We start from the raw sequence: 57,671 nt of genomic DNA, 5'->3' as shown, positions 1-57,671 counted from the left end.
GGACGGGCTGCCCAACGACCTGTGCATCACCGATCCTCGTATCGACCAGGTGGTGGTCACCCCCGTGCCCCGCCCCGGCACCCCCCGCTACGCGCCGTTCGCGCTCGATCCGGCACCGCTGCCGATGAGCGACACGATGGCGCCGATGGGGTGCGTCCCCGGCGACTTCAACGAGGACGGCCGCACCGACGTGCTGGTCTACCTCTGGGGACGTACGCCGATCCTCTACCTCGCCAAGGCCGGCGCGGTCGGCCTGACGATGAACACCTTCCGACCGGTCGAGGTGTTGCCCCAGTCGCCCGGTGACCGCTACGACGGCCCGCAGTGGAACACCAACACCGTCGCGGTCGACGACTTCGACGGCGACGGCCACGTCGACATCTTTGTCGGCAACTACTTCCCGCACGGCCCGGTCCTCGACGACACCAAGAAGGACGGTGTCGCGATGAACCACTCGATGTCGCAGGCGTTCAACGGCGGCGAGGACTACTTCTTCCGGTGCACCGGCGCCACCGCCGGCGCCGAGCCGACGGCGACCTTCGAACTGGTCAGCGACGTTCTTCCGCGGGCCGCGTCGAAGGGCTGGGCCCTCGCTGCGGCCGCCAACGACGTCGACGGGGACCTTCGGCCGGAGCTCTACGTGGCCCACGACTTCGGCCCCGACCGGATGCTCTACAACAGGTCGACCCCCGGCAACATCGATTTCGCTCCGGTCAAGGCCGTCCGTGACCCGCTCGTCCCCAAGTCGAAGCGGGTGGGCGCCGACTCGTTCAAGGGCATGGGCGTCGACTTCGGCGACCTGGACGGCGACGGCCTCTACGACATGTACGTCAGCAACATCGCCACCACCTTCGGCCTGGAGGAGAGCCATTTCGCCTTCGTCAATTCCGCAAAGGACCAGAAGGACCTTCGCACCCACCTCGACGACGGCACCGCCCCGTTCAAGGACGAGAGCGCGCCGCTCGGGCTCGCCTGGTCCGGGTGGGGCTGGGACGTGAAGATGGCGGACTTCAACAACAGCGGCGACCTGGTCGTGGCGCAGACGACCGGCTTCGTCAAGGGCGAGGTCAACAGGTGGCCGCAGCTGCAGGAACTCGCGATGTCCAATGACAACCTGCTCACCAACACGACCTGGTGGCCGCACGTGCGCCCCGGCGACGACATCGGCGGCAGCCAACGGTTGCACTTCTTCGTCAAGTCCGACAGTGGCCGTTACGTGGACATCGCGCCGCGGTTGGGTCTCGACGCGCCGGTGCCGACCCGCGGCATCGCGACCGGCGACGCCGACGGCGACGGACGGCTCGACTTCGCGGTCGCCAGGCAGTGGGACGAGCCGGTCTTCTACCACAACCAGAGCCCGAACCCCGGTGCCTTCCTCGGCCTCCGCCTGACCCATCCCGCCCCGGCCGGCGCGACGGCCGCGACCGGGACCGCTGGTTCGCCAGTCGTCGGCGCCCAGGTCAAGGTCACGACCGCGGACGGTCGGGTGCTGCTCGGCCGTGTGGACGGCGGCAGCGGCCACTCCGGCAAGCGCAGCAGCGAGGTCCACATCGGACTTGGCAAGGACGTGACCGGCCCGGTGCGGGTCGAGCTGAACTGGCGTGATCGCACCGGCCAGTCGCATCAACAGGAGCTTTCGATGACCCCGGGCTGGCACTCGCTCGAGCTCGGCGCCCAGGCCCAGGAGAGGTGAGCGACATGGCAATCAGTACCGTAACCCCGCCACGTCACGACCCGAAAGTCAACATCGCACTTCGCAACTTCGCTATCTCGATCACCGTCTTCAACATCCTCGGCTTCACGGTCCTCGGCTTCGAACAGCCCTGGACCTGGCCCCTCATCGCGATCTTCGCCGGCTACACGATCGAGATCGCCCTGGAGGCCATCGGTGCCCGCGTCGAGGGCCGAGCCCCGCGATTCAGCGGCCGAGGGCTACGCGGGCTGATCGAGTTCCTCTACCCGGCGCACATTACGAGCCTCGCGCTCAACATGCTGATCTACGTCAACGACCAGCTCTGGACGATGCTCTTCGGTGTCGCGGTCGCCATCGGCGCCAAGTGGGTCCTGCAGGCCCCCATCCGGGGCCGGATGCGCCATTACATGAACCCGTCGAACTTCGGCATCGCGGTGATCCTGATGGTCTTCCCCTGGGCCAGCGTCGCACCGCCCTACCACTTCACCGAGTACATCTCGGGCTTCTGGGACTGGCTGATCCCGGCGATCATCATCGTCGGCGGCACGATGATCAACGGCAAGCTGACCGGTCGGATGTGGCTGATCATGGGCTGGCTGTCCGCGTTCGCTCTGCAGGCGATCGTGCGTGGGGTGCTGCTCGACACGTCGATCCCGGCGGCCCTGGGCATGATGACCGGCGTCGCGTTCGTGCTGTTCACCAACTACATGGTCACCGACCCGGGCACCTCACCGTCGGCGCCGGCCGCGCAGGTGGCGTTCGGTGCCAGCGTGGCCGTGGTCTACGGCCTGCTCACCGGCTTCGGTATCGCGTACGGCATCTTCTTCGCCACCGCCGCCGTCTGCCTCATCCGCGGCGGCTTCCACTGGACCCTGCACCTCATCGAGAAGTCCAAGGCGGACCGCGCGCCCAGCATCGGCACGGCCGCGATGCCGGTGCCAGCGAGCACCGGCAACGGCAACGGCAAGGAACACACCGGCAAGGAGGTCGTCCCCGCATGACTCGTGTAGCGATAGTCGGCATGGCGTGCCGCTATCCGGACGCCACGTCACCCCGGGAGCTGTGGGAGAACGCCCTCGCCGGGCGGCGCGCGTTCCGCCGTCTCCCCGACGAGCGGATGCGGCTCGAGGACTACTGGGACCCGGACCCGAACACGCCCGACAAGTTCTACGCCCGCAACGCCGCCGTCATCGAGGGGTACGAGTTCGACCGGATCGCCTACAAGGTCGCCGGGAGCACCTACCGCTCGACGGACCTGACCCACTGGCTCGCCCTCGACATGGCCGCGATGGCCCTGGCCGACGCCGGCTTCCCGATGGCCGAGGGACTGCCCCGGGACCGTACCGGCGTGGTGGTCGGCAACACCCTGACCGGTGAGTTCACCCGCGCGAATCAGCTGCGGCTGCGCTGGCCCTTCGTCCGGCGCATGGTCGCCGCGGCGCTCAAGGACCAGGACTGGGACGACGACCACCTGATGACCTTCCTCGACTCGTTCGAGGCGACCTTCAAGAGTCCGTTCCCCGAGGTCGACGAGGACACTCTGGCCGGCGGGCTCTCCAACACCATCGCGGGCCGGATCTGCAACCACTTCGACCTCAAGGGTGGCGGCTACACCGTCGACGGCGCCTGTTCGTCGTCGCTGCTGTCGGTCGCTACCGCCAGCAAGACCCTCATCGACGGTGACGTCGACGTGGCCGTCGCCGGTGGTGTCGACCTGTCGATCGACCCCTTCGAGATCATCGGGTTCGCGAAGACCGGCGCGCTGGCGACCGGTGAGATGCGCGTCTACGACCGTGGGTCGAACGGCTTCTGGCCGGGCGAGGGCTGCGGGATGGTCGTCCTGATGCGCGAGGACGACGCCCGCGCCGCCGGCCACCGCATCTACGCCACCATCGCCGGGTGGGGGATCTCCTCCGACGGCAAGGGCGGGATGACCCGACCCGAGGTCAGCGGCTACCGACTCGCGCTCGACCGGGCGTACGAGCGCGCCGGCTTCGGGATCGAGACGGTAGGCCTCTTCGAGGGACACGGCACGGGTACGCGGGTCGGTGACGCCACTGAGTTGACAGCGCTGTCCCTCGCCCGTCGTTCCGCCGACCCGACCGCCGCTCCGGCCGCAATCGGTTCGATCAAGGGCATGATCGGGCACACCAAGGCCGCCGCCGGTGTCGCCGGCCTGATCAAGGCGGCGCTGGCCGTGCACCACCAGGTGCTGCCCCCGGCCATCGGCTGCGTCATGCCGCACGAGATCCTGGCCGACGACAACGACCCGGCGCTGCGCGCGCTGCGCAAGGCGGAGCCGTGGCCCGACCTGCCGAACGTCCGGGCCGGGGTCACGGCGATGGGCTTCGGCGGGATCAACACGCACATCGTGCTCGAGGGCGGCCCCTCCCGACGTCGGCGTGGGTTCGACAGCCGGACCAGCCGGTTGGCCTCCTCCGGCCAGGACGTCGAGCTGCTGCTGATCGACGCCGCCTCCCGGGAGAAGCTGCGGGAGCGGCTGGACAGGCTCGTCGAGTTCGTCGACGGCGTCGCGTACGCCCAGCTGGGCGACCTGGCCGCGACGCTGCACGGGGAGTTGCGCGACCTGCCCTACCGGGCGGCCGTCGTGGTCTCGTCACCGGCCGACGCTGTCGCGCGGCTGCAACGACTCTGCGCCGTACTGGACGCCGGCGAGACGAGCCTGGTCAGTGCCGACGAGCGCTGCTTCCTCGGCCACGTCGGCGGTCCGGGCCGGATCGGCTATCTCTTCCCCGGGCAGGGCTCGGGGCGGGGGACGAGCGGCGGTGCCCTGCGCCGCCGGTTCACCGACGTCGACGAGGTCTACACCAAGGCGGCCCTGCCCACCTCCGGCGACATGGTCGCCACGACGGTGGCCCAGCCCCGGATCGTCACCGGCTCGCTGGCGGGCCTGCGCGTGCTGTCGGCGCTCGGCATCGAGGCGACCACCGCTGTGGGGCACAGCCTCGGCGAGATCACCGCCCTGCACTGGGCGGGCGCGTTCGACGAGGACGCCCTGCTTCGTACCGCGATGGTCCGCGGCCAGACGATGGCCGAGCACAGCTCGTCGGGGACGATGGCGAGCATCGCGGCGGCACCCGAGGCGGTCCGGCCCCTGCTGGCCGACCTCCCGGTCGTCATCGGTGGCTTCAACGGCCCACAACAGACGGTGATCGCCGGCACTGCCGAAGGGATCGAGGAGGCCTGCCGCCGCGCCGGCGAAGCGAGCTTCGCCACCACCCGGCTGCGTGTCTCGCACGCCTTCCACTCACCGCTGGTGGCGCCGGCCGCCGACGCGTTCGGCGACCGGTTGACCGATGAGCAGTTCGACCCGTTGTCGCGCCGGGTGGTGTCGACGGTGACCGGCGACGTCCTCCCGGCCGACACCGACGTGCCGGCCCTGCTGCGCCGCCAGATCACCGACCCGGTGCTGTTCACTCAGGCGGTGGCCTTCGCGGCGAAGGACCTTGACCTGTTCATCGAGGTCGGCCCCGGTCGGGTGTTGGGAGCGTTGGCGACCGCGGCGACGGACGTGCCGTCGGTGTCCCTCGACACCGATGACGAGTCGGTCGCCGGTCTGCTCAACGCCGTCGGTGCCGCGTACGTCGTCGGCGCGTTCCGGGTCGACGACGGGCTGTTCCAGGGTCGCCTGACCCGGCCGCTGCAACTCGGGGCGAAGTTCAGCTTCTTCGCGAGCCCCTGCGAGGCCGCGCCGCCGCTGACGGTGCAGCCCGTGCGGCGGGCCGTCGAGGCGAAGAAGATCGAGGCCGACACGGACGCCTCCGAGCCGCCGCTGCACCTGCTGCGCCGGTTGGTGGCCGACCGCGCCGAGCTTCCGATCGAGATGGTACGCGGCGAGAGCCACCTCCTCGACGATCTGCACCTCAGCTCGATCACTGTGGGACAGGTGGTCAACCAGGCCGCCCAACTGCTGTCGGTGCCGAGCGCCCAGACGCCGACGAACTTCGCCGTCGCCACTGTCGAGGAGCTGGCCCAGGCGTTGGAGGACCTGGCCGGCTCACTCGGGGACGGTGGCGCACCGACGGCGGCCACTGTGGCCGGTGCGGCCGCCTGGTCCCGGGCGTTCTCGGTCGACCTCGACGCCCTGCCGCTGCCGCCGCGCGTGGAGGTGGAGGCAAACGGCCCCTGGCGGCGCTGGTCGCGAGACGGCGACCCGCTCGCCGAGTCTCTGCGGCAGGCGCTGGAGCACGGCGGCGTCGGTGGCGGGGTTCTGGTCTGTCTGCCGGCCGACTGCACCGAGGCCGACCTGGCGCTCGCACTGGACGGGGCCAAGGCGGCCATCGCCGACAAGCAGCGCGACCGGTTCGTGGTCGTGCAGCGTGGTCGGGGCGCCGCCGGGCTGGCCAAGTCGCTGCGGTTGGAGATGCCCCGGATCCGGACCACCATCGTTCGCGTACCCGCCAACTTCGACGACCCGGCGTTGCTGGTCGCGGAGGTGGCCGCCACCGGGCGGTTCCACGAGGTGCGCTACGACGCCGACGGCGTGCGGCGGGTGCCCACCCTGCGGGCGATGCCGGTGCGACCGGTCCGGGAGATCATGCCGCTCGACGCGTCGGACGTGCTGCTCGTGACCGGCGGTGGCAAGGGCATCACCGCCGAGTGCGCACTCGCCGTCGCGCAGGACACCGGCGCGGCGTTGGCCGTGCTCGGTCGCAGCGACCCGGCGACCGACGCGGAGTTGGCCGCCAACCTCGACCGGATGACGGCCGCCGGGGTGCGCCTGCACTACGCCCGCGCCGACGTCACCGACCCGGCGCAGGTCAGGACCGCGGTCGACGGCGTACGCCAGAAGCTGGGCCCGGTGACGGCGGTTCTGCACGGTGCCGGCCGCAACGAGCCGGCGACGCTGGCCAACCTGGACGCGGCGGCCTTCCGGGCGACGTTCGCCCCGAAGATCGACGGGCTGCGCGCCGTCCTCGACGCCATCGAGCCCGGCGCGCTGCGGATGCTCGTCACCTTCGGCAGCATCATCGGCCGGGCGGGCCTGCGCGGTGAGGCGCACTACGCGACCGCCAACGACTGGCTGGCCGAGATCACCGCGGACTTCGCGGCGGCGTACCCCGAATGCCGGACGCTCTGCCTGGAGTGGTCGGTCTGGTCCGGCGTGGGTATGGGCGAGCGGCTCTCGGTCGTGGAGGGTCTGCAGCGGGACGGGATCGTCCCGATCTCACCCGACGAGGGCGTACGCCTGATGCGTCGCCTGATCGCCGACCCCGACGCCCCGCCGGTGGTGGTGATCAGTGGCCGCACCGAGGGCATCGACACTGTGCGTCGAGAGACGCCGACGCTGCCGCTGCTGCGGTTCGTCGGCACGCCGCTGGTGCACTACCACGGTGTCGAACTGGTGACCGAGGTCGAACTCAACGCCGGTACCGACCTGTATCTCGCCGACCACCTGCTCGACGGCAACCTGCTGTTCCCGGCGGTGTTCGGCATGGAGGCCATGGCGCAGACCGCCACCGCGCTCACCGGGCGCGCGGACGTGCCGGCGATGGAGGACGTCGAGTTCCTCCGGCCGATCGTGGTACCTGTCGACGGCAGCGCCACGATCCGGATCGCGGCCGTGGTGACCGGCGACGGAGACGTCGACGTCGCCATCCGGGCCGGCGACACCGGCTTCGCTGTCGACCACTTCCGCGCGCGGCTGCGTTTCGGCGACCGCGAAGAGCTCGACGGCCCACCGGACGAGACCGGAGCCGGCCTGCCGCTGGTGCCCCTCGACCCGGCCACGGACCTGTACGGGGGCATCCTCTTCCAGGGACAGCGGTTCCAGCGGCTGCGCGGCTACCACCGCGCGGCGGCACGGCACGTCGACGTGGACGTGTCGGCGGTCGCGACCGACGACTGGTTCGCCAGCTTCCTCGGCGGCGACCTGCTGCTCGGTGACCCCGGAATGCGGGACGCGCTCATGCACGGTCTGCAGGTCTGCGTACCGCACGCGACGCTCCTGCCGGCCGGCATCGAACGCGTACACGCCGCTGGCCCGGTCCTCGCCGACAAGGGCGAGGCCCGGTTCACGGCGACCGAGCGCAGCCGCGACGGCGACACCTACCTCTACGACATCGCGGTCCGCACGCCGGGCGGCGAGGTGGTGGAACGGTGGGAGGGCCTGCGCCTGCAGGCGGTGCGCAAGGGCGACGGGCGCGGCCCGTGGGCGGCGCCGCTGCTCGGCCCGTACCTCGAACGGTCGCTCGACGACCTGCTCGGCGCCCGGGTCGCGGTGGCGGTCGAGCCTCACGGCTCGGACGACCCGCCCCGACGCGCCATGACCGGCCTCGCGGCCGGACGGGTGTTCGGCCGCCCGGTCGAGGTGCGCTACCGGCCCGACGGCCGGCCGGAGGTCGACGACGACCGGGTCGTCTCGGCGGCACACGGCGCCGGTGTGACCGTCTGCGTCGGTGGTCGGGGGGTGCTGAGCTGCGACATCGAGGCGGTCTCCGAGCGCGACGCGGAGACCTGGTCGGCGTTGCTCGGCCCGCACGACGGCCTGGTCGGCCAGCTCACGAAGGACACCGACGAGGACATCGACACCGCGAGCACCCGGGTCTGGACGGCGATCGAGTGCCTCCGCAAGGTCGGACTGCCGGTGCAGACGCCGCTCACGCTGAGCGCTGTCGGTCCCCACGGCTGGCTCACCCTGGCCTCCGGCACGCTGCGGATCGCCGTGCTCGTGACCCGGCTGCGCGACCACGCCGACCCGGTCGTCGTCGCGGTGCTCACCGACGGGTGGTCGCTTCGATGAGCAAGTACTTCGAGTACCCGCACACGGTCGGCTTCGAGGAGACCAACCTCGTCGGCAACGTCTACTACGTCAACTACCTGCGCTGGCAGGGGCGGTGCCGGGAGATGTTCCTCAAGCAACGGGCACCGGACGTGCTGGCCGACCTGCAGGACGACCTCAAGCTCTTCACTCTCAAGGTCGACTGCGAGTTCTTCGCCGAGATCACGGCGTTCGACGACCTCTCGGTCCGGATGCGGCTCGTGGAACTGGCGCAGACCCAGATCGAGTTCGGCTTCGACTACGTGCGGCTCGACCCGGACGGCGGCGAGACGCTCGTCGCCCGAGGTCGGCAACGGGTCGCGTGCATGCGCGGCCCCAACAACCGGACACTGCCGGCGCGGGTGCCGGAGGCGTTGGCTCGTGCACTCGAACCGTACGCACACGGGGAGGCGAGATGAGCGGCGAACTGCTCACTCCGAGCGAGGTGGCCGGATCAAAGCTGTTGCGGCGGGCATTCGGGACCTTCGCGACAGGCGTCACCGTCGTAACGGTCGGCGGCGCCACACCACACGGCATGACGGCCAACTCGTTCGCGTCGGTCTCGCTGGACCCGCCGCTCGTGCTGGTCTGTGTCAGCCGCGACGCGATCATGCATCAGATCCTCACCGAGGCCGGCACCCTTGGCATCTCGGTTCTCGGGCACCGGCAGGAGAAGGTGGCACGCCACTTCGCCGATCGGTGGCGGCCACTGGGGTTGGCGCAGTTCGGCTCGGTCGAGTGGACGCCGGGCACCGTCACCGGCGCCCCGCTGATCGACGACGCGGTGGCTCACTTCGAGTGCCGGGTCTGGCGGACGTACGACGGTGGTGATCACACGATCTTCCTGAGCAGCGTGGTGTCGCTGCGCTGGGAGAGCAGCGGTGACGTGTTGGTCTTCGTCAACGGGCAGTTCCGTGGCATGACCGAGCCGGCGTCGGTGCCGGAGCCGAGCGAGGCGGCGACATGACACTCACCGCGTCGCGGCGGCGGCCGCCCGGACCACCGTTCTGGGCGGCGCCGAAGCTGTTGTGGAAGCTCGGACGGGACCGGCTCGGGCTGATGTCGTCGGCAGCCGACGCCTTCGGTGACGCGGCCCGCATCGCGATCGGCCCGAAGGTTCTCTTCTTCTTCAACCACCCCAACCACGCCAAGCACGTGCTCGCCGACAATCCGGACAACTACCACAAGGGCGTCGGGCTGGCCCAGGCCAAGCGGGCCCTCGGCGACGGGCTGCTCACCAGCGAGGGCGATCTGTGGCGCAAGCAGCGACGGGTCATCCAGCCGGTGTTCCAGCCCAAACGGATCGCCCGGCAGGCCGACGTGGTGGCCGAGGAGGCCGGTCGGTTCGTGGACCGGTTGCGTGGCCACGTCGGGCGGGGTCCGGTCGACATCGCGGGCGCCGCCACCGGGCTCACCCTCGGTGTGCTCGGCCGTACCCTGCTCGACGCGGATCTCGGCGGGCTCGGCGACGTCGGCGGGTCCTTCGAGGCGATGCAGGACCAGGCGATGTTCGAGATGGTCACGATGAGCGCGGTGCCGATGTGGGTGCCGCTGCCGCACCAGGTGCGGTTCCGCCGCGCCCGTCGTCACCTGCAGACGGTTGTCAACGAGTTGGTCGATGCGCGCGGCGGCCGGCTCGACGGCGACGACGCCCTGAGCCGGCTGATCCAGTCGACTAACGCCGAGCCCGACGCCGCGGTCGGGCAGCGGCGGTTGCGCGATGAACTGGTCACGCTCTGCCTGGCCGGCCACGAGACGACGGCCAGCACCCTGAGCTGGACGTTCCATCTCCTCGACGAGAACCCGGCCGTCTGGGAGCGGCTGCGGGCGGAGGCGCTGTCGGTGCTCGGAGACCGACAGCCGACGTTCGACGACCTGCACCGCCTGCGTTACACGGCGACGGTGATCGAGGAGGCGATGCGTCTGTACCCGCCGGTGTGGATGCTCTCCCGCATACCGCAGAAGGCGGACACCATCGGCGGGTACGACGTGCCGGCCGGGGTCGATGTGCTGATCTGCCCGTACACACTGCACCGTAACCCGGAGTTCTGGCCGGAGCCGGAACGGTTCCGCCCGGAGCGGTTCGACAAGGACGGCACGGCCTCGCGACCCCGGTACGCCTACATCCCGTTCGGCGCCGGCCCGCGGTTCTGCGTCGGCAACAACCTGGGGATGATGGAGGCGGCGTTCGTGGTCGCGATGGTCGCGCGGGAACTGCGGCTGGCCAAGGTGCCGGGATACCGGGTGGTGCCCGAGCCGATGCTGTCGCTGCGGGTTCGCGGCGGGTTGCCGATGACCGTGCACGAGGCATAGCGGGCTCGGATCGGAGCAAACCGCGGCTCCGCGAGGGCGTCCCCTTCACCGTGGTGGCCCTCGCGGAGCCGCAGCCCGATTGGCGTGAGCCCCGTCCGACCCGCGGCCGGGATCAACCTGCACGCCCGCGGCACTACAGCGCCGGCCCACCTGACCGGGGAACGTCAGGGCCCAGCCGGCAAGCTCAAGCGCGCGTGAGGTCAAGCCCGGGCGGGTGTCCGGCGGCGTCATGAGTGGCCATCGTGTCCTGCCGGCCGGGTTCCTCGCTCAGGATCGCGCAGTGCAGCCAGGCGTCCGGGATGGCGAAACCGTCCACGAGCGTTCGCAGGTGCGGGCGTAGCTCCTTGAGCAGTGCGTTGACCACGCCCGTGATGGCCTTGGCCCGCGCCGGCGTCAGCCGGCCGTGCTCCAGGAACCAGCCCTTGTTCGCCTCGATGACGCTGAGCGCGTACAGGTCACAGACCCGGGAGAGCAGCGCCCGGACCGCCGGATCGGCGGCGTCTTCGATGCCGGCGACGAACCCCTCCAGGGTGATCCGGTCGATGTGCGCGGCGGCGACGGTCAGGACGTGGTCCTGGACGTCGTTGAAGATGTCGAAGGGGCGGTCCTTCTTGGTGGCCGCGCCGTTGCGCAGGCGGCGGACCGCGCCGTCGAGGAGGTGCCTCTCGCGGTCCTCGAAGACCTTGAGCTGCCAGCCTCGATCGGTGACGGCGACTTCGTCGTCGCGACCGGGTACGGCGCTGATCAGCCGCTCGATGAGCGACCGCGCGGCGGTGCGTTCGAGCACCATCTCCCGGACCTGCTCGGCGACGAAGGAGGCACGCCCCCAGCCGTCCAGCGAGCCGAACTCGTCCCGGTAGCCAGTGAGCAGTCCCTTGGCCACCAACTGCAACAGCACCGTGTTGTCGCCCTCGAAGGTGGTGAAGACGTCGGTGTCGGCCTTGAGACTGGGTAGCCGGTTCTCGGCCAGGTAGCCCGCGCCGCCGCACGCCTCGCGGCACATTTGGATGGTGCGGGTCGCATGCCAGGTCTGCGCGGCCTTGAGACCGGCGGCCCGGGACTCCAACTCCCGCTGCTGGTGTTCGTCGACCGGCCCGTCGCCGCCCTGCACCTCACTGAGTGCGGCGACCAACTCGGTCTGGGCGAAGTGCAGCGCGTACGTGGTGGCGAGGGCGGGCAGCAGCTTGCGCTGGTGGGCCAGGTAGTCGTTGAGCAGCACCTCCCGGTCGGCGTCGGGTGTGCCGAACTGGCGGCGGATGTCGCCGTAGCGCACCGCGATCGTCAGCGCCGACTTGGTGGCCGCCGACGCGGCGCCGCCGACGCTCACCCGGCCGCGGACCAGGGTGCCGAGCATCGTGAAGAAGCGTCGGGAGTCGTTCTCGATCGGGCTGGAGTACGTCCCGTCCGGTGCGACCTGACCATAGCGGTCCAGCAGCATGTCCCTCGGCACCTGTACGTGGTCGAAGGTGAGCCGCCCGTTGTCCACGCCGAGCAGGCCGGCCTTGGGCCCGGCGTCGCCGATGCGCACGCCAGGCAGCGCGTTGCCCTGCGCGTCGCGGATCGGCACCAACCACGCGTGTACGCCGTGCCGCTGGCCGTTCGTGATCAGCTGCGCGAAGACCACCGCCATCCGTCCGTCCCGGGCGGCGTTGCCGATGTAGTCCTTGCGGGCAGCCTCGTGCGGGGTGTGCAGGTCGAAAGTTTGCGTCTGCGGGTCGTACGTGCAGGTGGTGCGCAGTTGCTGGACGTCGGAGCCGTGCCCGGTCTCGGTCATGGCGAAGCAGCCGAAGATCGTGCCCGAGACGATGTCCCGGAGATAGGCGTCATGGTGGCGGCGGGTGCCGAGGGCCGCGACCGCGCCGCCGAACAGGCCCCACTGCACTCCGGCCTTGACCATCAGTGACAGGTCGACCTGCGCCAGCATCTCGCTGGCGATGATCGAGCCGCCGACGTCGGAGCTGCCGCCGTACTCGGTGGGGAAGGCCGAGGCCATACCCAGCTCGGCGGGGAGTTCGCTGAGTAGCCGGGTGATCCGCTCCCGTGCCTGGTCACCGGTCTCGCCGTAGACCGGGAGGAAGCGTGCGTCGAGGTGCTCCCGGTGCGCGTTGCGGACTGCGGCCCACGGTCCGTCGAGCACGTCCCGCAGGCGAGCGAGGTCGATCTGATAGCGCACGGTTCCCCCTCAGCTAGCGGACATATGCGTACAGGTCGTACTCGATCAAGGATAGCGGCGCCAGTGAGCGATGACGGCGACCGCGCCACCCCCTTCGGCGTCGGCGATCCGCTAGCCGCACCCCCGCCCTGCGGGAGGGACGGGCACGGCCAGCCGGCACGGCTCACGTGCGCTGATGTGCGCACTGAGGCCACGCCCGCGCCTGGGGCACTCCGGGAGTGCACGACGTCAACAATCGGCTGGGCCCGTTGGAGCGGTGAACAGCGGTTGCGACGGCGACCCGCTCAGGCACACAGGTCACGGCGGCGGTAGCCGAATGTGCCGGCGACCATGCCGGCCGCGGCGATGCCGACCATCACCAACGCTGGTGGCCATGCCGGTGCGGTGGCCGGCACCGCGGCCAGGTGCGCGAACGGGGACAGCGCGCGGATCCAGGAGGGCGCGTCGATGCTGTCGGCAAGGACCTGCCACAGGAATCCACCCGCGGCCGGCATTGCACCGATCGCCGCGACGGCGCGCGGCGCCCATCCGAGCGCCAGGACGGCAGCTCCCAGACACAGCAGCACAACCGGCACGACGTTCCAGGCGCCGGTGAGCGCGTCGCCGACTCCGAGGCCGGCACTGACACTGGCCGTGCCGGCCCACATGGCGACACCCGCCACCGTTGTCAGGGTCAGCGCTGCGCAGCCAGCGACGGCCGCTTCGGCGGCCAACAGCCGTACCCGGGCTACCGGTGCGGCCAGCAGCAGTGTGAGACGCCGAGCATTCTCGTCGGCAGCGACGGCGGCGAACCGCACGGCGACGAACACCCCGACCGGAACGGCAAGCAGCGCGTACAGGGTGGCCGCATAACCCTCCACCGTGCCGAGGGCCGGAAAACCAGCCTGGGCCGCCATGGTCGCGAACTCGGGGTTGGCGGCCAGGAATTCGGTCATGGACCGGGCAATCAGGCCCAGGAGCAGGAAATACGCGCCGATTCCGGCCGACCAGGCGGCGAGCGGCCGCAGGGTGCGCCGTACGGCGAAGGCGGGCACCGACCCGAGCAACGCGGTACGCGCCCGCCGGCTGCCGGCCGTAGCAAGAATCGCCGCGCCGACGTCACGCCGAGCCGCGAGCCGACCGGCGACGGCCAGTAGCAGCACTGCGGTGAACGTCAGCACCGACACCGGCAGCCCTCGATTGCTGTCGAACGGGCGGGTCAGCGCCAAGAGCCCGAACGGGGACAGCCATCGAAGCCAGGCCAGCGCGGGCATACCGTCGCCGACCATCCGCATGAGCAGCCCGACGACCAGGACGGCCGCCGCGACACCGTTGGCCGCCGACCGGCTGACGAACAGCTGCGCGGTGACGCCGCCGACGGCGACGAAGAAGAGCCCGACGGCAGCGAGGCCGGTGCCGTGCAACAACGAACCGGTGGCGTCCACGCCCGCAGCGATCATCGCCGCGGCGGTCGCCGCTCCCACGAGGACCGGAACGACGGCCAGCACACCGAGGTGCTGGCGGACAGCATCGGCGAGGGTGATGCGGCCGGACAGCAACAGACTCCACCGGCCAGCGTCCTCCTCGCCTCGGGTGATCCGGGTGGCGGCGAGCATCGCCCACACACCGAGCAGGACGGCCAGGACGGTGCCCGTGCGCCACACGGTGAACCCGCCCGCCTGGTCGAGCGCGACCGGTTCGCCGAACAGGGTGCGGATCGCGGGGTTGCGGGCCAGCGCCGCCAAGGCCGCCGGATCCAGCGCCTCGCTGCGGTAGCCGACCACCACCAGGGCGGACATTCCCGCGCACACAGCGGTTACGACCAGGGCGCCACGGCGCACCTGGCGCACTGCGAGCCCTCTCAGTACCCACTGCGGGCGGGTTGCTGCCGTGGTCGCGATCATCGGGCGTTCTGCCCGTAGTAGGCGAGGAAGATCTCCTCCAGGCTCTGCTCCCGGACGACGATCGTTGTCACGTCAGCGTCGGCCAGGGCGCGCAGCGCCGCGGCGGGGGAGCCGCTCAGGGTGAACCGCACGGACGCGGCACCGTCGGTGTGCAGGCCGTGGACGCCGTGGACACCGGCGAGGTCCGGTGGCGCCCCGGTGAACGTCGCGACCACCTCGGTGTGGTGCAGTCGGCGCAGCTGCGCGACGGAGGCCACCTCCACCAGCTCACCGGCGCGCAGGATGCCGACGCGATCGCAGACGGCCTCGACCTCGGCAAGCTGATGCGAGCTGAGGAACACCGTCTGCCCATTGTCGCGGGCCACGTCGACCGCCTGCCGGAACTGCAGTTCCATGAGTGGGTCCAGGCCGCTGGTTGGCTCGTCGAGCACCAGCAGAGGCGCCCGGGTGGCGAACGCCGCGATCAGAGCGACCTTCTGCCGGTTGCCCGTCGAGTAGGTGCCAGCAGGTTTGGACACGTCCAGCGCGAATCGTTGGATGAGCTCGTCGCGGTAGGCGGTGTCCGTGCCGGGGCCGATGCGGGCGAGCAGGTCCAGCACCTCGGCGCCGGTCATCCGTGACCACAGCGCCACATCCGCAGGCACATAGGCGAGCCTGCGGTGGGCCGCGGCGACGTCGCCGGCGTCGGTGTCGAAGATCCACGCCCGTCCGGAGGTGGGTCGGGCAAGGCCGAGCAGCAGCCGGATCGTCGTTGACTTTCCGGCGCCGTTGGGGCCGAGAAACCCGAACACCTCGCCCGCCGCGACGTCGAGAGTGAGGTCATCGAGGGCGAGCAGTCGCCCGTAACGCTTGGACAGATGGTCGGTGCGCAGGGCAGAAACGCCCATCGGAGCCTCCAGAGCCGCAGCACGACATGACTGCCGACCAGACTTCCCGGCGCACCTGAGGTGAGAGTACTCCCGGCGGCTGCGGCGCGTACGCCGCCCGGGCTGGCGTTCGGGCTACTACCTTCCGAGCATCCCCTCACGTCACGAGGTGTATCGGACTGGCGTACCGATAACTGAGGCATCCTGCCAAACAGCGGGCCCCGGCGGGGGTGTCGACGCTGATGCGGTCGCGCTACGGCCGTTTGTCGGGGTCGAGGGGGAGGCGCTCGTTTGGTGAGTCACCGCAGTGCTGCTGCGAGTTCGTCGGCGTTGTCGAACGCGGACGCCGCCCTGACGGATTCGTCTTCCGTGAGCGTGACGGACCGGGCGCGGTCCAGCATCTCGACCGCGGTCTTTGGATCGTGCAGCACCATCGCGAGTTCGGCGCGGTAGACCAGGACCTCTAGCTGCTCGACAGGGTCGTCGTCGGCTTTCGGACGGGCCAACGCGCTGTCGAGGATCCGAATGGCCTGTCCGACGCTTCCCCTGGAGTCGGCCTGCACGACAGCATTCGCGAGGGCCTTGGCGAGTCGCCCGGCCGGCCCGGCGGCCGGCACGGGCGCGGTGGCGGCGTCCCGAAAGACGCGGATCCAGTTGCCGCCCGGGTCGATGACGCTGAATCCGCCCAACCCGTCGGCGTTCTTCCGTGCCCTGGGCCGGGTCATCCGCGGCGTTCCGGACACCAGTACCTTGCCGTACGCGGCGCGCATGCCGGCCGCGAATGCCCGATGTAGTCCCTCGATGTCCGCGGTGAGTACGAGACACGAGCCATAGGACTGCTCCGGGTCAAATCCGGCGATCTCGAAGAACTGCAGACGCAGGTCTTCTCGTTGCACCCCCACACACGAGTAGGGCTTGCGTTGCTTGTAGGTGGTGCGGAAACCGAGAACTCCGTAGAAGGTTTCGATGTCGTCGATGGATGCGCACGGCAGCAGGGGAACGGTCACCTCGTTGGTCATGCCTCCTTCCTAGGCGTCGCACGGTGTCCATCGCACATGGAAATAGCCGATCATCGCCGTCGGTCGTCCGATCGGTTGATGACTCAGAACGCACTTGCCAACCGGCCGGGGGCAGGTGGGGAGCTGAGGAGGTCAGCCGGCCTGCCAGCCAGCGGGGTCGATACCGCCGGGCAGTGGCGCCGCAGGGTCGTAGGGCTGCCGCGTGAAGATGAAGGTGCCAAGATCGAGGTGGCTGACGGCGCCAGCCGCGTCGCGTTGCACCCGCAGCCGTTCGCCAGCGAAGTAGCCGTTGATCCCCTCCCAGACGCCGTCGCCGGTGGGGCGCAGGCGGGTGCCGCGCCCGCCGGACAGCGGGGCCAACTCCACGAAGCCATCAGCCTGCGGGCGCAGCACATAAGGTGCCGGCCCCCAGTACCACGGGCCGGCGAGGTCCAGTAGCTGTGGGTCAACTGAGGGCAGCGGTCGCCACGGCGCAGGGATCCGCGGCTCCCGCTCGGCGACCGTCTGCAGTAGATCAGCGGCGAGGGTGCCGGCAGAGAGGCCGGCGGTCACGTTTCCCATGACGACCGCGCCCAGCGCGTCGTCGGGGCTGACCCACACGGTCGCGACGAAGCCCGGCATCGAGCCGGTGTGCCCGGCCAACAGTCGGCCGTCGCGGCGCAGCAACTGCATGCCGAGCCCGTAGCCGCTGTCTGAGTCCGTCGCCTCCGGCGGGCTCGCCGGGTTGCGCATCTGCGCGACGGTGTCCGGATGGAGCACCCGGTCGTCGCCGTCGATGAGGAACGCGGCGAACCTGGCCAGGTCCGTTGCGGTCGACCACAGCTGTCCGGCAGGCGCCATCAGACCGGTGTCCACGGCGGGCTCCGCAAGGAGCACATCGGCCCAGGGATGCACCGCCCAGCCGGTGGCATGTGGCGCGACCGGCAGCAGGGTGGTGCGGGTCATCGCGAGCGGCTCCAGCACCTCGCGCCGCAGCACCTCGCCCCACGCCTGACCGCGAACCCGCTGCACCAGCGCGCCGAGCAGCGCGTAGCCGGGGTTGGAGTAGTGGAAGCGCTGTCCGGGCGGATGCACCTGCGGATCGCTGCCCAGCACGTCGGCCAGGTCGGGTCGCAGCGTGCCCGGGGTTCGTTCCCACCATGGGCCGGGCGCCTCAGAGATCAGCCCGGCGGTGTGCGCCAGCAGCGCGCCGACAGTGGCCTGGCCCGCCGCCGTGCCGGGCAGGTGCTCGGCCAGCGGGTCGGTGAGCGCGAGTCGCCCCTCGTCGCGCAGTCGCAGCACCAGCACGGCCAGGAAAGTCTTGGTGATCGAGCCGATCCGGTATTGGAGGTTGCCATCCGGCACCCTGCCGTCCACCGTTCCCCACCCGTCCATCCACACAGGATGACCATCGCGTACCACGGCAGCGACGACCGACGGCGCCCGACCCGCTACCTGACCAGTCGCCAGCCGGTGGACCAGCGCACGTCGGGTTTCGGGTAACAGCGTCGTCGGGATCGGTGACATGCGGGCAAACCTACCGGGCACCCGCACCGCCCGTAACGATCCGACACGTCCGGATCTGCCGCAAGGCGGGTGAACCCCTCGTGCGGCTGTGGGTCAGGATGACGCCATGGGCGCTCTTGACGATGTAGCGATCGATCTTGAAGCTCGCGGCCCGACGAGCGGCAGCCCGGAAGACGACGGATACTCGCCTGATGACTGGACCCGATCTCGACCCGGAACAGTATCCGCCCATCGACCCGCGCGAACCGGTGCCCGACGACGCGGGGGTCCTCCTGCCCGACGCGCCGAACGAACTGCCAGAAGCCCCGGCCGAACCGATGCCGGACGACGGTGGAAACGCCGGCGGCGTGCGCGAGCCGGCCTAAGGCCTGTTTCACAAGGGCGGCCAGTTCTTGTGAAACAGGCAGTAGACCAGTCGGTGAACGAGCGCGACACCAGCCTGGACCGCCGATGTCGACACCCAGGGCGCTCGAGACGCCGGGTCGGCCGCCACGGATGCCCCGTCTGCGGCGGTTGGCCTGCTGGTTGGGTTGGGCGCTCAGGCGGCATGCCGGCGGCGGCCGAGTGACAGGAGCAGGCCGCCGGCGGCCAAGGCGATTCCGGCGGCGGCGGTGTATGCGGGGAGTTGAGCGGGGATGCCCAGGTGGACGGTGATACCGAGGATGCGGGACAGGCCCCAGGGCAGCAGCGCGAGCTGGTCATTCCACACCGTCAGCGCGCGTTCCAGGCCCACTACCGACATCAGGGCGGACAGCACGCCGAGGGGCACACCCACGGCGGTGAGGGTCAGCCCGACGGCGCTTCGGCGACGCAGGCCGTACCGGTCCCGCAGGAGCACCGCGACGGCCACGAACAGCCAGCAGAACGCCGCGAACGCGACGGTGACGTACGCCGCGCGCAGACTCGGCGCGGTCCAGAAGGCGAACCAGTAACCGCCCGGTCCTCGCCCGGCGAGCGCCGCCAGCAGCAGCACGCTGCGCAGCAGCGCGACGCCGCCGACCACGGCCCACAGGTAAAACGGATCCCGGCGACCGACCACGAGGCGTACGACGAGGACGAACAGCGCCCACCCACCGAGGGTGACCAGCAGGTGTGCCGGCGCGGCGAACCAGGTCAACACGAGCCGGCTCGCCACCAGCACCACGGCCGGGACCAACCACACCAACACTCGGTCCGCCCGCGTCACGGGCGTCGGCAGCGCGGCGACCCGCCACGGCCGGAGCGCGCCGAGCAGCAACCCGCGCGCGGCGGCTGCGCCGAACCCGCGCCCGTACAGGCCGAGCAGCACCACCAGCAGGATCGACCCGAGCAGCGCCCGGGCCGCCCAGGCCATCGCCGGGTCCCGGTTGGCGCGCAGCGCCCCGAGGTCGGCGGCGGTGAAGTTGTACGCGGGCAGGTCCAGGTCGGCGCCGTAGCGCTGCCGGTGCGCGTCGCGCGCGTCGTGGTACTCCGCAGCGGCCAGCCGCCAGTCACGGTGGGCGGCCGGGGCACCCGTGTCCAGCCACTGCGCGTGCCGCAGCACCATGGTCCGGTACGCGCTCAGCGTCTCGAACAGGTCGACCTGGTAGTCGAGAGTCGCGGCGAAGCGCCCGCGCAGTTCGGCGTCGCGCCAGGTCGCCGGTTCGGTCGCGGCGACCAGGTCGCGCATGCGCCGGGCCAGCACGACGGCCTGCGTACCCTCCTCGATCGCCTCGTCGACGCGGCCGCCGGTCACCGCGTAGATGCTGTCCAGCGCGGCGGAATCGCCGGTCGGGATGTCCCACTCGAAGATCCACATCATGGGCGGCGGTTCCAGCCCGAGCGCCCGCACCGACCGGTCGGCGTACGGACCGATGTAGAGGCCCTTGGTGACCGCCTGCCGGGACAGCGCCATGGCCTGCCCGATCGCGGCGACGGTGCCCGGGTCGTCGGAGAACGTGCGGTACGCCCAGTCCGCCGTGAGCTGCGCCGGGTCGGCGTGCGGGTCCCAGGCCAGGCGGCCGACGGCGTACGTGTTGAGGTCGTAGAGCTGCCAGAATCCCGCGCGCAGGTACAGCGACATGGGCCCGGCGCGCAACGGCCCGCCGTCCTGGGTCCAGTTCCAGACACCCTCGACGTTCGGGTTGGCGGCAAGGAATGCGCGCAGCGCCTGGCGGTGCAGCGGGCCGAGGTCGTTGGGCAGCGAGCCGAACGCCTCGAACTCGCGCCGGGCCTGGAACTCCACGATGCGGCGGTGCCCGCCGTCCAGCAGTGTGGTGTTCAGCGGTAGGTGGCTGTAGAAGTCGCCCAGGGTGTACTTGGTGGAGACGATCAGATGCGGTTCGTCGAGCCCGCCGAGGACCTGCGCGTACGACACCGGGTTGGTGTGCAGGTCGCCGACGGCGCCGACGCCCACCGTCCAGGTGCGGAAGATGATCTCCTTCCCGGCTGTGCCCGCGGTGTCCAGCAGCGCCCGCAGCATCGCGCGCACCGACGCTTCCGTGGTGACCGCGAGCTTTGACGTGTAGTCCCAGCCGGATGCGGCGTACACCTCGCCGCCCTCGCCGACGCGGACCATCAGGCCGTCGACGAACGGCATGCTCTCGAACAGCTCGGCCAGACCGGCCTGGTAGACCGCCCACAGCCGAGGGTCGGCCACGTCCAGGCCGCCGACGGTCCGCGTCAGGTATGCCTCCAGCGGGGGCGACACCGCGAGCATGTCGGTCAGCAGAAAGACCCGCACGCCCATGTCCTCGGCGTATCGGAAGACGGGGCCGAACGCCGCGACCATCGCCCGCGCGCGCTCGACGTGCGAGTCGCCGGGCGGGTAGACCGCGCGCCCGTCGCCGACCTTCGTGAACGTGACGTACTCCAGGAAGCCGGGCACGACGATTCCGTTGAATCCCTGCGCCACCGAGTGATCGACGAACTGTCGAAACTGCGCGTCGATGCGGGCCACCGCACCAGCGTCCACCCACGGCGCGCGAGGCAGCACCGCCGACCCGACCACGTCGGTGTTCAGGCCATAGTCGTCGCCGGCGGCGAAGACGGCCGGGTCGGGCTCGCGCCCCACCGAGCCCGCGTCGGTCAGCCGCAGGCCGAGCCGGGGGATGACCACCCGACCCGTGTCCGCCGTGGGAAGCACCTCGGCACCGGAGCGGATCCGGTCGGCCAACCAGTACATTCCGGCCGCCACGCCCGCGACGTCGCCACCCTGGACGGTCAACTCGGTGCCGCGCACGTCGAGCCGGTACGACTCGGGCGTCCCGCTGAGGGCGGCCAGCACGCCCGCCCGCAGCGTGCTCACCGCCGACAGATCCGGCGCCGTGCCGGCGCGCGCGGCCGTCGCGGACCCGGCCGGGCTCGACGTGGCCGGGACGAGCGCCGGCCGGGGCAGGCCGCGGAAGACGACAGCGTCGGCGACGGCGGTCGCGGCCTTCCTGACACGAAGCTCGTCGGGCACGACGAGGGACGCCAACGGCGGGACCGGTGCCGGCGTCCGCGCCGGCGCGGCGAGGGCGTCCTCGCGCGGCACGGCGGCGGGGGAGTGGCTCAGCCCCAGCGTGTCGCCGACCCCCCAGGCCGCTGCCGCGCCGAGCGCCACCAGGACCGCCGCGGCGACGAGCAGCGGGTACGGCCTGCGGACCTGGGCAACGTGAGCCACGCTCGCATGGTAGTGGCCTCACCGGCCTTCGTCCTCGACGTGCGGAGCAGTCATCGGGCCGGGATGCGGTGGCGCAGGGCGCCACTGCCCGTCAGGACTGTCATCCGGAGACGAGGCGGACGAAGCGACGCGGCAGGCAGTTATGACATAGATGGGATTACATGTCTTGCGTGAATTCAGGTAGGAAGACCGAAGGCACGTCTCGGTGCTGATTCCTGAGAAGGAGCGACAGATGAAACATGCCCTGCGCCGCTTACGAACGGGGGCGGTCGCGCTCGCCGCCTGCACACTCGGGCTGAGCCTACTGTCGGTACCCGCCGCCGAGGCGTACTCGGTTGCCCCTCTCGCGCCACAATCCGAACGAGCACCGGAATCGAACCAGTTCTCGGCAGAGGGTGTGACCACGATCGGTGAACTCCGCACCGTCGACAGCTCCCTGTCCTACGCCCCGAACGGCGGGACACAGATCATCCAGCACCCCGGTGCCACCTACGTCAAGGTGCACTTCAGCGCACTGCGACTGGCCGAAGGCGACTACGTCACAGTGTCGAGCCGCGACGGCAAGGAGAGCTACCGGTACGACCGCCACCTGAACCGGGCGACCGGTTCGGACTACACCACCGACGGGCAGCCGGGTTTCTGGGCGATGTCGGTGGAGGGCGACACGGCAGTGGTGACACTGCACAGCAGCCGCCCCTCACGTGGCAGCGCCGCCACCATCGACCGGTTCTGGCGCGGATACGACCGCACGGAAATCGCCGCGCACAACTTCTCCACCCAGTCCGTGTGCAGCACCGACGCCCGCCGGGACGTGGTCTGCTACCAGAACAGCCACCCCACCGAGTACGCCCGCGGCAGGGCGGTGGCGCGGCTGCTGATCAGCGGCGGTGGACTGTGCACCACCTGGCGGGTCGGCAACACCAACCGGATGCTGACGAACAAGCACTGCTTCTCGACGCAGTCCGCCGTGAGCGGCAGCGAGATGCAGTTCAACTACCAGTGCGCCACCTGCGGCGGCGCGAATCCCGGCGCCGGCACCAAGGTCAGCGGTGCCACCCTCTACAGGGTGAGCAGCGGCGGCTCCAACCAGCTGGATTACACCCTGTTCTCGGTCAACAACTTCGCCGCCATCCAGGGGTTCGGCACGCTGTACCTGGCAACTACCGCCACCAGCAACGGGACCCGGATCTATGTCCCCGGGCACGGCGACGGCACCGCGAAGCGGCTGTCGATCTACGAGGACACCCAGAACGGCGCGACCTGCGCCGTCCGGAACGCGAACTACAACACCTGGAACATCAGTTACAGCTGTGACACCTCCGGCGGCAATTCGGGTTCACCCGTGCTGAACGCCAGCCACCGGGTGATCGCCCTGCACCACCTCGGCGGTTGTCCGTCCAACCAGGGCGCGAAGGCGCACCTGATCTACAACGAGATCGCGAGCCTGATCGACAACGGCTGAGACGGTGGGCCGCCGATGCGCGCTCTGCGCCTCGGCGGCCCATCGGCATCCTCGCCGACCGCGTCGCCAGACGACGCCGCGCGTCGATGACGTCAAAGGTGGATCAGCGCCGGCCACCGGTCGCCCCGGCCCGGCTGCGCGCCAGGGCCCGCCGTTCGGCGGACCCTGGCACTTCGGAGAAGATCAGCGCAGGGTGTCGATGTCGATGACGAACCGGTACCGCACGTCCGAGGCGAGCACCCGCTCGTACGCGTCGTTGACCGCCTCGGCGCCGATGACCTCGACCTCGGGAGCGATGCCGCGCTCGGCGCAGAAGTCCAGCATCTCCTGCGTCTCGGCGATGCTGCCAATGCTGGAGCCGGCGAACGAACGCCGGTTGCCGAACAACGCGAAGACGGGCACCGGTAGCGGCTCCGGCGGGGCACCCACGCTGACCAGCGTGCCGTCCAGACGCAGCAGACCGAGGTAGCTGGCCATGTCGATCGGTGCGCTGACCGTGTTGATGATCAGGTCGAAGCTGTTCTTGAGCACCTCGAACGTCGCCGGGTCCTTGGTGGCGTAGTAGTGCTCGGCGCCGAAGCGCAGGCCGTCGTCCTTCTTGGACAGCGTCTGGGACAGCACTGTCACCTCGGCACCCATCGCCGCGGCGATCTTGACGGCCATGTGACCCAGACCGCCCAGGCCCACCACGGCGACCTTCCTGCCGGGACCGGCGTTCCAGTGCGCCAACGGCGAGTACGTGGTGATGCCCGCGCACAGCATCGGCGCGGCCGCCTCGTACGGGATGCTGTCCGGCACTCGCAGTACGAAGTCTTCGTTCACGACGACGTGGGTCGAGTACCCGCCCTGGGTCACGGTGCCGTCCCGGTCGACGCCCGCGTACGTCTGGGTGTTGCCCTTGAGGCAGTACTGCTCGTTTCCGGTGCGGCAGTTCTCGCACTCGCGACACGAGTTGACCATGCAGCCGACACCAGCGCGGTCGCCGACCGCGTGGCGGGTGACGTCGGCGCCGATCTCGGTGATCCGGCCGACGATTTCGTGGCCGACGGTGAGCGGGTAGGGAACGCTGCCCCAGTCGCCGCGCACGGTGTGGATGTCGGAGTGGCAGATGCCGGCGTAGCGGATCTCGATGAGAACATCGTGCGGGCCCAGGTCCCGCCGTTCGATAGTGGTGCGCACGAGCGGTTCGGTGGCAGAAGGCGCGGCGATGGCGTTGACGGTGAAGATGATGTCCTCCGGTGACGTGATGCTGACCTGCCCGCACTCACCACAGCCGTGGCGGCGCTGCGAGTCTCTGTCAAGGCGCGTACTGCTGGTACCCCTCGGGAGCGCCGGGTGTCGCCCCGGCCGATCAGGCTACTTCTTTGCTGCGCGCACTTTCCTGGCAACACCGGCTGGCAGGCAGCGCGACCGGTGATAAACGCCCTGGTCTAGGTTGTTGTACGAGAACACCCCATTTCTGGCTCCGGTGGCGGACGCGGGCGAGGGCGTCCCCGCCCCGGCCGGGTCGAGGTTGCCCCCAGCCAGGGTCGACCCGTCATCCGCCCGTCACCGGTGCCGCTTCCACGCGGCGGCCCGGATGGGCGCGGCGGTTGCCATGGCGTGCGCGATCTGCGGGGTTATGGCCCGCCGATCGCCACCGGGATTGCGGTGACTCGTCGAGGATTCGCCATGGTGATACTCACACTCGCTGCACAGTGGCCCGCAACTCGTCACGCACATGCGAGCATCGATGCACGTTACGTGATTGTGGGCGTTGGGTGGTTGGGGGAGCATGCCCAGGAGTCAGGTGCGGCGTGACCAGTTCGGCGGCCTCCTCAGGACCCTCCGCCTGGAGCGGCGGCTGACCCAGGAGGAGCTTGCCGAGGCGGCCGGTTCCAGTGTCCGCGGCATCCGGGAGATGGAGCGCGGCCGGGTGCGCAGCCCGCAACGACGGACGGTTGTGCTGCTCGCCGACGCCCTGCGGCTGGCCGGGGCGGACCGCGACCGTTTCGTCGCCCTGGCCCGGGCCGAGCGGCAGCCGCACGACCGAGCGGCGGTGCCGGACGACCGCGTCGCGGTGCCGGACGACCGTCTCGCGGTGCCGGACGACCGTCTCGCGGTGCCGGACGACCGCGCGGAGGTGCCGCACGATCGCGTGCCGGTGCTCAGCCACCGCGCGGAGGTGCCACACGACCGCCCGGCGGTGGTCGTACCCGGGGAACTGCCCGCCGCCGTTCCGGACCTGGCCGGGCGGGCGGGGATCCTGGAACAGCTCACGGCGCTGGCCGCCGACATCACCGCGGGGCGACCGGACACCGCCTCGGTGGTGGTGCTGCACGGGCCGCCGGGGATCGGCAAGACCAGCCTCGCCGTCGCCGCTGGACATCGACTCAGCCCGGCCTTCGCCGGCGGACAGCTCTTCGTCGACCTGCAGGGCGCCTCGCCGGACGGCCCGGTCGACCCGGCCGAGGCACTGGCCGGATTGCTGCGGTCGCTCGGAGTCCCGGACAGCCGGGTGCCGGTGTCAACCGCTGAGCGCGGTGGTCTCTTTCGCACCCTCACCCGGGACCGCTCGCTGCTGGTGGTCCTGGACAACGCCGCGACTGAGGCACAGATACGCCCACTGCTGCCGGCCGGGCGGGGATGCCTCGCACTGGTCACCTGCCGGCGTCCACTAACGGGTCTTGCCGGTACGGTCCGCCTGCCGCTCGACCTGCTCGCCCCGACGGCCGGTCGACTGCTGCTCGCGGCGATCGTGGGTGCCGACCGGATCGCCGCCGAGCCGGCCGCGGTCGATCAACTCGTCAAACTCTGCGGCCGGCTGCCGCTGGCCGTCCGGATCGCCGGCAACCGCCTCGCCAGCCGACCCCAATGGTCGGTCGGTTGGCTGGTGGACCTGCTCCGCGACCAGCGTCGACGGCTCACCGTGCTGACCGCTGGAGACCTGGGCGTCCGGTCGGCGTTCGAGGTCTCCTACCGGCAGCTGGACCCGATGACCGCGCGCGTGTTCCGGCGGGCCTCGCTGATTCCCGGCACCGACTTCGAACCCGCGCTGGTCGCCGCCGTGGCCGGCACCGGCGAGGAGACCGCAGCGGCGGCCCTGGAGGAATTGGTCGAAGCCGGTGTCCTCCTGACCACGGGGGACCGGTACCAGTTCCACGACCTGGTCCGGCTCTACGCCCAGGAACGCCTCGACGCCGAGGAACAACAGGCCTGCCGGACGGGGGCGCACGATCAGATGGTCGGCTGGCTGTTGCGGCGTACCCGGCAGGCCGGCTTGATGTTCGAACCCGTCGCCTGTCGGGTCGACTCCCCGTTCGACGACGATCGGGCGGCGGCGTACTGGTTGGATCGGGAGTCCGGCAACTGGCTGGCGGCGCTGCGCGACGCGGCCCGGAGCGGTCGGCACGCCGACGTGGTCGCCGTCACCAGGGCTCTGCACTGGTACTCGGACGCCAACAGTCACCGGCACTCCTGGAACGAGATCTTCTCGCTGGGGGTGGCCGCGGCCGGGGCCGCCGGTAGCCCTCGCGACGAGGCCGTACTGCTGAGCTTCCTGGGCTGGGCCCGGTACTTCTGCCGGGACCGCAACACCGACGGGCTGGCCGCCCTGGCCCGCGCGCTGGAACTGGCTCGGCGGATCGGGGACCGCCGGGAAGAGGCGTGGGCGCTGACCTACACCGCGGCCATCCTCATCCGGATCGGCCGCGGCGGGCCGGCCATCGACCATTGCCGCCGGGCCGTCAGCCTGTTTCGCGAGATCGGGTACGCCCTCGGCGAGCACAGCGCGGCGAGCGCGCTGGGCGGAGCGCTGGCCGCGCTCGGCCGGTTCTCCGAAGCGGCCGAGTTGCACCGCGACGTGCTGACGTTCTACGTCCAGGGCAACGGCCTCAGCCCTACTGGCGCGGCGGTGGCCCGGGCCGGGGCGATGATGAGTCTCGGCGCGGACCTGGCCGGGATGGGCCGGTGGAGGGCCGCCGCCGCCGAGTACTCCCGCGCCCGGCGGGTGTTCCACCGGTGCGGCGCGACGTTCAGCGAGGCCAACGCCATCCACCGGTACGGGCTCGCGCTTCAGGCGTTGGGTGAGGTCGACGCGGCGGCCGAGGCGCTTCGGTCGGCGCTGGCCCTGTATGCCGCGCTGTCCTGCCCGTGGTGGGAGGCGCAGACTCTGTCCGCGCTCGCGGCGCTGGCCGGCTCGACTCCGGGCCGGGCCACCGACGCCCGCCTGCTGCGCCAGCGGGCGCTCGACCGGTGCGGCGAACTGGACGCACCGGAGGTGCGGACCCTGCGTGCCACCCTGTTACGCGAACTGGCCGAGTCCTGATCCCGGACACGGACCGGGCCCCGCCGGCGATGCGGCGGGGCCCGGTGTGCATGGACAGGGGTCAGTTGCAGGTGGTGCCGTTGAGGGTGAACGGCGCCGGGGTGGCGGGGGAGCCGTTAGCGGTGAAGCCGACGTTGACGGCGCCGCCGGTCGGGATGCTGGCGTTGTGGTTCTCGTTGGTGACGGTCACCGCCGCGCCGGTCTGCTGGAAGACGCCGTTCCAGTGGCCCTGAACGAGTTGTCCACCCGGGAAGGCGAAGCCCAGCGACCAGCCGTTGGTGGCCGGGCCGTCGTTGTAGACGGTGACGCTGGCGCTGTAGCCGGTGCTCCACGAGTTGGTGACGACGAAGGAAACCCGGCAGGTGCTGGCGATCGGCGTCGCCGGCACGATGTTGCCGTAGTCGTCGCGGGCGGTGGCGAAGTCCTGGAAGCCGAAGCCCCGACCGGCCGATCGGGTGGTGGTGCCGGCGGCGAGCACCGTGCCGTTGGCGTTGACGGAGTAGACCGGGCCGCCGCTGTCCCCACCCCGGGCGGCCTCCTCGCCGTCGAGCTGGGTGGCCTCGACGAGGTCCTCGATGTCGTCGTAGTGGAAGTCGACCCGCAGGTTGCAGACCGGACCGCCGATCTCCCCCGCGGAGGTGTACCCGGACTGGCACAGCAGTTGGCCGGGGAAGACCTCGGTCCAGCCGGTTACCTGGGCGCGGACCTCGTCATGCTGACCACCGACGTAGAGATGGCCGCCGGGCGTGGACGTTGAAATGATCATCGTGTCGTGGTCGTCGTTGCTGTCGACCGCGTAGCCGACCAGCGTGCCGGTGCCGGTGGTCGTGTTCCAGCCCACGTGCCAGGGCGAGCCGATGGCCCCGCAGTGCTCGGCGGTGAGGACGTAACCGGCGTTGGTGTCCGCGTTGCGTACACCGAAGCCCGCGGTACACCCGGGCGTGGTGAACCCGATGCCCGCTCCGCCGTCGAACGGCGCGGAGTCGTTGGCCCGTGACCGTTCGACCATCCGGTCACGTTGGACGAGGCTGGTACGGACGCTGGTGGCCGGCAGCTTCGGCAGCTTGGCGCCCGCGGTGTAGTCCACGCCGATGTCGATGCCGGTGCCGTCGGTGCGCAGTCGGACCGAGTGGCTGGCGTCCGCCGGGTCGGCCTTTACTACCGGGGTGAGGGCGGCGGCCGCCTTGCGCAGTTCGGCGCGGGAGTAGGTGGCCTTGGCTACCTGGATCGGCGCGCTGCGGCGGGCGGCGGTGACGGCTGCGGCGACGTCGGTGGGTAGCGCACCCTTCCACCACAGGGTGACGTGGTCGTCGACCAAGCCGATGCCGGCGTAGCCGCGTGCCGGCGAGCGTTCCACAGCGGTGCGGATGACATTGGCCGCGTCAACCAGTGGGGCCTGGGCGACCATCTGGTCCAGGGCCTGCGCCGGGATGATGTCCAGGAGGGAGTTGGCGGCCCCGGCGGACCCCGGTTGGTCGGACTCCGCGTACGCGGAGGTGGGACCGGTGAGCGCGGTCGCGCCGACCAGTGCCCCGACGACCACCGTGCGGGTGATCGCTTTCCGTATTGATGTCATGCCGCTGAGTCAAGCAACGTGCGCTGCCGGGAGACAGGCAGGACGCCCGGCAGGAGTCAACATGCCGGCGGTCCTGCCGGCAGTCGTGCGTGGTCTGCCGTGGCGATCACATGAAACGCCGAACGGCGGCCCGCTGAATCAGTCGGGCCGCCGTTCGCAAAGTGTGGATCAGAGCGGGCGAATGTTCTCCGCCTGCGGGCCCTTCTGGCCCTGGGTGATGTCGAACTCCACCTTCTGGTTCTCGTCGAGGCTGCGGAAGCCGCTCGCCGAGATCGCGGAGAAGTGGGCGAAGACGTCGGCGCCGCCGTCGTCCGGGCTGATGAAGCCGAAGCCCTTGTCGGCGTTGAACCACTTCACGGTACCTGTAGTCATGTCTGCTCCTCGCAGGCTGTTAGAGACCGCACTGTGCGGACCCTTACGCCGCCGCGTTGATCACCCGCGTCGAAACGACACGAAAACGAAAAAGCGCCGGGTGGGTTCAGATGACCCATCAGGCGCTGAAAAACGTCTACGGAAATCAAAACTGCAACGCGGTTACCGTAGCAGATGATCCTCCGTCCATCCCGTTTGGGTGGGGGAACCTGGTCACGTGTCTGCTTCACCGATACGGCCCTGGCACAACCGTGAAGCGAACGTCGACCGTCCGCCGCCACGACGACGACCGGGCGGCCGGCGTCGCGGGGCCGGCGCCAAGAGCGCCGGCCCCGCTGTGGTCGACCTGTTCAGGCGCGGAAGAAGGTGCACTGGAAGGCAAAGTCGTCCACCCGCACCGCACCGCTGCCACCGAGCAGGGAGACGCGGACGAACACCTTGTTTGGACCGTTCGCGTAGCTGGCCACGTCATGCCGCCGCCACGTGGTGTCGCTGATCCGGACGGTCCGCAGCGCGAGGTAGGTCCAGCTCGCCGGATCGATCACCTCGATGTTGAGCACCGCCGGCCCGCTGACCGCCCGGACGAAGAACCCGCCGCCACAGGTCGTGGAGTGCCCGGCCGTACGCGGCCCCACTGTGAGCAGCTTGCCCACCCCGGACCAGCCACCGGTCGAGGTCGTGAGAATGGCGTTGTTCGAACCAGACCGGGCCGTTCCCGTGCCCAACTCGAAGGCTCCGCTCCCGGCGCCGGATCGATGGAACTCCCACACCGCTGCCGGATTCCCCTCGAACCCGTCGGTGTGCTGCCAGAGGTCCGCCTGAGCGGGGCCGACGGCCACGGTCAGGGCCACCGCCGTCGCCATCACGGCCGCGGCGGTGAGGCGTACGGCTCTGGTGAATGCGGTTCTCATCCCTGTCTCCTTCGCTCGTCGCCGCTCGTCACGGCGCGCCATAGATGACGACCTGGTACGCGTTGATCGCCTCTCCCACCGGCTGATGCCAGGTGCGCGGCGTCGAGTTGCACTGGCTGCCGTTCCGGTTGGCGTGCGAGTTCAGCCCGTACGCGGTGTTGGTGGCGAAGAGCGGCCCACCGCTGTCGCCGCCGAGGGTGCAGATGTTGGTCTCGACCATCTGGCGTACGGTGCCGCCGGCGCCGTTGACCGTCACGTTGGTCTTGAGCACCGAGCCGCACCGGAATCCGGTGGTCCTGCCCGAGTTGCAGACCGACAGCCCACTCACGGCCGTCGCCCAACCGTGGATGCTGCGGCTTGTGTTGTTCCACAGGTTGATGACGCCGGTCGCCCAGACCGACGAACCGTTCATCCAGATGAGGCCGTAGTCGTTCTCCGGATAGTTGCTCTCCAACGACGGCCCGACGTCCTGCCCGTTGGGCAGTGTCCAGTGCGGGTAGCCCTGAGTGCAGTGGCCGGCCGTGATGATGTAGTTGAAGGTGTAGTCGGTGGCGGTGAACCCGGCCGAGCAGCCGCCCAACGAGTCCCCACTGGAGATCCCGACGTTCGGCTGGATCTGGCCGGCGCTGGTCTCGAACCGCACCGCCGCGCCGAACTTGCGCGCCACCGAGCGTTGCACGGCGTTCTTCACCCCCGACGCCGGCAGGCTCACCACCACCTGGTTGGTCGCCGGGTCCACCCCCCAGGTCGTGTTCGGCTCACTCGCCGCAGCCTCCAGCGCCCGCTGGATGGACTGGAGTTGCCGCTCGCCACGAGCGACGACGCGCGCCTTCGCGCCGGCGGCCGTCACCTTCGCGGCAGCCGCGGCGTCGGTGACCGCGACGACGAGGTCGCCATCGGACAGGTACGCGCCACCCGAGCTGGCACCCAGCTCGGTGGTCAACTGGTTGGCGAGTCGCACATTGGCGCTCTCGGCGCTGATCAGCTTCTCGGCGGCATCGCGGCTGATACCCCGCTGTGCGGCGATCGCCTGGGCCATGTCCGCCGCCCCGCCCGCCCGGTCCCTGGCGACGCCGCCGACGGAAGCCAGGGCTGCCCGACCATCGGTGCGGACCGGATCCGCCGCGCCCCCGGGTCGGGCCGGTCGGTCTACCGGCCCGGCCGCTGCGGCCGTCGGAACGAAGGCCACCGACGCCACGACGGCGAGCGCCATCGCGAGCAGGGACCTGCGGCTTGGTCTTGTCGTACGCGGGTGGCTGACAACAGGTTCTGACATTCACCGCTCCCATCACGAGGGGACTGGTCGGCCAGGTCAGGAGCCGGACGGCCCGGACCGGGACGGCAATCCTCGCAATCGGCAGGGGACCGCGAGTGCGATGTTGGACGCGGCTGGACACGGCTGGACACGGCTGGACGCCTGGCTCCGGGGGTGCTGGGCGATGATGCCGACCTCGGGTACCGCCACTGGTGGACCCGGAATCGGTGCATCCCAGCCGGTCTGGGGGATGCCACACTCCGGTCTGTGCCAGGTGGGAGCGTCAGCCGACTCTTGCCGTCTTCGACCGCACCTGAAGCTACTGGCGGGTGTGGCGGTAGGAGGGGAGAAGCCAGCCAGGTGCGTAGCGGGTGCGACCGGCGATCACCCAGACGAGCTCGACCGTCAGGGCCGCCGCGACCACCGCGAACGCGGCGCCGCGCCAGGACAGCCAGTCTTGGGGGGTGACCAAGGCCAGGAGCGCGGCGAGCAGGCTGACGATTCCCACGTCGTAGGTCAGCCGGGCGCGGAAGAGGTACTTCCCCTGTAGGAGGTAGTCCCTGCGCTGCACTCGCCGCATCCGCTCCGCCACGTCCGTGTCGTCGACGGTGGGCTGCCAGCCGGAGCGTTCGGCGGGGGAAGCGGAATACAGCAGCCCGGCGACGGTGAACTGCACACAGAAGACGAACATGGCCGCGGCGAGGGCGAGCGCGAACGTGGCAGGTCCGGCGAGGCGCACTTTCACATCGCTAGTGAGCAGCACCGCGAGCGTGGCGAGGGCGAACCCGGCCAGCAGCGGCGCGGCGACAGTGCCCATGGACCGGAAGGCGTCGGTAGTGCCCAAGGGGTAGCGCACCAGCCAGCGAGGTCCGTTCGACATGGCGGGCCTATTCGGTGTCGGCAGGCGGCGGATCGGCGCACACTGGCGTCGCAGGACCAGAGTCGCCCTCGGGTGGCATGCCGGCATCGCCTGCGTAATGGGCGGAGCACCACGTCTCGTGCCTGCCACGGGTGAGCTCACACTCGGGACAGAAGTCGTCGATCGGGAATGCGCCGCGGTCGGTCAACGCTCAGGCTCCAGATCCGGTGCGGGTGAGGCCAATGTCGACAGGGTACCGCCGTCGCCCTGGCAGATGAACGCCGCCCAGTAACGGGGCTCGGGGTGCCGCTCGCGGGTGCGCAACTGTGCCTGGCGCAGCGCCTCGGCGCGGGGCTGCCCCTCTCTCAGAAGCTGATAGAAGTCAGCCATGAGCTGTACCGTCTGCTCGTCCGGGACCTTCCACAGACTCATCACGAGGGTGCGGGCGCCGGCCAGCACGAAAGAACGGCGTAGGCCGAAGACGCCTTCGCCGGGTTCCACCTCGCCCAGACCGGTGTCGCACGCGGATAACACCACAAGCTCCGTGCCGTTCAGATCCAGGTCGGTCACCTCCAACGCCGTGAGGATGCCGTTGCCGGCACCGTCGGGTGGCTCGCCGCCGCTCAGCCATGTGTTCGCGCCGGCCATCGCGAGCGCGGATCGCAACAGCGGGTTCGCCAACCGGCTGCCGGCCATCCGGGCGAAGTCTTCGTCGGCGGCCACCAACGGGCCTGGAGTGGCGAGGACACCGTTGAGCACGAGCGACATCTGATCCGGGTCAGCCAAGCGGATGGTCATGCCGACGGCGATCTCGTGCGGTGCCAGGGGCGGTTGGCGCTTGAGGGCGAAACCGTGCGTGGCGATGTGTAGGACCACCGGTGCGTGAGTGTCCTGAACAGCCGGTTTCGTCGCCTCACCGGCGAGTCTGGGGAGTACACCTAGCAGCCTGCCGACGCGTTTGCCCTCTTCGACGGCCCCTGGCAGGGGTGCCAGGGGCCCACCCAGCCCGCCGGGTGAACCGAGGTCGTAGTCGGGGCCGGCCACCACCAGCGGCGGCGTAGACGACCGTCGCGCCGGTGCGCCAAGCCGGAGCAGGTCCCGGGTCGCGGTCAGGTAGGAGATGGTGTAGTCGTCGATCACCTGCCGGCCGTCAGTGGTCGCCAGCATCTCGAATGGCAGCCGCAGCAGGTCGCCGTCCGGTGCGATCAACAACCGGCGGGTGCCGCCGACCGCAGCGCACAACGGGTCGAACACGACGGCCCGGAGGCGCTGCGACGCGTCCCGGGGCGCAGCCTCAGGGCTGATCGACTGCCGCGCCCCGATGGGTTGGTCGCGTCGGCCGGTGACCTGGGCCCGCACGGCCGCGACAAGCTCGTCCACTGCCGCGGCCACCCCAAGGTCGACCAGCACCGGCTCATCGGGCCGCTCGGGTCGCAGGACGACAGCGAGGTACCGTGCCGGCCGCCACTGCTGCTCGCCCCGACTTCGAATGGCGGCGAAGTCGAAGTCGCCGTACCGCAGCAACTCCACCGAGGCCGCGCCGGCTGGCGTCGCCCGCGCCACCGTCGCACTGTCCATCCGTCGGGCAAGGCGGCCCGTATCGAAACCCGGCAGGTCCCGCGCCAGTTCCGCCTCCAACACCTCACACTCCTGGCGAGCCCGACGGAGCTCTCGGTGGAAGCCCGCCTCGCTGTTCTGGCCGGCGCCTGCGAGCTGCTGCTCGGCTACCCACCGGCGTAGCTGAGCCAACTGATCAAGTCGCGCCCGCTGATCAGGATCCGCAGCGGCCGCGGCACGCCGCTGCGCGAACGAATCAATACCCAACCCTTTGCGGTCCACCACCAGATCCGCCAGCCGGCGGACACACTCCGGTGAGTCCGTGAACCGTGACATCACCAGCGCGACGTACTGCCCGACGCGGACCCGTGACGCCCTCAGCAGCTGCACAAGCTGCTCCTGCGAGCCGTAGGCACTGAGCTCGGCAAACATCTCGCGCTGCCGGTCGAGTACCTCGGTCAGCAGCCGCAGGGCCTCGTCCGCGTCGCCGTGCGCCGCGTGCAGCTCGGCCAGATTGCCCAAAAGCGCTGTGTGTTGGTGCCCCCCGATCGCGGAGGGGCGGGTTGCCGCCAGCGCAGCCCGATAGTTGTCGGATGCGTCGTCAAATCGGCCCTGCGCCTGCTGCAGCCGTGCAAGGTTGCTCAGCATCACCGGGTCGTCGTCCCAACCACGTTCCCGCGCGATGGCGCGTGCGTCATCGAGTAGTTCCTGCGCCCGCGCGTACTCGCCGCGCTGCTCGTGCAGGACGGCGACAGACACGAGCGTCGGGACCACCTCCGCGCTGCGATCCCCAGCCACTCGTCGTTTGATCGCCAGCGCGTGCAGGTAGTGCTTCTCAGCAGCGTCGAGTTGGCCGGCGCTTTGATAGAGATGGCCAAGGCGGGACAGGATGGCAGCTACCGGTAGCCGATCGTTGTCGAGCTGCTTGCACAACCTGAACGCCTCGTGCAGGTCGGCCTCCGCCGCGTTGCCGTCGCCCAACTGCGCGTGCAGCTCCGCGCGCACCGCCAGCAGACCCGCCAGCGCCTCAGGCAACCGGGAGGCGAACGGCCGCAGCGGCTCGACGCTCGAGCGAAGCTGCGCCTGCGCATCGCCGAACGCACCGGCCTCCAGGAGGCGCTCCGCCTGATACCGAACCGCGTGCGCCATTTGAGCAAGGGGTGCGCCGTCGGTGTACTCCGCGGGCTTGTAGAGCGGGAAGTAGCCGGCTTCGTCGTCGACACCCACCGGGTACACCAGCCGCTCTCGCCACCGGTCGGTGTCCAGCTCGGGTACCACAGCTGCCAGCCGAAGCTGGTCGAACAGCTCCCGACCATGCGCGGCGTACGCGGCCTCGATGCCGTTGGGCTCCTCGTCCGAGAACACCGCGATATGGCGGTCCGGGACCTCCAGCAGGGTGATCTGTGTACGGACGCCGTCGGTCACCCTGTCGAGAATCTTGAACAGCCGGTCCCTCGGCCACAGACACAGGCCCCAATCGGCAAGCATCAGCGGAAGCGTCCGCGCATTCGCGGAGAAGATCAGATAACGATGCCGGGCGACGAAACCACCCGGTCGCCCCGAGGCGTCGCAGAACGTCGGCTCCCGAAGAAACAAGCCGGGTCGGTACTTCGCCAGCACCGCGCTCGGCAGGTTGGTGTCTCGAAAGAACACGCCACATTCGGCGAAGTCCGCCCTCAGGTCACCCATAGACGGCACAGTATGGGCGGGTGTCCAGGTCCGACCGACCCGCAGTGCTGCCAGAGTGCCCCGCTGTCGATCAGCGCCGGGGGCGTAGCCGTTCGTCGTCGAAAATGATCTCGATCAGCGGGCTGTGCTCGAGCCAGTCCTCCAGGCGCTGGCGTTGGGTGACGCGCACACGCAAACCGGGCTCGTCCTGCAGGGCGACGACCGCAGACAGTACGCGGTGGCGCACCGCGGGATCCTTGACCGGCACTGCGGTGGCCGGCAGGTCTGCCCGGACGCCGTTCTTGAGGTGGAAGGTGAAGTGCGGGTGCGCCGACAGGTTGGCGTGCCAGCTTCGGGGCACCGGCATCCCGCTGAGGTACCAACGGCCGTCGACATGGTGGTACCAGATCTCGATGCGCCTCGGGCGGCCGGTGCGCCGGCCCAGGGTGGTGATGTCGATGGTGCGTGCCTCGCGCGGCGAGCCCGGGCCGATTGCCAGAGCGCGCCTGACCGCGCCCACGTCGTAGCTGCTGTCCGCGGTGTCGGTCATGGTCGGCTGCCTCACTCGTGCCTTACGGAAATGGCTTTGGGGCAAGTCAACCGTTACGCCGGAAGGGCTGCTAGGGGCATCCTGACGGATCCTTGCACGATTCTGCGCGGGCAGTGGCGGGCACGGCCGACGCGGTCCATGCCCGGCCATCCAAGAGGATTGGGCATGAGGCGAAGAGGATCGTTCTTTTCGCGGGCTCGGCACAGCGCTCTCCTGGAAGGGACACACTTCGCACGGATTCCGACGAATCCTCAGGCCCAGGAGGCACATCATGAAGGTAGCCGTCGTCACCGGTGCAAGCTCCGGCATCGGCCAGAGCGCGGCCCTGCAGATCGCCCGGCGTGGTTCCGGCGTCATCCTGACCTACAGCTCCAACGAACAGGGTGCCAAGGACACTGTCGCGCGGATCGAGCAGCAGGGCGGCGTTGCCGTGGCGCTCCACCTGGATCTCGGCGATACGGCGGGATTCACCATCTTCCGGCAGACCGTTGCCGAGGTGCTGCGCGATACCTTCCAGCGGTACTCCTTCGATCACCTGGTCAACAACGCCGGATTCGCCGGCATGGCGATGATCGAGGACACCCGCGAAGAGGAATTCGACCGGCTCACCGACGGCCTGTTCAAGGGGCCCTTCTTTCTCACCCAGGCCCTGCTGCCGCTCCTCGCCGACGGCGGCGCCATCGTCAACCTGACCAGCAACTCCACGCTGCCCCAGGTGACCGCGCCGGGATACTCCGTCTACGCGGCTCTCAAGGGCGCCGTGGCGGTGCTCACCCGTTACATGGCCAAGGAGTTCGGTCCCCGCGGCATCCGCGTGAACTCGGTCGCACCGGGAGCCACCGTCACCCGCTTCGCCGACGACGCGTTCAGCAAGAACCCGCAGATCATCCCGGAGCTGGCGAAGACCTTCACTCTCGGCCGCGTCGGTGAGCCCGACGACATCGGCATGGTCATCGCCATGTTGGTCTCCGAGGAAGGCCGGTGGATCACCGCCCAGGACATCGAAGTCTCCGGAGGCCAGAACCTCTGAATGTCTGCCCAATCATGCCAAGCCGACATCACCTCGTGGAGTTTTGTGCATGAATAGAATCATGTCTGCCCTGGACGAAATGCGTGAGCTTCTCAACCGGCACGCGCGGCCCGACATGAGCACGGCGATCGAGGGCATCAAGGTATGCAAGTTCAACCATCCGAATGCTTCGGCGGCCGGGATGTCCGGGACCGTGCTCGCAGTCATCGCCCAGGGTGGCAAACGACTCGCCCTGGGCGAGCACCTCTACGAATATGGGCCCGGTGAGTACCTGATCGCCTCCGCCGACCTCCCCGTCACCGGCCATGTCCTGGACACCGGGCAGCCCACCCTCGGCTTCGGCATGACTCTCGCTCCCTCAGCCCTTGCTGAACTCCTCCTGGAAGCCGACCCCCGAGACCTGTCGGCCACCCCACGCACCGCATCACCCGGCATCGCCGTCTCCACAGCTTCGCCTACGTTGCTGGACGCCATCGTGCGCCTGCTGCGGCTGCTGGAGCAGCCCGCAGACCGCAAGATCCTCGCTCCCATGGTGAAGCGGGAAATCCTTTGGTATCTCCTGCGTGGCGAGCAGGGCGTCGCCATCCGTCAGCTCGGTCTCGCCGACAGCGGACTGGCCCACATCAACCGCGCTGTGCATGAGATCCGGGAGAACTACGCCACCGCGTTTCGTGTGGAGGACCTGGCGGAAATCGCTGGCATGAGCGTTTCCGCCTTCCACCGCAACTTTCACACAGTTACAGGAATGAGCCCCATCCAGTTCCAAAAACGCATCCGCCTGCAAGAAGCTCGGCTCCTGCTCGCCAGCCGCCCCTCAGACATCACCGGTGTGGGCCTCAGCGTCGGCTACGACAGCCCTTCCCAGTTCAGCCGTGAATACCGCCGCATGTTTGGCACGCCGCCAAGCAGGGACACCCAACTCCGCACTACGCCAGCGGAATTCGTCACCGCGCTGCCCTGAACCAGACCCTGTCGGGGATCGTGGTGTTTTCGGTACGGCAGCATGACCAGCGGACATGCTCGGGGCTGTTTCGAGGGCCAATACAGTTACCGAGGTGTCAGTGGGGGACGTGAGCGCGGGCCGTCCGCTCACTGACGGCTCTCCTTTATCTTCGGCAATGGCGTGCCGTCGTCGCACCGCGCCTTGATCTCGCTCCTGTTGCCCGCGGACAGCAGCACCACCTGGATCTCGTTGACGGGCCCGGGGTTGTAGTTTTTGAGGCGGTACCCGGGGGCAGGAGCGACGTCGACCACGCGAGCCTGATCGCCGGTGCAGAGCACAGTCACCACGCCACCGAGTGCCCGAATGGGTGTACCTGGCTTTGGGGAGGTCGGTGCCGGCGCGGCACTCGGCGGCCCCGTCGGCTGTTCGGCACTGGGGGACGTTCTACTGCCAGGGCCGGCCGTGGAACCAGCTCTGGCAGTCGGCTCAGCCGGCCCAGCCGAAGCGGTCACCGTACGGCTTGGTCGTGAGACTGGTGCGGGCCCCGCGGACGTCTGCCGGGGAGCAGGTGCCTCAGTGGCAGACACGTCGAAGGCGGCGTTGGGCGGGGTGGCACCGTCACGCGTGGCGACCCCGCCGGATCTGCCATCGGCGGGTATGAGCTGGGGGAGCAGGAGCGAAATGGTCCCCGCCGTCACGACGAGGACGGGGATCAACACGGCGTTGGGGATGCGGCGACGCCGACCGGGAGGGGAACTGGCGGTGGTCGGGGCCGACACGGGGGAGACGGATGCCGACTGCGCCGCCTGTTCCTCCCGCCGCTCGGCGTCATCAGCCAAACCGTGCAGGGTCGTGGCCACATCCGTGGCGTCCGGCCGATCCGCGGGATCCCTGGCGAGGCAACGGTCGAGGAGACGGTGGACCTCCGGTGACACTCCCTCGATGTCAGGCAGCGGTGCCGGATCGACGTACACGTGAGCGGTCAACATCTGCGTGGGGGTCTCCGCCGACCAGGGCAGCTCGTTGGTCAGCGTTCGGTACAGCAACAGTCCGAGCGCGTAGACGTCGGAGGCGGGCAGAACAGTGCCAGCGGCGAGCCGTTCGGGTGCGAGGTAGGCCGCGGTGCCCAACAGCCGTCCGTCCGCCTCCAGCTCCGGCCGACCGACAGTGGTGGCGATACCGAAATCGACCACCTTCACACCGGCCGGTGTCAGCATCACGTTGGACGGCTTGATGTCGCGGTGCACCAGCTTACGGTCGTGCGCGGCGGCGAGCGCCTCGGCGACCTGTGCGCACGTCCGCATCGCGGCGGCAGGCGGCAGCGGACCGGCGGCAAGCCGCTGGGACAGGGTCTGGCCGGGCAGCAGTTCCATCACCACATACGAGACCTGGCGGCCGGCGGCATCGGTGTGCTCGCCATAGTCGTACACACTCGTCACGTGCGGGTGCCAGAGGCCGGCCGCGGCCCGGGCCTCTGCCTGGATGCGTTGCCGTGCGCCTCGGGCGGTAGCTTGCGCGCCGGCCAGGACCTTGACGGCCACCGCGCGTTCGAGGACCCGGTCCCAGGCCCGCCAGACGGCCGACATGCCACCAGTACCGAGACGGCTCTCGACCTGATACCTGTCGTCCAATAGATCACCGACCATCACTGGGACAGCTTGCCAGAGTGGACCCGCAGCGGCATGGCGGTCCAATCTGGTGCTGGGCCCCGGCCGCCGGCCGTCCCCTCGTCATGGCCCGCCGACCGGGTTGGTACCGCGACGACAGCGGCAGAGAGTGGGGGTACCGGCCAGCCGTGCTCGGCCGGCACTTCCGCGTGCGGTGGGGGAGAATCGAATCATGTTTGTCATCAAGGAGCGGTTCTTCTCGATCGGCGACGACTTCGACGTGCTCGACGAGCACGGCACCAAGGTCTTCCATGTCGACGGCAAGGTGCTCAGCGTCCGCAACAAGGTCGTCATCGAAGACGCCTCCGGCCATGAGGTCGCCACGCTGCACCGGCACCTGGTGGCGCTCCGTCCCACCTACGAGATCCGGATCGGCGGCGAGAAGGCCGCAGAGGTCCGTAAGAAGCTGCTCACGCCGTTCCGCGACAAGTTCACCATCGACGTGCCGGGGCCTGATGACCTGGAGATGAAGGGTGACCTGCTCGACCACGAGTACGTGATCGAGCGCGGCGGCACCGAGGTGGCCTCGGTCTCCAAGCGGTGGCTGACGATCCGGGACACCTACGCCGTGCAGGTCACCGCCGGCGTCGACCCTCTGCTCATCATCGGCAGCGTGCTCGCGCTCGACCTGGCCCTGAACCGCGACAAGAAGAAGAAGGACGACGACTGACCCCCTCGGCCCTGCGCCGCGAACAGCCCTAACCCAGGCTGGGCAGGAGCAGCCGGCCGCGTTACTGGTTGTGGGGCAGGTGGCCGTCGCGACGTCGAGGGCCGCCTGCCGGGAGTGGCCAGCGACCGTACGGCGCTAGATCGGGCCTGATCGGCGCGGCCACCTGATCGTGGCTTGGAATCGGCCCGACGACAAGCGTTGGTCCCGGCACAATGATCGCGATGATCTCGTGGCGTGATGGGCTGTGGTGGGTGGTGGTCGGTCCGGCGGCCGGTGTGGCGCTGGGTGCCGTCGACTCGATCGTCAACCATGTGCCGGTGCTGCTGGGCGAGGTCGGCACCGCGCGTGCTGAGCGGGGCGGCTGGTCACAGGCCGCGGAGTTCGCCAGTCTCATCCTCGACGCCGGATGGGCCTGGGCGGCGATGGCCGTGCTGGTGGGCTGGCTGGTGAGTCGAGGCGTACGACTGGCGGCGGGGATGCTGCGCGGCGCCCTGGCGGGCGGGTGCACGCTGATCTCCGCCACCATCGCGTACTACGGCGTGGACGTGATCTTCGACGGCGGCATCTGGTGGGACGTGGCGACCCGGTACTGGCTGATCGCTAGCGTGTGTCTCGGCCCTCCGCTCGGGACTGTCGGGGCGTTGATCCAGCGCTCTGGTCCGGTCGGAACGCTCGCTGTCCTCCTTGTGCCCGCCGGTGCGGCGCTGCAGATGGTGCTGCTGCCCCCGCCGCCGGAGAGCGCGATGGCCTGGCCGGTGCGGGTGAGCGTCTGGGCCGCGGCAGTGGTCGCCGCCGTGCTGATCGCTCGTCGGACACTCCGACTCAGGGGCACTCGCTGATGATCTCGCGGTGCGAGGACCGACCGGGGAACGTGGGGTCTCGAGCGTGGATCTCGCCTACCTGGCGCCGCCGATCATGAACTGTCGCAGTGCATCGAGTGTCGCCGGGGCGAGCATGCCTGGGTTCGCGGCTCAGCCCGTGGGCGAACGCGGAGTGGGCCTGCTGGCCTACGCTCCGGCCGGGGAGGAGCTCGCCGGGCGGGTCAGGAGCCCGAGGCCCCCCAGGTGGTGAAGGGTGGGAGCGCGGCGGCACCGCACCCTCGTCCACCACACACGCGATATCTACTGAGCACCATGAAGGGGATGACCGTGAACGACGACGTCACCGAATACATCAACAAGACGCAGCCGTGGCAGATCGACGTGTGCCAAAAGCTGCGTGCGATGATCGACGAAACTGTTCCAGGTGTCGAGGAGCGGCTTCAGTACGGCAAGCCGCACTACCTCAAGAACGGCCATTACGCCGCCGTCATCGCGGTAGCCAAGGCCAAGGTCTCGTTCATGGTCTTCAACGCGACCGACATCCCCGAGGTCAAGGGATTCCTGCGGTCGATGGGCAACGGTGAACGCAAGACTGTCGACATCACGGATGGGCAAGACGTCGACTATGGCCAACTTGCCAGTTTCCTGAGCAAGACCACGGCGGCCCTGTAGGCGCAGCCCGCCCGCCCCGGCCCCCTCGCTCGGGAGTGAGGAGTCCGGGGCGCCGCTGCGCCCCGGACCCCTCAGGCCTGCTCCGTCAGGTACGGAGTGGGGCCTCTTCGCTCACCCGCAGCGTTGACCGTTGAGGGTGAAGGCGGTCGGTGCCGGGTTGGTGCCGCTCCACGTGCCGTTGAAGCCAGTGCTGGTGGACGCGCCGGGGGCGAGTGTGCCGTTCCAACTCATGCTGTCCGCTGTGACGCTCGTGCCGTTCTGTTTCCAGGTGGCCGACCAGCCCTGGCCGACCTTCTGGCCGGTGGTGGGGAAATCGAAGGCGAGTTTCCAGCCGTTGATCGCGGTGGTGCCGGTGTTCTTGATCGTCACGGTCGCGGTGAAGCCGCCCGGCCAACTGTTCGCCGTGTAGCCGACCGCGCAGACGGTGGTCGGGGCGGTGGGCGCGGTCCGTACGGTCAGGCCGGGGGAGGCCGCCGAGACGTTGCCCGCCGCGTCCCGCGCGGTCACCACGAAGGTGTACGGGGTGTCCGGCGTCAGTCCGGTCACTGTGTACGTGGTGCCGGTGGCGTTGCCCACCTTAACGGGGCCGGCGGCGTCGACCCGGTGCACGTCGTAGCCGGTGACGGCGGTGTCGTCGGTGGACGGCGTCCAGGTCAGCGCGACGGTGTCGCCGGTGATCGTGCCGGCGGTCGGCTTACCCGGGGCGGTCGGCGCCTGGGTGTCGCCGGGCGTGGTGCTGCGCGGCAGCACCAGGTGGGTGATCGAGTTGGCCGGGAACGTGGCCGTGAGGCCGCTGGCGGTCACCGGCAGGTCGGCCTCCCGGACGACGCCGGCGAGGTTCGCCCCGCTGTAACGGTAGACCTGGGCGGTGCTGGCGGAGGCGCCGGCGAGGGCGACCGGGCTGGTCAGGTCGTCGCCGGTCTTGTTGACGACGACCACTGTGAGCGCCTTGTCGGCGCTGCGCTCGGCGGCGTACACGGCCAGCTTGCCCTGGTCGGCACTGGTCGCCCCGACGGAAGTCTCGCCGAACGCGCCGCCCTTGCCGTCGTAGTTGCGGTAGACGCGGAAGGCGTTGGCCACCGGCTGGTCGGCCGTGGGTGCGGTCCAGAGGGTGGCCAGGTCGAGCCCTTCGCGGCCGAAGATGCCGAGAACGTCAGCCTGGGCGAGCGCGCCGTTGAGCGACCCGAAGGCACCCCAGTTGTACTCGGTCATCGCGATCTTCGTGCCCGGGTAGTGCTGGTCGACCAACTCGCGCAGGCGCGGGATGTACCGGACCGGACTGTTGATCCAGCTCTCGTCCACATAGGTCGGGTCCCAGAGCTGGCGGGTCGAGCGCAGTCGCAGCGCCTGGGTGTCGGCGTCGCCGGCCGCTTCGCCCAGAACACCCGACTGCTGCGGGTAGAGGTGGACGTCGAAGTAGTCGAGGATGCGTGTGCCGTGCTGCTGCTCGTACTCGCGCATCCGGTCCAGGTACCACGGGCCGAGGTCCTGGCCGCCGTGCGCGGCCTTGTCCGGCGGGTTAGACCAGCAGCCGGTGCGCGAGCAGGTGTCCTGGTCGAGTCCCGAATAGAGGATCGAGTTCAGGCCCCAGCCGACCGGGCCGAGCGTCTTCGCGCCGGGGTCGGCAGCCTTGATCGCGGCGGCGTACTCGTAGGTGCGGTCGCGTAGCTCGTCGTAGCCCAGCCCGGTCGGGCGGACGTCGCGGTGGGTGGAGTGCCACAGGTCCGGCTCGTTGTCCAGGTTGTAGAACTGGACCCCACCGTCGGCGGCAGCGCCAAACTGCCCCTTGAGGTGGTTGACGAAGTCGGTGGCGTACTCCGGACCCACCGCGACGCTGGTGTCCTCCGGGTCGTTGCCGGTGACCGGTGAGCCGTCCGGCTTGATGCCGTTGCCGCAGTCCGGTGCCCACTGGTCGGTGGACTGCTGCGGGCCGTACTTGGCGACGCTGAAGCCACACGCCCGCGACCGATCCTTGGCGATCCAGCCGAGCATCGGAATCGTCATGACCGTGGCGGCGCCGATGGCCTTGTTCTGCTGCACGAACCGGTCGGACTCCGAGCCTCTCGGGAGGTCGGCCGGACTCGGGTTGTCGTTGGGGATGTTCTCGAAGTACCAGTCCGACGCGCGATTGGTGGTGTCGGCACGGAAGTTGTAGCGGGTGGTGGCGTTGCCGCCGTAGCGGTGCACCGGCAACCGCAGGTCGCGGGCGAGGGCCTGGTCGGCGAAGTTCATGCCGTAGACGTACGGGCTGATCTGGTGCCGGGCGGCAGTGGTGTCCACGGCCAGTGCCGGGCCGGCTGCGGCCAGGGCCGGCTCCGGCAGGACCAGACCGCCGAGGGCCGTGGCGAGCACGACCGGAAGTAGAGCTGTGGTGGGACGCACGAGCATTCCTTTCGCAGAGGAGCTCGACGATGGGAGCGCTTCCACAGCGTTACGTCTTCCCGTCTCCGAGTCAATGCCGCAGGGCGGTACGCTGCCGGCCGACCGAAGCCAACCTCGTCACATATGATGACGTTCATCAATGTGGCTGTAGCTGATGCGGCGTGCCGGAATGGCTCGGATCGCCGCAGCGCGGAGGCAACCGCGCCGCAACGGGGCAGGCGGGAGCACCCAGCGTCGCATGGCCGGACAGTTCCTGCTGGCCCGGCCCCTGGGGTCGGCGACCAGCCGTCTTGGAGGATGACAATGCGCAGTGTTCTGGCGGTGTTCAGCGCCGCCCTGATCCTCGGCGCCGCGGTCGGCAGCGTTCCGGCCGGGGCGGCGGGGGCCTCCCCGCCCTCGTGCCCCCGTGGCCTGCTCTTCTGTGAGGACTTCGAGCGACTGCCTCTCGGGGGGCCCAGCACGTTGAACTGGGGTGTCGACACCCGGAACGGCACGCTCACCGTCGAACGTGCCCGTCGTGGCAACCAGGTGCTGCACGTCCACACCGTTGACAACGGACGCGCCTTCCTGCGCGTCGACGACTTCGCCGCGCCGGGCAACCGCTTCTACGGCCGCATGCGCCTGCGCGTCGACGCCTTCCCCACGGCACCGGACTGGGCGCACTTCACGCTGGTGGAAGCGACCGGCACCGGCAGCACGGAGGTCGTCCGTCCGATCGGTGGGCAGTACGCGCCAACGGTCCCCGGGACCTTCTGGGGAATCGGCGCCGACGGCGGTCCGACCGGCGACTGGACCAACTGGCGGGAGTCCGCCCCGGTCGTCGAGGACACCTGGCAGTGCTTCGAGTGGAAGATCGACCCGGCGGACAACCGCGTCGCTGTATGGATCGATGGCGTGGCGAACCCGGAGTTGACAGCCTCCACGAGCGACCACGGTGGCAACGACGTTCCCTTCGTCCTGCCGACCGTCGACACGGTGAAGATCGGCTGGCAGCTCTACCAGGGCGGCACGACACCGGGCGAGTTCGACCTCTGGATCGACGACGTCGCCCTTTCGAGCAAGCGGCTCGGCTGCTGATCCGGGGCCAGTTCCGATGAATGTCCCTGCCGGGGTGTGGCTTTGCTGCCGCACCCCGGCGGCGGACCGGCCTCCATGGCGATCATCGATATCTGCCGCTACGATCCGACATCGACAGACTACTGAGCGTTGACGTGTGCTGTCGGCGCGTCCCGGACGCTGGCAGTCCGGCGCCGCTACGAACGAGGTGCCGGCCTGAGGATCACGCCGTCTCGACGAAGGGAACTCGGATGACGGAGAGCGCGCAGACCACCGATAGCCGAACCGTTCCGCCGGCCCGGTCGTACCCGTTCAGTGTGCCCGACCGCCTCGTCGTCGACCCGACCTACGGCGAGCTGCGCGAGAGCGAGCCGATGACCCGGGTCAAGCTCCCCTACGGCGAGGAGGCGTGGCTCGCCACCCGGTACGAGGACGTCCGTACGGTCCTCGGCGACGTGCGGTTCGGTCGCGCCCCGGCCGTCCACCGCGACGAGCCCAGGCTCACCCCACGCCAGCAGAACAGCGGCATGCTGACCCTGGACCCGCCCGATCACACTCGGCTGCGCCGGCTGGTGGCGAAGGCGTTCACGGCACGTCGGGTAGAGGCGCTGCGACCCCGAACCCAGGAGATCGCCGACGAACTGGTCGACGACATGGTCCGGCTCGGTCCTCCGGCCGACCTGGTGGAGCACGTCGCCACGCCGCTGCCGATCCAGGTGATCTGCGAGCTGCTCGGGGTCCCGTACGCCGACCGCGACCGCTTCCACATCTGGTCCGAAGCGATCGTCTCGACCACCTCGCTGCCCATGGAAACGATCCAGGAGTACCTGAACAACCTCTGGGGCTACATCGGTGGTCTGGTCGCCGAGCGCCGCCGCGAGCCGGGGATCGACGACCTGCTCGGCGCGTTGGTGCGGGCCCGCGACGAGAATCAGGATCGGCTCAGCGAGACCGAGCTGGTGGAGCTGGCCGGAGGGCTGCTCGCGGCCGGCCACGAGACCACTGTGACCCAGATCCCCAACTTCGTCTACGTCCTGCTGCACAATCCGGACCAGCTCGCTCGGCTGCGGGCCGACCCGTCGCTGGTGCCGGCCGCGGTCGAGGAACTGCTGCGGTACGTGCCGCTCGGCGTCGGCTCCTCCTTCGCCAGGTACGCCAAGGAGGACGTCGAGGTCGGCGGGGTGCTTGTCCGGGCAGGTGAGCCGGTTCTCGGCTCACTGTCATCGGCGAATCGGGACGGCACTGTCTTCGCCGACCCGGACCGGCTGGATCTCGAGCGCGAGCAGAACCCGCACCTGGGTTTCGGGCACGGCGTCCACCACTGCGTCGGCGCGCAGTTGGCCCGCATGGAGTTGCAGGTCGCCGTAGCCACCGTCGTGACTCGACTGCCCGGACTGCGGCTCGCCGTACCGGAAGCCGAGCTGGAGTGGAAGCGGGGCATGTTGGTGCGGGGCCTGCTCGGCATGCCGGTGGCCTGGTGAGTGCCGCCTGGCGAATCGGGGTGGACACGCGCCGTTGCATCGGCACGAGCATCTGCGCCGGCACCGCGCCCGAGCACTTCCACCTGGTCGGCGGCCTGTCCGCGCCGCTGGCTGACGTCGTCGCCCCGGCCGACGTCATCCTCGACGCCGCCGACTCGTGCCCGGTGGAGGCGATCACGGTCCACGACGTCACCGACGACCGGCTGATCGCGCCGCAGGAGTAACCCGAGATCGAGCCCGGCCGTCTCGGCAAGGTGATCACCGACTTTCTGGAGTACGGCTGGCAAACCACCTTCGACACCACCCTCGGAGCCCTCGGCCGGTCCGAGTCATCACCACCGCAAGCCGTCGACGCCTGCCAACCGGCAGCGCCATGGCTGAAGCGGTAGCACAGCTCCGGCGCCGTACGCCTGCCGTGCGTCGGGCAAGCACGACGCGATCCCGTCGATCTCGGTGGCCGGAGGACTCGCCAGCACCTCACCCAGCGGCGACTGCCCGGTCAGCGGCCACGTCGACGATACTGTCGGCGTGGAGTACGTGTCCCGAGTGCCGCGACCGCCACTGGACGGGCTGATCGACGACCTTTACTACCTGGAGGGTGCGCCGCCGTACGCCCGGCTGACGCTTCCGGCAAGTCCGGCGGCGTTCCTCATCGTCAACCTTGGCGCACCGTTTCGCATCCGTGCCGGCACCGACATCGAGACCGCCGAGTACGCCGACGGCTGCGTGGTCACCACGCCCACCCGCGCGTTCGAATTCGGCTACCCACTCCGGACCCGGTCCGTCGGCGTGCACTTCAAGCCGTGGGGGCCGGCACCGTTCCTGCCGATGCCCGCGACGGAGCTGTGTGACCGGCCGGCGACCGTAGAGCAGGTGTGGGGGAGGCCCGCCACTGCCGAGCTGCGAGACCGGCTGGCCACGGCCGAGGGACCTCACGAGATGCTGACGCTGCTCGAGGGGGAGCTGATGCGACGGCTGAGCGATGCGGCCGGCCTGGGGCTGGTCCGACATACGAGCCGCATCATCGCCGCGACCAGCGGGGCGGTGGCGATCGACGACCTGAGGGTTTCCGCCGGTGTCAGCAGCACGCACCTGGCACAGCGATTCAAGGAGCTCATCGGCGTCACGCCGAAACGGTTGGCCCGCACCTACCGCTTCGCCGCCACAGTGCTCTCGATCAACCCCGCCGAACCGATCGACTGGGCCGACCTCGCCGGTGGCGCCGGCTACTTCGACCAGGCCCACTTCGGCCACGAGTTCCGGGCCTTCACCGGGCTCACACCGACCCGGTACGTCGAGGTCAGGCGGCGGTTCCTGCGCGAACATCCCGGCCACGTGTTGGACGGCTGGCCGCTGCCGACCGATTGATTTCTTACAAGAACGACAGCCCACGAAACTCTAACCTGAGGGCATCCCCAAGCAGAGGAGCACGCTCATGGGCGGCGTCGTCTTGTACGGCTCAGTGTCGGTGGACGGCTTCATCGCGGACGAGAACGACCAGCCCGGACCCCTGTTCGACTGGTTGACCAGCGGCGACGCCCCATTGGACGAGAGCGGCGTGTTGAAGGTGTCACAGACGTCCCACGACTACATCCGGCCGTACTGGGACCAGATCGGGGTGACGATCGCCGGCCGCCACGTCTTCGACATGACGGACGGCTGGGATGGAAAGCCTCCGAGCGGCATCGACCACGTGGTCGTCGTGACGCACCGGCCGAAGCCCGAGGGCTGGGACCCCGAGGCGCCGTTTCACTTCGTCGACGGCGTCACGGCAGCCGTGGCCAGGGCGCAGGAGCTCGCGGGTGACCGCATCGTCGAGGTCGCCGCTGGCGACGTCGGCGGCCAGGCGCTCGCCGCCGGCCTGGTCGACGAAGTGCGCATGGACGTCGTACCCGTGGTGTTCGGGTCCGGCAAGCGCTACTTCGGGTCGGTCCGCGCGCAGCACCTGTTGGAGGATCCTGACGTGGTGATTCAGGGCAACCGGGTGCTTCACCTGCGCTATCGGGTGCGCCGTTGACCGACCAGGGCGGGCTGCGTCGCCGCAACCCGCCCCGGATCTGATCAGAGTTGCCGGTAGTAGACGGCCACCGGGAGCGGCGTGCAGCCCAGTGCTTCGTACAGGGCTCGGGCGGGCGCATGGAATCCGTCCCCGCCCGTGCCGATCGTGACGACCTCGGCGCCGAGGTCCCGCATCGCGGCGAACGCATGCTCGCACAGCACGGTGCCCGTGCCGAGCCGGCGATGCGAGGCGGACACAGCGAGGATGGTGACGCTGGCGTTTCGGCGCTCAGGCTCGACCGCCCAGGCCACGTAGCCAGCGATGGCGCCGTTGATCTCGGCTACCGCGACGTACCGGTGCTTGGCGGGGTCGTGGAGCTCGGCAACCTGCTCGACGTAGTCGTCGCGCCACCTGCCGTGCTGGTTGGCGAAGACGGCCTCGCCCACGAGAGGGCGGAAGGAGTCTTCGTAGAACGGTCCGAACGTCTCGATGGTCAGTTCGGTGAGCTGGGCCAGGTCATGCTGAAGAAACGAGCGGATACGCATGAGAGTGCCTCTCGAGCTGAGATTCTGAAAGCCAACAAATCGGGCGTCAGATGGTCAGCCGGCGGCCGGAACGGCGGCGAGCCGACCCTCAGTGGCGCGTGCGCCAAGCGGCGAAGCAACTCATGACAGGAATCCTACGGGGCGCCGCAACCGCATTCCTGGCACAGAGCGTCCGCCAAGGCCGCGGGAGACAGATCTCAGAGGGCAGCCGCCATCACATCGCGTGGACATCCGCCGGCCTCGCACCACAATCGACCCTCCGTCATAAGTCTCCGGCTGGTCAACGTCCTCGATCTCGTCCCAGTTGTCGATCCGGTCGAGGAAGTCCTCGCTGGCGTAGCCTGGTTCGCCCTCGGTCAGACAGTTACCGAAGACGTGAAGGACGTCGGTGAGGTTGCCGGCCCTGGGGGAGTATCCCAACGCCTCGACGATGAGCGCCCACCGCTGCGCGTCACGGTAGGAGACGGCTTATCCACGAGGTTCGGGTGCGCGCAACTGCCGCCGAGCCTGCGACGGATGAACCAGGCGCTCGTCCCGCAGGTGCGACCGGCCGTTCTCGCCGCAGGCCAGCAGGACCTCGTCCCAGGTACGCTGCCGTGGTGCAGATCGACTTGGTTGCGCTGATTGTCGACGAGTACGACCCCGCGATCGCGTTCTTCATCGACGTACTCGGCTTCGACCTCGTCGAGGACTCCCCAGCACTGACCAATGACGGTCGAGCCAAGCGGTGGGTGGTCGTTCGGCCGCCGGGCGCTCAGACCGGGATCCTCCTCGCTCGCGGCGACGGAGAACACCAGCGCGCCGCAATCGGTAACCAGGTAGCCGGCCGAGTCGGGTTCTTCTTCCGCGTCGACGACTTCGACGCCGCTTATCGACGGATGGTCGAGGCCGATGTCACCTTCGTCCGGGAGCCGCGGACCGAGCCCTATGGCCGAGTCGCGGTCTTCCTCGACATCGCCGGCAACCGGTGGGACCTGCTCGGGGCCAATTGACGTCGCGCACCGACGATGTCGTCTGGTGTCGTCGGGTCAGGCTGGGCCGTTGACCAGCGGGTCGTGGACGCGGCCGAGGAACAGTGGTACGCCGGTGAGCCGGTCGTGGATGACGTACAGGAATGGCCGGTTGGCGAAGAACTGCGGCCCTTGCGGGATCGACGGCGGTCGGACGATGACGGCCGATGCGGCTGCCGCCTCGGTACCCTTCTCGTCCACCCCGATGAACGTCTCGTGCACCACGTCGTCGATGCATAGGGCGGGCTCGGTGCTCATGCGGGTGAAGTCGGCCTGTGACGTGAATGCCGTGGGCATGCCGAGGCTGCTCAGCGCGGCACCCAGCTCGGCCGGCAGGCGGAACGTCCACCGGGGCAGGCGCAGTTCGACGTCGGTGATCTGGAACCCGGCCAGCAACGCTCCCAGCCAGGTCGCGTCGAGGCTCGCCTCGACAGCGCTGAGATCGTCCCGGGTCGGCATGACGATGGCCATGGCAAGGCCGTCGCCCGCGTACGGCACGTCGACGGCGCGCCACCCGTCCCCCTCGAGGTAGCCCATTCTGTCGAACGGCCCGCGCATCATCGGGACGTCGACAACGGTTCCGTCATCCCTTGTGAAGGGTCCTACCGCCGTTGCCGCCGCGGTGAACGGGTACTTCCAGGCCGCCTTGAGGTAGATCGCGTTGGTCAGTATCAGGCTGGTGTTGGGGCTCACGGCGTCGGACTGCAACAGCTCCGGAATCTTCGCGTTGGTCCGATCGGACACCCAGGTGTTGATCTCCTGGCGGGCCACCTCCGGCGCGCCGCGGAAGTCGACCGGTCGCGGCGTGGCGCCGTAGTAGCCGGCCAGGGCGTCCCGGAACCGGGGCCGCAGACACAGATCGAGTCGTGTCCACAGCGCATTGGCCGTGGTCAGCCGGGGTTGCTTGACTCCGTCGCCGTCCTGGTAGCGGCCGGCGAGCGCCTGCTCGACGGTGTTGAGCCCGCTGTCGAGTGCGCGAGGGCGCGGATGCGGCGCGTGGAGCACAGTGTCCATCTCGCCTGCCGTGGTCGAGCCGGCGCCCGCCCTGGTCATCGCGAGCGCGATCGCGACCGAGTACGGCGCGCACACCACATTGTCGCCTGCCCGGGTCGATGCCACGGTGCGGTAGAGGTCGGCCGTGAAGCCGCGAACGGCGGTAGCGGCGGCCTGCATCGTGGCCGGGTCGGGTGGTACGCGGACCGCATTCGTCGCGGTGGACGGCGTGCCGGTCCAACGGAGATCACCTGGGGCGGCGGTAAGGGCAGCGGCCGCAAGCGGGACCGCCCGAAGAAGAGATCGACGCGAGACCATGTCTTGAGGTTAGAGCAGTCCCACGGAAACCCACCAGGCGTAAACCCAATTTCATCGAAACTCAGCTATGTCTGTCATTCGTACCGGTACTTCAGCGAGTCCGCCTCGGCCTTCTCGATGTCGGCAATCGTCAGCTCGGGCATTCGTAGCTGGGCCAGCGTCACCTCGGCCGAGGTCGGCTGGGCGTCCGCCGGCAGCCACTGCTCGGGCTTCCAGGCCCCGCTGCGCAGCAGCGCCTTGGGGCAGTGTGGGTAGACCTCATCGATCCCCAGCACCAGCGCGCTGGCCGGTGGCTTGCCCACGGCGGTCAGCTGCGACAGCAGCTCGGGGCGAGTGGAGACGCAGGCCCGGCCGTTCACCCTGAGCGTCGTGGTACGCCCCGGAATGATGAACAGCAGCCCGGCCCGCCCCGTCGCGACGACGTTCTGCAGACTGTCCAGACGCTTGTTGCCGGTGGCGTCCGGTATTGCCACCGTTCGTGCGTCCAGGACGGCGACGAAGCCGGCGGGGCCGCCGCGCGGGGAGACGTCGCAGTTGCCAGTGGCGTCGACTGTGGCGACCAGGACCAGCGACGAACAGCCGATCAACCGCCGGGTCTGCTCGGTGAGTTCGGTCATCTGCTTCCGCACGGCCGCGTCGCTGGGAAGTTCGTAGGCCCGGCGCAGTGCCTCCTGGTCGGGCACGGCGTCGAGGCGCAGCGAGTCGAAGGCGCTGGCGGCGAGGGCTGGCGTCATGCATCGACACTAATCGACCAAGCTGACCGGTCCAGCCACCGTCGCGGCGACGGCCTTGCCGAAATCATCTTAGTCATTAAGATAAACCGCATGGTCACATCGACGGACTTCTCGGTGGCGATCGCCGGCGCCGGCCTCTCCGGCCTCTGCCTCGCCCAGTACCTGATGCGCGCCGGCATCGACGTGCACGTCTACGAGCGGGATTCGGGCCCCTTCGTCCGGCGGCAGGGCTACCGGATCATTCTCGACCGGTACGGCATCGAGGCGCTGCGCGAGAGCCTGCCACGCTCGCTGTACAACCTGGCGCTGACCACCGGCGACGAGCCCGGTGGGCAGCTACGCTTTACCGACAGCCGGCTGCGGGACGCGTTCGCCATCACCTTCAAGGACGAGCCGCACGCGACCCGCCAGGTCGACCGGCTGACCCTGCGGTCGATCCTGCAGTCCGGGCTGAACGGGCGCATCCACTACGGCAAGGACGCCGTCGCGGTGGACAGTGGCGACCCGGCACGGCCGCGGCTGCTGTTCACCGACGGCGGGGCCGCGGCGGCAACCGTCGTCGTGGGCGCGGACGGCGTCGGCTCGGCGCTGCGCGCGCAGATCATGCCGGACGCGGACCCCGCGAACACCCCGATGGCGGGCATCTACGGCCGGTCACCCCTGCGGCGCAACGGCGAGAGCGTCATCCCGGACGCGCTGCGTACCAGCGGGGTCCTGGCCATCGCCGACCAGCCGGGCCGCGCCTTCTTCTTCACCTCCATGCGGTTCGGCGAGAGCCCGCCGGAGGCGTTCGCGCGCCTGGCCCCGGGCAGTTATGCGCCCACGGGCGACGACTACGTCATGTGGGGACTGTTGCTCCGGCAGGAGGAGGTGCCCGTGGGCATCCGGGGCGACCTGCTGGCGCTGTGGCGACTGGCCTCCCGGATGAGCATGGACTTCCACACGGTCATCCGGCGGCTGGTCGGCACGGCCGAGCTGGACGCCACGGTGCTCAACCTCTTCGCCACCGGCCAGCGTCCGCGCCGGTGGGCAGTGCCCCGGGCGACCATGATGGGCGACGCCGTGCACGTGATGCCGCCGTTCGGCGCTCACGGCGGCAACACCGCGCTGCGTGACGCTGCCCTGCTCGGCCGCAGGCTGGTCGAGGCCCAGGCCAGCGGCACGCCGGTGGAGGCGGCGATAGCCAGCTACCAGGACGAGATGGTGCCCTACGCCTTCCGCGCCGTCGACACCGCCGCGAGGCTGATGCGCCGCCTCACCGGGGGAGCGGCCGCACCCCACTGGGTGCTGACCCGCGTGCTACCTCGGCTGCACCGGGTCACCGTCCCGGAGGGATGATTGCGGGCATGTCCCACCAGCCGGCCCGTGCGTCCGTGATCGACGACCTCATGCGCGCCGGACGGGAGACGTCGCGGCTGTCGATGGTGTTCCGGTACGCCATCGCGGAGCGGCTGGGTCTCACCGTGAGCGACCTGGAGTGCCTCGACTACCTGGCGGACGTCGGGTCCGCCAGCGCGGGGCAGGTCGCCGAGCGGACCAACCTCACCACCGGGGCCGTGACCAGCATGCTCCGCCGGCTCCAGCAGGCGGGCTACGTGACGGCCGAGCGCGATCCGGCGGACCGGCGGCGGTTGATCGTCGCCCTGCGGCCGGAGCGGATGGCCGAGTTGCAGCGACCGTACGAGCGGTTCGCCGAGCGGGCGGAGCGGCTCGTCGAGGGCTACAGCGTCGAGGAGGTCACGCTGCTGGTCCGGCACTATGACCGTATGCAGGCGATGTACCTCGCCGAGTTGGACAGCCTCCGCGGTGGCGACACCGCGCAGCGGACCGCCTGAGCCGGCGTCGCGGCTGATGCGCCGCTGGCGACGCTGGAGGCCTCCCACCCGCGATCGTGTCGGGAACCCACAGGGTGACAGTGTTGCCGCTGGCGAAAGGCGGTGAAACGTCGGCATTGGCGCGTGGTGAACGACGGGTATCCCGCGCGGGGGTTCTGCGTCGATCATTGCCCGAAGATAGATGCGAGTCACTCTCACCTCCTGGCGGAACGCCCGGGCGCGGAGGGCGAGACGTCGGCACCGGAAGCCGGGCGTGACCGAACGGCCCGACTCCGCGTCCCCGGAGGATCGCCATGCCCCGTCCCGCTCTCCGTAACCGGCTCGCGGCGTTCAGCGCCGCCCTCCTGACCGCGAGCGTCCTGACGGTGACCCCGCCGTCACCGGCGCTGGCCGCCACGACGTTCGCCGCCAACGACTACTGCCTCGGCCAGTGCGCCGACATCCTGCCCCCTGGGCAGAACGGCAACGCCACGCTGGTCGCCATCCTGGCGCACCAGGCGCTCGGCACCCGCCCGGCGCACTCCAGCGACCAACTCGACGAGTACGCGAACCTGGTCTACAACTACGCCGGGCTGACCGACGAACAGATCGCCCACTTCTACAACGACGCCTCGTTCGGTGTCCCGGCCGCACAGGTGGAGAGCACCGTCTCACCGCGCGCGGACGTCACCATCGTGCGGGACAAGGCCACCGGCGTCCCGCACGTCACCGGCACCACCCGCGCCGGCACCATGTTCGGCGCCGGCTACGCCGGGGCACAGGACCGGCTCTGGGTGATGGACCTGCTGCGGCACGTCGGCCGCGGCAACGTCACCTCGTTCGCCGGCGGCGCCCCTGGCAACCGTGAGCTGGAGCAGAGCGTCTGGGCCAACTCGCCGTACACCGAGGCGGACCTCCAGGCCCAGGTGGACGCGCTGCGCACCAAGGGCGCCCGCGGCCAGCAGCTCTACACCGACGTGGTCGACTACATCGCCGGCATCAACGCCTACATCGACAGGTCGATCGCCGAGGACAACTACCCGGGTGAGTACGTGCTCGCCGGCGCCGGTAAGCCGAAGCACTTCACCATGACCGATCTGATCGCCACCGCCGGCGTGATCGGCGGACTCTTCGGCGGGGGCGGCGGCAGCGAGATTCAGTCCGCGCTGGTCCGGGTTGCCGCCCGCGCCAAGTACGGCGCGACCGAGGGCGACCGGGTGTGGGCGGCCTTCCGCTCGCAGAACGACCCGGAGACCGTGCTCACCCTGCACGACGGGCAGAGCTTCCCGTACGGGGCGACGCCGCCCGGCGCGACCAGCGCGGTGCTCCCCGACGCCGGCTCGGTGGTCGCCGAACCCCTGGCCTACGACGCCACCGGCGGGGCCGCCGCCCGCACCGGCGCCAGCACCGCCACCAAGGAACTGCTCGGCGGCCTGGCCAACCTGCGCGCTCACGGCATGTCCAACGCGGTGGTGGTCTCCGGACGGCACACCACCACCGGCAACCCGGTGGCCGTGTTCGGGCCGCAGACCGGCTACTTCGCGCCGCAGTTGCTGATGCTCCAGGAGTTGCAGGGCCCGGGCATCAGCGCTCGGGGCGCCGCGTTCGCCGGGCTCAACCTCTACGTGCTGCTCGGCCGGGGCCAGGACTACGCGTGGAGCGCTACCTCCGCCTCCCAGGACCTCACCGACACGTACGCGGTGCCGCTGTGCACCACCGACGGCAGCGCCCCGACGCTGCGCACCAACCGCTACCTCTACCACGGGCAGTGCCTCGCCATGGAGGCGCTGGAGCAGCGCAACTCCTGGTCACCGACGCTGGCCGACTCCACCCCGGCCGGCTCGTACACATTGCGCGCGCTGCGCACCAAGTACGGGCTGGTGGCCCACCGGGGCCTGGTGAACGGGCAGCCGACGGCGTTCACCAAGCTGCGCTCGACCTACCGGCACGAGGCTGACTCGGCGATCGGCTTCCAGGCCTTCAACGACCCGTCGGCGATGGGCAGCGCCGCGGCCTTCCAGGCGTCCGCGGCCGATGTCGGGTACGCGTTCAACTGGTTCTACGTCAACTCGACCGAGGCGGCGTACTACAACTCCGGCTCGAACCCGGTCCGTCCGGCCACCGCCGACCCGAACCTGCCCACCAGGGCCGATGCGGCGTACGAGTGGGCCGGCTGGAACCCGGACACCAACGACGCCACCTACACCCCGGCGTCGGCGCATCCGCAGTCGGTCAACCAGGACTACTACGTCAGCTGGAACAACAAGCAGGCGCGGGACTTCGGGGCGGCGGACGGCAACTTCAGCTTCGGCTCCGTACACCGGGCTCAGCTGCTCGACGGCCCGGTGCGCGCCGCGATCGCCCAGCGCAAGCTCGGCCGCGCCGACGTCGTCACGATCACGGCGGATGCGGCGGTGACCGACCTGCGCGGCCAGCAGGTCCTCGGCGACCTGCTGCGGGTGCTGGACAGCACGCCGGTCACCGAGCCGGCGCTGGCCGACGCGGTGGGCAAGCTGCGCGCCTGGCAGCAGGCCGGGGCCCGCCGGGTGGAGACGTCACCCGGCTCGAAGGTCTACCAGCACGCCGACGCCATCCGGATCTTCGACGCCTGGTGGCCGCTGCTGGCCTCGGCGCAGTTCCGCCCCGGCCTCGGGCCGGATCTCTACGCCGCGCTGGTCGACGCCATCGAGGTGAACGAGGCGCCGTCGGGCGGCCAGAACGGCGGGCGCGACGGCGCCGCGAGCTGGGCGTTGCAGGGCCAGGCGCACAAGGGATCGTCGTTCCAGCACGGCTGGTGGGGCTACGTCGACAAGGACCTGCGCACCGTGCTTGGCGACCCGGTGGCCGGTGGGCTGGGCCGCGCGTACTGCGGCAACGGCAACCTCGCCGCGTGCCGGCAGGCACTGCTCGACGCGCTCGGCGAGGCCGCCGTGGTGCCGGTCACCACTGTCTACCCGGGTGACAAGTCCTGCGGTGCCGGCGACCAGTGGTGCGCCGACTCGATCGCCCACTCCGGGCTCGGCGGCATCACCCACCCGGTGATCGCCTGGCAGAACCGCCCCACCTACCAGCAGGTCGTCTCGTTCCCGGCGCGCCGGGGCGACGACGTCACCAACCTGGCGCAGGGCCGCCCGGCCACCGCGTCGAGCACACAGTTCCTGACC

The 57,671-nt window shown here is 70.0% G+C and carries 42 protein-coding genes and 1 pseudogene (2 of these 43 only partly in view); 23 read left to right on the top strand and 20 right to left on the bottom strand.

Annotated features, from left to right (window positions below):
• The 6 genes in view from OHB44_RS22380 to OHB44_RS22355 are tightly spaced (at most 5 nt apart) and all read left to right on the top strand, a layout consistent with a single transcriptional unit that may run on beyond the window.
• Nucleotides 1–1,693: the 3' portion of a CRTAC1 family protein gene (locus tag OHB44_RS22380; protein WP_238684254.1), read on the top strand. Its footprint begins 272 nt before the window's first position; the window shows 1,693 of its 1,965 coding nt (coding positions 273–1,965); the start codon falls outside the window, past its left edge; it ends in the stop codon at nucleotides 1,691–1,693.
• Between the two features lie 5 nt (nucleotides 1,694–1,698).
• Nucleotides 1,699–2,694: an enediyne biosynthesis protein gene (locus tag OHB44_RS22375; protein ID WP_238684253.1), complete on the top strand. Its 996-nt coding sequence runs from the start codon at nucleotides 1,699–1,701 to the stop codon at nucleotides 2,692–2,694.
• Nucleotides 2,691–8,456: a type I polyketide synthase gene (locus OHB44_RS22370; RefSeq protein ID WP_330438154.1), complete on the top strand. Its 5,766-nt coding sequence runs from the start codon at nucleotides 2,691–2,693 to the stop codon at nucleotides 8,454–8,456. The genes OHB44_RS22375 and OHB44_RS22370 overlap by 4 nt, the downstream gene beginning before the upstream one ends.
• Nucleotides 8,453–8,893: an acyl-CoA thioesterase gene (locus tag OHB44_RS22365; RefSeq protein ID WP_238684251.1), complete on the top strand. Its 441-nt coding sequence runs from the start codon at nucleotides 8,453–8,455 to the stop codon at nucleotides 8,891–8,893. Before OHB44_RS22370 ends, OHB44_RS22365 begins: the two co-directional genes overlap by 4 nt.
• The gene (locus tag OHB44_RS22360) at nucleotides 8,890–9,441 is read left to right on the top strand and encodes a flavin reductase family protein (RefSeq protein WP_238684250.1); all 552 of its coding nucleotides are present in this window, start codon (nucleotides 8,890–8,892) and stop codon (nucleotides 9,439–9,441) included. Before OHB44_RS22365 ends, OHB44_RS22360 begins: the two co-directional genes overlap by 4 nt.
• Nucleotides 9,438–10,787 carry a cytochrome P450 gene (locus OHB44_RS22355; protein WP_238684249.1) on the top strand — a complete coding sequence of 450 codons (1,350 nt, stop codon included), beginning with the start codon at nucleotides 9,438–9,440 and terminating at the stop codon, nucleotides 10,785–10,787. Before OHB44_RS22360 ends, OHB44_RS22355 begins: the two co-directional genes overlap by 4 nt.
• 184 nt (nucleotides 10,788–10,971) lie before the next feature.
• Here OHB44_RS22355 and OHB44_RS22350 read toward each other — a convergent pair whose 3' ends face one another.
• The 5 genes from OHB44_RS22350 to OHB44_RS22330 form a co-directional block, all read right to left on the bottom strand.
• Complete coding sequence (locus OHB44_RS22350; RefSeq protein WP_238684248.1) at nucleotides 10,972–12,960, bottom strand: acyl-CoA dehydrogenase family protein; 1,989 nt, start codon at nucleotides 12,958–12,960, stop codon at nucleotides 10,972–10,974.
• A 284-nt stretch (nucleotides 12,961–13,244) separates the two neighbouring features.
• A complete protein-coding gene (locus tag OHB44_RS22345; protein ID WP_330438153.1) occupies nucleotides 13,245–14,843 on the bottom strand; it encodes an ABC transporter permease in 1,599 nt (532 codons plus the stop codon).
• A complete protein-coding gene (locus OHB44_RS22340) occupies nucleotides 14,840–15,730 on the bottom strand; it encodes an ABC transporter ATP-binding protein (protein ID WP_330438152.1) in 891 nt (296 codons plus the stop codon). Before OHB44_RS22340 ends, OHB44_RS22345 begins: the two co-directional genes overlap by 4 nt.
• 278 nt (nucleotides 15,731–16,008) lie before the next feature.
• Nucleotides 16,009–16,728 (bottom strand): VOC family protein, encoded by a 720-nt coding sequence (locus tag OHB44_RS22335; RefSeq protein WP_238684245.1) that lies wholly within the window; start codon nucleotides 16,726–16,728, stop codon nucleotides 16,009–16,011.
• 132 nt (nucleotides 16,729–16,860) lie between these two features.
• On the bottom strand, nucleotides 16,861–18,234 hold the full coding sequence (locus tag OHB44_RS22330; protein ID WP_330438151.1) for a serine hydrolase domain-containing protein: 1,374 nt from the start codon (nucleotides 18,232–18,234) through the stop codon (nucleotides 16,861–16,863).
• A gap of 191 nt (nucleotides 18,235–18,425) precedes the next feature.
• Here OHB44_RS22330 and OHB44_RS22325 point away from each other — a divergent pair, with 191 nt between their 5' ends.
• Nucleotides 18,426–18,599 (top strand): hypothetical protein, encoded by a 174-nt coding sequence (locus tag OHB44_RS22325; RefSeq protein WP_238684243.1) that lies wholly within the window; start codon nucleotides 18,426–18,428, stop codon nucleotides 18,597–18,599.
• A gap of 173 nt (nucleotides 18,600–18,772) precedes the next feature.
• Here the strand turns inward: OHB44_RS22325 and OHB44_RS22320 are convergent, their stop codons facing one another.
• Nucleotides 18,773–21,856 (bottom strand): hypothetical protein, encoded by a 3,084-nt coding sequence (locus OHB44_RS22320; protein ID WP_330438149.1) that lies wholly within the window; start codon nucleotides 21,854–21,856, stop codon nucleotides 18,773–18,775.
• A 232-nt stretch (nucleotides 21,857–22,088) separates the two neighbouring features.
• Here OHB44_RS22320 and OHB44_RS22315 point away from each other — a divergent pair, with 232 nt between their 5' ends.
• Nucleotides 22,089–23,318, top strand: a complete 1,230-nt coding sequence (locus tag OHB44_RS22315) for a trypsin-like serine peptidase (RefSeq protein ID WP_238684241.1) — start codon at nucleotides 22,089–22,091, stop codon at nucleotides 23,316–23,318.
• 183 nt (nucleotides 23,319–23,501) lie between these two features.
• On the opposite strand, the gene OHB44_RS22310 is transcribed toward OHB44_RS22315, so the two are convergent.
• Entirely contained in the window at nucleotides 23,502–24,545 is a 1,044-nt protein-coding gene (locus tag OHB44_RS22310; protein ID WP_238684394.1) for an NAD(P)-dependent alcohol dehydrogenase, read from the bottom strand.
• Between the two features lie 547 nt (nucleotides 24,546–25,092).
• Between OHB44_RS22310 and OHB44_RS22305 the strand changes: the two genes are divergently transcribed.
• Nucleotides 25,093–27,624 (top strand): ATP-binding protein, encoded by a 2,532-nt coding sequence (locus tag OHB44_RS22305; RefSeq protein ID WP_330438148.1) that lies wholly within the window; start codon nucleotides 25,093–25,095, stop codon nucleotides 27,622–27,624.
• A gap of 61 nt (nucleotides 27,625–27,685) precedes the next feature.
• Here OHB44_RS22305 and OHB44_RS22300 read toward each other — a convergent pair whose 3' ends face one another.
• The 7 genes from OHB44_RS22300 to OHB44_RS22270 all read right to left on the bottom strand — a co-directional run bounded on the left by OHB44_RS22300 (nucleotide 27,686) and on the right by OHB44_RS22270 (nucleotide 36,372).
• Nucleotides 27,686–29,200, bottom strand: coding sequence for a cellulose binding domain-containing protein (locus tag OHB44_RS22300; protein ID WP_330438147.1), 1,515 nt, complete (start codon nucleotides 29,198–29,200; stop codon nucleotides 27,686–27,688).
• Nucleotides 29,201–29,368: 168 nt separating this feature from the next.
• Nucleotides 29,369–29,572, bottom strand: a complete 204-nt coding sequence (gene cspE / locus OHB44_RS22295; protein WP_013283833.1) for a transcription antiterminator/RNA stability regulator CspE — start codon at nucleotides 29,570–29,572, stop codon at nucleotides 29,369–29,371.
• Nucleotides 29,573–29,922: 350 nt separating this feature from the next.
• Nucleotides 29,923–30,483, bottom strand: a complete 561-nt coding sequence (locus tag OHB44_RS22290; protein ID WP_238684238.1) for a hypothetical protein — start codon at nucleotides 30,481–30,483, stop codon at nucleotides 29,923–29,925.
• A gap of 28 nt (nucleotides 30,484–30,511) precedes the next feature.
• The gene (locus OHB44_RS22285) at nucleotides 30,512–31,759 is read right to left on the bottom strand and encodes a S1 family peptidase (protein ID WP_330438126.1); all 1,248 of its coding nucleotides are present in this window, start codon (nucleotides 31,757–31,759) and stop codon (nucleotides 30,512–30,514) included.
• 298 nt (nucleotides 31,760–32,057) lie between these two features.
• Entirely contained in the window at nucleotides 32,058–32,618 is a 561-nt protein-coding gene (locus OHB44_RS22280; protein WP_330438125.1) for a hypothetical protein, read from the bottom strand.
• A gap of 183 nt (nucleotides 32,619–32,801) precedes the next feature.
• Entirely contained in the window at nucleotides 32,802–35,774 is a 2,973-nt protein-coding gene (locus tag OHB44_RS22275) for a CHAT domain-containing protein (RefSeq protein WP_330438124.1), read from the bottom strand.
• Between the two features lie 139 nt (nucleotides 35,775–35,913).
• A complete protein-coding gene (locus OHB44_RS22270) occupies nucleotides 35,914–36,372 on the bottom strand; it encodes a nitroreductase/quinone reductase family protein (RefSeq protein WP_330438123.1) in 459 nt (152 codons plus the stop codon).
• 271 nt (nucleotides 36,373–36,643) lie between these two features.
• On the opposite strand from OHB44_RS22270, the gene OHB44_RS22265 reads away from it, so the two are divergent.
• Both OHB44_RS22265 and OHB44_RS22260 read left to right on the top strand, forming a co-directional pair.
• Nucleotides 36,644–37,402 carry an SDR family NAD(P)-dependent oxidoreductase gene (locus OHB44_RS22265; RefSeq protein WP_266305338.1) on the top strand — a complete coding sequence of 253 codons (759 nt, stop codon included), beginning with the start codon at nucleotides 36,644–36,646 and terminating at the stop codon, nucleotides 37,400–37,402.
• A gap of 61 nt (nucleotides 37,403–37,463) precedes the next feature.
• Entirely contained in the window at nucleotides 37,464–38,363 is a 900-nt protein-coding gene (locus tag OHB44_RS22260; RefSeq protein WP_238684229.1) for an AraC family transcriptional regulator, read from the top strand.
• A 128-nt stretch (nucleotides 38,364–38,491) separates the two neighbouring features.
• Here the strand turns inward: OHB44_RS22260 and OHB44_RS22255 are convergent, their stop codons facing one another.
• Nucleotides 38,492–39,991 carry a protein kinase domain-containing protein gene (locus OHB44_RS22255; protein ID WP_330441265.1) on the bottom strand — a complete coding sequence of 500 codons (1,500 nt, stop codon included), beginning with the start codon at nucleotides 39,989–39,991 and terminating at the stop codon, nucleotides 38,492–38,494.
• A 193-nt stretch (nucleotides 39,992–40,184) separates the two neighbouring features.
• Between OHB44_RS22255 and OHB44_RS22250 the strand changes: the two genes are divergently transcribed.
• The 3 genes from OHB44_RS22250 (at nucleotide 40,185) to OHB44_RS22240 (ending at nucleotide 42,175) form a co-directional block, all read left to right on the top strand.
• A complete protein-coding gene (locus OHB44_RS22250) occupies nucleotides 40,185–40,682 on the top strand; it encodes an LURP-one-related/scramblase family protein (RefSeq protein WP_266305336.1) in 498 nt (165 codons plus the stop codon).
• A gap of 221 nt (nucleotides 40,683–40,903) precedes the next feature.
• Nucleotides 40,904–41,521, top strand: a complete 618-nt coding sequence (locus tag OHB44_RS22245; protein WP_266305335.1) for a hypothetical protein — start codon at nucleotides 40,904–40,906, stop codon at nucleotides 41,519–41,521.
• A gap of 303 nt (nucleotides 41,522–41,824) precedes the next feature.
• The gene (locus OHB44_RS22240; RefSeq protein WP_238684226.1) at nucleotides 41,825–42,175 is read left to right on the top strand and encodes a DUF1801 domain-containing protein; all 351 of its coding nucleotides are present in this window, start codon (nucleotides 41,825–41,827) and stop codon (nucleotides 42,173–42,175) included.
• A 111-nt stretch (nucleotides 42,176–42,286) separates the two neighbouring features.
• On the opposite strand, the gene OHB44_RS22235 is transcribed toward OHB44_RS22240, so the two are convergent.
• Nucleotides 42,287–44,563, bottom strand: a complete 2,277-nt coding sequence (locus OHB44_RS22235; protein WP_266305334.1) for a glycoside hydrolase family 44 protein — start codon at nucleotides 44,561–44,563, stop codon at nucleotides 42,287–42,289.
• A gap of 297 nt (nucleotides 44,564–44,860) precedes the next feature.
• Here OHB44_RS22235 and OHB44_RS22230 point away from each other — a divergent pair, with 297 nt between their 5' ends.
• From OHB44_RS22230 to OHB44_RS22210, 5 genes are all read left to right on the top strand, one after another.
• On the top strand, nucleotides 44,861–45,634 hold the full coding sequence (locus tag OHB44_RS22230) for a hypothetical protein (protein WP_266305333.1): 774 nt from the start codon (nucleotides 44,861–44,863) through the stop codon (nucleotides 45,632–45,634).
• A gap of 230 nt (nucleotides 45,635–45,864) precedes the next feature.
• Complete coding sequence (locus OHB44_RS22225; protein ID WP_266305332.1) at nucleotides 45,865–47,094, top strand: cytochrome P450; 1,230 nt, start codon at nucleotides 45,865–45,867, stop codon at nucleotides 47,092–47,094.
• On the top strand, nucleotides 47,091–47,318 hold the full coding sequence (locus OHB44_RS22220) for a ferredoxin (protein WP_266305331.1): 228 nt from the start codon (nucleotides 47,091–47,093) through the stop codon (nucleotides 47,316–47,318). The genes OHB44_RS22225 and OHB44_RS22220 overlap by 4 nt, the downstream gene beginning before the upstream one ends.
• 229 nt (nucleotides 47,319–47,547) lie before the next feature.
• Nucleotides 47,548–48,462 carry a helix-turn-helix domain-containing protein gene (locus OHB44_RS22215; protein ID WP_238684221.1) on the top strand — a complete coding sequence of 305 codons (915 nt, stop codon included), beginning with the start codon at nucleotides 47,548–47,550 and terminating at the stop codon, nucleotides 48,460–48,462.
• Nucleotides 48,463–48,529: 67 nt separating this feature from the next.
• Nucleotides 48,530–49,111, top strand: coding sequence for a dihydrofolate reductase family protein (locus OHB44_RS22210; protein WP_330438119.1), 582 nt, complete (start codon nucleotides 48,530–48,532; stop codon nucleotides 49,109–49,111).
• A 44-nt stretch (nucleotides 49,112–49,155) separates the two neighbouring features.
• Here the strand turns inward: OHB44_RS22210 and OHB44_RS22205 are convergent, their stop codons facing one another.
• Together OHB44_RS22205 and OHB44_RS33520 are read right to left on the bottom strand one after the other, a co-directional pair.
• Complete coding sequence (locus OHB44_RS22205; protein ID WP_330438118.1) at nucleotides 49,156–49,638, bottom strand: GNAT family N-acetyltransferase; 483 nt, start codon at nucleotides 49,636–49,638, stop codon at nucleotides 49,156–49,158.
• A 120-nt stretch (nucleotides 49,639–49,758) separates the two neighbouring features.
• Nucleotides 49,759–50,085, bottom strand: a pseudogene (locus tag OHB44_RS33520) (DUF7003 family protein); the annotation flags it as partial.
• Nucleotides 50,086–50,234: 149 nt separating this feature from the next.
• Between OHB44_RS33520 and OHB44_RS22200 the strand changes: the two are divergent.
• A complete protein-coding gene (locus OHB44_RS22200; protein WP_372488303.1) occupies nucleotides 50,235–50,630 on the top strand; it encodes a VOC family protein in 396 nt (131 codons plus the stop codon).
• A gap of 36 nt (nucleotides 50,631–50,666) precedes the next feature.
• On the opposite strand, the gene OHB44_RS22195 is transcribed toward OHB44_RS22200, so the two are convergent.
• Together OHB44_RS22195 and OHB44_RS22190 are read right to left on the bottom strand one after the other, a co-directional pair.
• On the bottom strand, nucleotides 50,667–51,959 hold the full coding sequence (locus tag OHB44_RS22195; protein WP_330438117.1) for a serpin family protein: 1,293 nt from the start codon (nucleotides 51,957–51,959) through the stop codon (nucleotides 50,667–50,669).
• A gap of 74 nt (nucleotides 51,960–52,033) precedes the next feature.
• A complete protein-coding gene (locus tag OHB44_RS22190) occupies nucleotides 52,034–52,693 on the bottom strand; it encodes an MSMEG_1061 family FMN-dependent PPOX-type flavoprotein (RefSeq protein ID WP_330438116.1) in 660 nt (219 codons plus the stop codon).
• A 90-nt stretch (nucleotides 52,694–52,783) separates the two neighbouring features.
• Here OHB44_RS22190 and OHB44_RS22185 point away from each other — a divergent pair, with 90 nt between their 5' ends.
• The 3 genes from OHB44_RS22185 to OHB44_RS22175 form a co-directional block, all read left to right on the top strand.
• Nucleotides 52,784–54,031, top strand: coding sequence for an FAD-dependent oxidoreductase (locus tag OHB44_RS22185; protein WP_330438114.1), 1,248 nt, complete (start codon nucleotides 52,784–52,786; stop codon nucleotides 54,029–54,031).
• 8 nt (nucleotides 54,032–54,039) lie between these two features.
• Nucleotides 54,040–54,528 (top strand): MarR family winged helix-turn-helix transcriptional regulator, encoded by a 489-nt coding sequence (locus tag OHB44_RS22180; RefSeq protein ID WP_330438113.1) that lies wholly within the window; start codon nucleotides 54,040–54,042, stop codon nucleotides 54,526–54,528.
• Nucleotides 54,529–54,821: 293 nt separating this feature from the next.
• A protein-coding gene (locus OHB44_RS22175; RefSeq protein ID WP_330438112.1) for a penicillin acylase family protein crosses the window boundary here: on the top strand, nucleotides 54,822–57,671 show its 5' portion. The gene runs 336 nt beyond the window's last position; only the first 2,850 of its 3,186 coding nucleotides appear in the window; its start codon is at nucleotides 54,822–54,824; its stop codon lies beyond the right edge, outside the window.

Source organism: Micromonospora sp. NBC_00821 (assembly GCF_036347035.1).
GTDB lineage: Bacteria > Actinomycetota > Actinomycetes > Mycobacteriales > Micromonosporaceae > Micromonospora > Micromonospora hortensis.
Note: the sequence above shows the minus strand (reverse complement) of the source record. Positions and strands in the feature narration are given on the sequence as shown.

Excerpts from the sequence above, each read along its gene's own strand:
- OHB44_RS22375 (WP_238684253.1), top strand. The coding sequence starts at position 1,699 with ATGGCAATCAGTACCGTAACCCCGCCACGTCACGACCCGAAAGTCAAC.
- OHB44_RS22370 (WP_330438154.1), top strand. The coding sequence starts at position 2,691 with ATGACTCGTGTAGCGATAGTCGGCATGGCGTGCCGCTATCCGGACGCC.
- OHB44_RS22365 (WP_238684251.1), top strand. The coding sequence starts at position 8,453 with ATGAGCAAGTACTTCGAGTACCCGCACACGGTCGGCTTCGAGGAGACC.
- OHB44_RS22360 (WP_238684250.1), top strand. The coding sequence starts at position 8,890 with ATGAGCGGCGAACTGCTCACTCCGAGCGAGGTGGCCGGATCAAAGCTG.
- OHB44_RS22355 (WP_238684249.1), top strand. The coding sequence starts at position 9,438 with ATGACACTCACCGCGTCGCGGCGGCGGCCGCCCGGACCACCGTTCTGG.
- OHB44_RS22345 (WP_330438153.1), bottom strand. The coding sequence starts at position 14,843 with ATGATCGCGACCACGGCAGCAACCCGCCCGCAGTGGGTACTGAGAGGG.
- OHB44_RS22340 (WP_330438152.1), bottom strand. The coding sequence starts at position 15,730 with ATGGGCGTTTCTGCCCTGCGCACCGACCATCTGTCCAAGCGTTACGGG.
- OHB44_RS22335 (WP_238684245.1), bottom strand. The coding sequence starts at position 16,728 with ATGACCAACGAGGTGACCGTTCCCCTGCTGCCGTGCGCATCCATCGAC.
- OHB44_RS22330 (WP_330438151.1), bottom strand. The coding sequence starts at position 18,234 with ATGTCACCGATCCCGACGACGCTGTTACCCGAAACCCGACGTGCGCTG.
- OHB44_RS22325 (WP_238684243.1), top strand. The coding sequence starts at position 18,426 with ATGACTGGACCCGATCTCGACCCGGAACAGTATCCGCCCATCGACCCG.
- OHB44_RS22315 (WP_238684241.1), top strand. The coding sequence starts at position 22,089 with ATGAAACATGCCCTGCGCCGCTTACGAACGGGGGCGGTCGCGCTCGCC.
- OHB44_RS22305 (WP_330438148.1), top strand. The coding sequence starts at position 25,093 with ATGCCCAGGAGTCAGGTGCGGCGTGACCAGTTCGGCGGCCTCCTCAGG.
- OHB44_RS22300 (WP_330438147.1), bottom strand. The coding sequence starts at position 29,200 with ATGACATCAATACGGAAAGCGATCACCCGCACGGTGGTCGTCGGGGCA.
- cspE (WP_013283833.1), bottom strand. The coding sequence starts at position 29,572 with ATGACTACAGGTACCGTGAAGTGGTTCAACGCCGACAAGGGCTTCGGC.
- OHB44_RS22290 (WP_238684238.1), bottom strand. The coding sequence starts at position 30,483 with ATGAGAACCGCATTCACCAGAGCCGTACGCCTCACCGCCGCGGCCGTG.
- OHB44_RS22285 (WP_330438126.1), bottom strand. The coding sequence starts at position 31,759 with ATGTCAGAACCTGTTGTCAGCCACCCGCGTACGACAAGACCAAGCCGC.
- OHB44_RS22280 (WP_330438125.1), bottom strand. The coding sequence starts at position 32,618 with ATGTCGAACGGACCTCGCTGGCTGGTGCGCTACCCCTTGGGCACTACC.
- OHB44_RS22270 (WP_330438123.1), bottom strand. The coding sequence starts at position 36,372 with ATGACCGACACCGCGGACAGCAGCTACGACGTGGGCGCGGTCAGGCGC.
- OHB44_RS22265 (WP_266305338.1), top strand. The coding sequence starts at position 36,644 with ATGAAGGTAGCCGTCGTCACCGGTGCAAGCTCCGGCATCGGCCAGAGC.
- OHB44_RS22260 (WP_238684229.1), top strand. The coding sequence starts at position 37,464 with ATGTCTGCCCTGGACGAAATGCGTGAGCTTCTCAACCGGCACGCGCGG.
- OHB44_RS22255 (WP_330441265.1), bottom strand. The coding sequence starts at position 39,991 with ATGGTCGGTGATCTATTGGACGACAGGTATCAGGTCGAGAGCCGTCTC.
- OHB44_RS22250 (WP_266305336.1), top strand. The coding sequence starts at position 40,185 with ATGTTTGTCATCAAGGAGCGGTTCTTCTCGATCGGCGACGACTTCGAC.
- OHB44_RS22245 (WP_266305335.1), top strand. The coding sequence starts at position 40,904 with ATGATCTCGTGGCGTGATGGGCTGTGGTGGGTGGTGGTCGGTCCGGCG.
- OHB44_RS22240 (WP_238684226.1), top strand. The coding sequence starts at position 41,825 with ATGACCGTGAACGACGACGTCACCGAATACATCAACAAGACGCAGCCG.
- OHB44_RS22235 (WP_266305334.1), bottom strand. The coding sequence starts at position 44,563 with ATGCTCGTGCGTCCCACCACAGCTCTACTTCCGGTCGTGCTCGCCACG.
- OHB44_RS22230 (WP_266305333.1), top strand. The coding sequence starts at position 44,861 with ATGCGCAGTGTTCTGGCGGTGTTCAGCGCCGCCCTGATCCTCGGCGCC.
- OHB44_RS22225 (WP_266305332.1), top strand. The coding sequence starts at position 45,865 with ATGACGGAGAGCGCGCAGACCACCGATAGCCGAACCGTTCCGCCGGCC.
- OHB44_RS22210 (WP_330438119.1), top strand. The coding sequence starts at position 48,530 with ATGGGCGGCGTCGTCTTGTACGGCTCAGTGTCGGTGGACGGCTTCATC.
- OHB44_RS22205 (WP_330438118.1), bottom strand. The coding sequence starts at position 49,638 with ATGCGTATCCGCTCGTTTCTTCAGCATGACCTGGCCCAGCTCACCGAA.
- OHB44_RS22195 (WP_330438117.1), bottom strand. The coding sequence starts at position 51,959 with ATGGTCTCGCGTCGATCTCTTCTTCGGGCGGTCCCGCTTGCGGCCGCT.
- OHB44_RS22190 (WP_330438116.1), bottom strand. The coding sequence starts at position 52,693 with ATGACGCCAGCCCTCGCCGCCAGCGCCTTCGACTCGCTGCGCCTCGAC.
- OHB44_RS22185 (WP_330438114.1), top strand. The coding sequence starts at position 52,784 with ATGGTCACATCGACGGACTTCTCGGTGGCGATCGCCGGCGCCGGCCTC.
- OHB44_RS22180 (WP_330438113.1), top strand. The coding sequence starts at position 54,040 with ATGTCCCACCAGCCGGCCCGTGCGTCCGTGATCGACGACCTCATGCGC.